Raw genomic sequence first — 56,973 nt, forward strand, 5'->3', positions numbered from 1 at the left:
CGCGGCCTTCAACGCCTTCTCGTACGCCGACTTCTGCGTCTCCTCCAGCCACGCGTACAGGTCGTCCGGGAACAGCGCCCGCTCCCGGTCGTATTCACCAGCGTCATGGTCGTTCGCCGAGTACAGCCAACCGTGAGCCTCGAGGTATTCACAGATCTCCGTCTCGAAGACCACCTCGTTGTGGTCGGCCATCACGCCGCCTCTCGTACGTCGATCTGCCCCGTAACCGCCGCAGTGATCAACGCTGCCCTCCGCTCCCGGGCGAGCTCGATGAACCGCTCGGTCTCCGCAATGAGCGATCCGATCGCGGCTGTCTGCTCGTCGAGGGCCGCGACGGCCCCTCTCTGGTCTTCGATAGGTGGCAGCGCAATAGGAAGGTTGCCGACCGTCCACTTGTTGGTAGCAGCAAGGTTCGTCGTCTGCTTTGCCGTAGTGCGGAAATAGGACCGGGCGACCGGACCATCGAGCCAATAGACCAGAAACTCCGAGTCGAGGCTTTCAATCGGCCTGACTGCGAAGATGTGGTTTTGATGCAGCATGTTGGGCAAGTCGCCGTGCCAGAGTGCCCCTCGCCCCAACTTATCGATGTCCCCGCCCTCGGTCATCAGGACGTCCCCACGCTGGAGCATAGAGCGAACAGCGCGCTCAGGAGGAACTCGGACCGTCTTGATCTCACCTAGATCCACGTATCCAGCCTGAACATTTGCGACGCGCAGGTACGGCCACTCGGCATCAGCTGAGTCGCCCGCACCACTCAATGTCACCCCTGTCTGAATCGTCGAAACATACTTCAGTCTGGTCATGGTGTCGCTCAGCTTGGCCAAGGTGCTCGCGATTACAGCTGCACGCCGTTCGCGGAGCATCTCGATCAGGCGCTGCTGCTCCTCGATGAGCATGTCGATGCGGGACGTCTCGCGGTCGAGGTAGTCGGCAATGGCACGCTGCTCGTCGATCCCTGGAAGGAGCACGTCGATCGTCCGAAGGACGGTAAATGGGACCTCCGTCGTGCGAATGCCGCCGTGCTCACCTCCGGCTGAGATCCCACGCTCACGTGCGATGAGCTCGCTGGTGAACCACGAAGACTTCATAAGATGAACGATGTAGCGCGAATCCATGCCCTTGCGAGGGCGCATCACTTCGTAGTGGTAGGTGACCAGTCCGTCCTCATGAGCGACGCCCATCGCGCCAGAACGGATCTTCATCTTGTTGAAGACAATGTCCCCTTTGCGGCACACCTTGTAGGCATCGAGCGACTCTGCACGTTGAGGTGCGTCTGTCAGCTCGCTGCGCCGTACCACACCCTTGGTCTGCGACACAGACATCAGCGGGAGCTCAACGCCAGGAATCCGCTCATCGATCTTCTGAACTGCTGCGCCCAACCGGGTCATCCCTCGACCTCCCGCAAGAGGCCCAGGATTTTTGCGACCTGCTTCTCCAGATCGGCGTCGATCTCGGCGAGTGGCCGGGGCGGAACGTATTTATAGAAGTGGCGAGTGAAGGGAATTTCGTAGCCTGTCTTGACCTTGGCCCAGTCGATCCAGGCGTCATCGGGGACGTGCGGCTTCACCTCGGTGTCGAAGTACGCCTGGATGACCTCGACCTTGCCCGCCGGGCCGGCGGTGGAGCCGCCGTAGGTGAAGGGCACGTTCTCCGTGTCACGTTTCTTGGTGTCCGGTTTCGGTTTGCCCTTGCGGTCGGTGATCGGTTTGCCGTCCTCATCCAGCAGGGGCTGCTCGACGGTGATGGTCCAGTAGCCGAACTCGTCGTTGCGCAGCACCTTGGAGATGCCGGGGTCGGCGTTCGTGAAGTCGGCGTACAGCTTGACGACCTTCGCGCGGTCGTCGTCGCTTATCTCACGTCCCTTGGAGCCGAGGTTCTTACGCATCTTGGTCCAGAACGACGTGCCGTCGATGAGTTGGACCTTGCCTTGGCGGTCGGGATGCTTGGTGTTGTCAAGGATCCAGATGTAGGTGGCAAGACCGGTGTTGAAGAACATGTTGGTCGGCAGCGCGACGATCGCCTCGACGAGGTCGTTCTCCAGCAGCCACTTGCGGATATTACTAGGGCCGGATTCAGCGGCGCCGGTGAACAGGGGGGAGCCGTTCATGACGATGCCGACGCGGCCTCCACCGTCCTCAGGTGCGCGCATCTTGTGGGCCAGGTGGAGCAGGAAGAGCATCTGGCCGTCGGAAGTCGCCGGGAGGCCGGGCGCGAAGCGGCCGTAAGGGCCAGCAGAGTCGCGCTCGGCCGTGATCGCCTTGGCGTACTGCTTCCAGTCCACTCCGTAGGGCGGGTTGGACATGCAGTAGTCGAACTGGCGACCCTTGAAGGCGTCATCGGTGAGTGTGTTGCCAAAGGCGATGTTGGTCGCGTCGTGGCCCTTGGCGAGCAGGTCGGACTTGCAGATGGCGTACGACTGCGGGTTGTACTCCTGGCCGTACAGGCTCAGCTTCGCCTCTGGGTTCTGCGCGAGCAGGTGCTCCTCTGCCAGGGAGAGCATGCCGCCGGTGCCGGCGGTGGGGTCGTACAGCGACCGGATGATGCCGCCCTCGGAGAGGTCGACGTCCTTCTCGGCGAAGAGCAGGTCGACCAGCAGCCGGATCGCGTCGCGCGGCGTGTAGTGGTCTCCGGAGGTCTCGTTCGCGGCCTCGTTGAACTTGCGGATGATGTACTCGAAGGCATCACCCATGTCGGAGTTCGACACCACATCCGGGTGGAGATCGACGGCGCCGAAGGACTTAACCACCTCGCGCAGGAGCCCGGCCTTCTCCAAGGCCAGGATCTCCTTCTTGAAGTCGAAGTACTCGAACACGTCCACGTCGGTGGAGAACCGGTCGATGTAGTCAGCGAGGTTGTCCGCCAGCCCGTCCGCATCAGCCAGCAGGTTCGCGAACTCATACTTGGAGGTGTTGTAGAACGTCCGCCCCGTGGCCTTCTTGACCTCCACCCTGAGCCGGTTCGGGTTCTCGTATCGCGCAGCCAGCTCCCGTACCGCCGCGCGATCCGGCTCAAGTACGCAGTCGAGCCGTCTCAAGATCGTGAACGGGAGAATCACTGTCCCGTACTGGTTGGGGCGATAGGGGCCCCGAAGCTGGTCAGCGATTGACCAGATAAAACTACCGAGCGTGCTCACAAGGTTCCTCACGAGAATCGTCTAACAGTGACGATACTTTGCCAGAGGCAGCAGCCAGCGTCCCATGGTTCAGCTATGGAACCCCATTCAAGGGCTGAAGCGCCGACCTGTACCACCTCTCGCGCGCCGTCGCGTCCTCGCAGCACGCAGCTCATATCGCCACGCAGCCGAGGTGGGCCGAAGCTGGGGCCGATGGGGCGGCGATTGTCAAGACGGTTGGGTGACTGCCCCGCTTCCACCGTTCAGGTGTTCGTTGATGCGTCGCAGGCGTTGCCAGGCGGCGGGGTCGGTACCGTCGCCGAGCGGATAGTGCAGGGCGGGGCGGCCGGCCGGGCCGAGTCTGGTCGGGGTGCAGTCCGGCAAGGCGCTGCGGGCATGGCTGATGCCGAGGTCGGCCACGGCATCTGGGCCGAGAGTAAGAGAGACCGGGATCGATGGCGGTTCGTAGTGGGCCGGAGTGGTCAGGTCCGCGCGGGCCGCACGGAGTTCACTGATCATTGTGGCGAGGTTGTGCCTGGCCGCGAGGGATTCGGCGAGCTGGGGCAGTAGCTCGATCGGTGCTCGCTCGTCGGCGGCGTAGCCGAGAGCCAGGGTGATGTGCTCCTCTACGCCCCCTTGCGTGTGAGCGATGCGCAAGGTGGCGATCGCAGGGCGGTCGGCGGTGCCTAGGGCGACAGCCCAGGTGGGCTGGGCCTGGCGGGAGCGGCTGCGGGCCAGGTCGGTCAGTTGCCTTGGCGACCAAGGGACGTTGACGGGCTCGGCGGTGGCCCATCCGGCCGGCGGCAGTCCAGTGAGGGTCTGCCAGGCGTCCTCCAGAGCGCCACCGAGTATCAGGTGCTCCTGGGCGGGGTGGATGGTGCGGATGGACAGCAGCAACTGCCGTTCACCGCCCTTGCCGGGCGGGGGTTGGAAGGCGTCCGCGATCCGGGGGCCGTTGTCGGCAGCCGGGGTGAAGCGTCCGTCGTGCCAGCGCAGTACGGCTCCGGAGAGGCCGTCGTAGTAGCCGTTGTCGGGGTGGCGTACGACCCAGCGTGCGGGCATGCGCTCCAACACGGTGCGGGTGGGCAGGCTCAGCCGCGTCTTGGGGGACGTGACGAGATACAGCTCCCGTCGGTCCTGCGCCACGGTTCGCACCGCTTCGGTCAGCCATGTTGTGGCGGCAACGACGGGGCGATCGTAGATGACGATGACGCTCTTGTCGGTCAGCACATCCGCATCGGTCAGTACGTCCACGTCAGCGGACGGGACCGTCACCTCACCCGTGGCTGGTACGGTCACGACGTCGGTATGGGCGGCTTCAGGCGGCCATGTGATGCCGCCGAGCAGCGTTGTCAGCCGTCCCGCGACCGAGCCGGCCAGCAGCCTGGCTTCCGCGATGGCGGTGGAAGCCCGCACCTCGGTCCACCACACCGGTCCCTCTGTCTGCACGCCAGGTCCCAGCAGCCGCTCCGTCTCGCCCGGCACCTGCAGGTAGCGGGGGGCCTCCACGGAGACCAGGAGCTTTCCGTCGTCCGTGCACAACTGGGCGACGGATCCGCCACCTGCCCGGTTCACGCGCAGGTCCGGGCCGCCGGCGTGCAGTGCGGCCAGCAGCGTCTTGGTATCCGGCATCTGTGGGGTGAGGGCGATGACGTCCTGGGGCATGTGCTGCTTTCTGTCAGAGAGGACGGCACTACGGCGCTCAGTACCGGCCCGAGAGTTCTTCGAGGGCGTCCAGCGACGGGGCTTCTTGAGGGGCGTCCTCGACGACCAAGCCGATCTCCGGACGCGGCGGACTCTGCGCTACCCACGACAGCCCGGTGAGTGCACTGAGCCCTTGGCCATGAGCGACCCGCTGGCCTAGCAGCCATTGAGCGCCCGCTTCGAAGCCACCTCGCCAGCGTCTGTTGCGTGTGCGGCCAGGACGTCCAGACGTCTGCGGCCGCTTCCGTTACGCGAGCGGATACCTTCAGCACCCGGCGTGACTTCCAAGTCCAGTCACCCACGGGTTAGAGATGATCACGCCATGCCCTTGGGGAGCCCCCCTTTCGAGCTGCCCCGCGCGGGCTTCCGCGTCGCCGAGAAATCGTTGTTGAAGCCGGGTGGGGATTTTCCGCGACCCTCACTACCCTGCTGATATTCCCGCCCTGCTCATTCCTCGTCGCCGGCCTGTGCAGCGAGGTTCAAGGTGAGCTCTGCGCTGGCCAGCATCCGGACGATTTCGATGGGACGGTTAGCGAATTCTTTGGCTACGACATCGATGGGGTCGACCCGACGAGTCTGTCCGTCGAGTCCAGTTGCCTCGATGACATAGCGGAATCCAACCGGCCCAGCGGGATCATCCGCGACGATCCAGCGCGCCCCGTACTTATGGATGAGGAAGTCGGCGACGTAGGACGCCAAATCCAAGTGCAGAGTGACCCAGTCGGACTCCTCGAATTCACTCAGAGGAGCGCGGGACACGTAGTCGTCCAAGGCGGGGATGAGGCCCGTTGGGTCGCTCGCGTAAATTCCGGGGGGCACTCCGAGCATATCCGCAATGTCGATGGCGTTCCGATGCCTCTCCTCGCTCCAGCCCTGGAGGTCGGGTTCATTTGCGTTTACCACGTTATGTTCCTTTCGCGGCTTTCGCGGTTACTTGGGGGCCGGCCCGAACTCGATGAAGATGATGCGAGCATGTATGAGGTAGTTTCTCAGCGCTTGCGACGGAGGTGCATGCAGGAAGACCCAGCGTGGATCGAACCTTGGGTCCAGCCGTCTTAGCGTGAGGTCCTTGTTGATTTGCTCAAGGATACCTTCGTTCAGCGGGACTTCGCCCCTCACCCGACGGGTGCCGCCACCCTTGAGTTTGATCGTCCTCCATTCAAGGTAATGCTTTACCTCCACAGCCAGAGTCCGGCCGTCAGGCATGTCCACTGGGACATCGACATTGCGGCCTCCTGGCGCCTTTACAGGGTGGTAAGGGTGGTCATGAGTGGGCACGCGATAGTGTCGCTCAGGTGCGCCGCCTGCAATCTTGCGGACGTAGTCCTCTGCCCCCTTGTACCTTTCCCGGCTGTGACGCATGCGCCGCATCTCGCGCAAGGTTCTGTCAGCGGTACCCGGCGGGAGCGCGCGGCGTGTGTGATCCGGCTCTGCGCCCGAGGCGTTGTGATGGTGTGGATCGGACGAGTGGCTGCCCGGGTCAGCGGGTGAATCATGGCCAGTGTGCTCATCGCCAGCGTCATGGTGGGCGGAGCCGTTGTCGGATGCCGAGCCGTGAGGGCCAGGTCCCGTTCCTCCGGAGCCATGTCCCCCTGCTCCGCTGCCCGCTCCGCGCCGGCTGACCGGTTCTGCACCGGCACCCCTGGTGGAAGAGCCTTCGGATGATGCAGCGTGGCCGCTGGCGTGTCCGCCTGCTTGCCCCGGTGTCCGCTCACTGGTGTGCGCGGAGCCGGCGGCGTGTTCTGCGCGGGCACCGGTTCCGACCAACTCGTGTGATCGGTTGGAGTGGGCGGACGTATCCGTTGCGCCGCGTGCCGAATCCGAGGTCGCGTGGCTCAGTGGCGCCTCACCGCCACGGTCGGCGGCGGCAGGCTCGTGCGGGGCCTCGGCAAGGTTGGGCGTGCCGTCGGCGTTGATCGGAATGAGCTGGCCGTTCTTGTCGACCCTGTAGCGGTTGCTGAGGTCGTCCAGGGCGCCGTCGGGGAACCTCGTCTTCGGCAGCCGCAGGTGTTCGCTGACGTTGGTCAGTACCTCGGAGACCTTCGGCAGATCGGACAGGGCTCTCGCCGCTCTCGCGGCGCCGGAGATCGGATCCAGGGCACCTCCGACCTTGGCCACCGTGCTGGCGGCTTCGACGAATCTGCCTGCCTTGCCCAGCCTGGCGAGTGCCCCGCCAGCGCCCCCCAACACGGTGAGGAGGTTGAAGCTGGTGACAGCGTGGGCCCGAGCCGGGTCCTTGTGCCACTCGTCGTAGGCGATGAACTGCTTGCCGAACTCCTTGGCGTACGCCTCGCTGCCGCGCTGCCAGTCCGAGAGGTGGTCGCCCTCGCCGACCGCATCCATGCCGTAGGCGTAGGCGCCGACGACGGTGCGTTTGAGGCCGTCCCAGGTCTGGTGCTGTGCGTCGGAGCCGTTGATGCCCAGGATGTTGTCCTCGAAGGTGCCCAGGCCGACGAAGCCGCCCCAGAGGCTGTCTTTGACGAGGCCGTCCCACGCCCAGCTCTTGATGCCGTGGCCCCACCAGTCCATGCTCCAGCGGTCGTAGGTGCGGGCAACGGGAGTACCCCACGGCAGGTCGGGCATGGACTCGAGCTTGTCGACGCTGATGCCGTACGTGCCGCCCTCGTCGCCGACGGGGCGGCACATGGCCGGGCTGATGGCGCCGATCTTGACCGCCGCGTTGTGCTCCGCGTTCTTGAATCCCACGACGGCTTCTGCCACGCCGTGCATGAGGGCGTTGTGCTCGTCGACCTTGTGCTGGTCATTGGTCCAGTGGTCGTCGCCTTCGACGCTGTCGACGAAGGCGATCGCCTTCTCCTTCAGATGCTTCAAGCGGTCAGCGAATGGCTTGGCTTCGGCGACGAAGGTGTCCAGGGCGTCGGCGAGGGACTCGATGTGGCCGGCGAACTCGTCCGCCGTGTCCATCACCGGCTGGGTGGAGGAGAGGAGCTGGTCCGCCTCCGGCGCCTTGTAGAACGCGCCCGTCGCCTGGAAGCGTGAGTGGACGTCTTGGCCGGCGTTACGGATGCCGATCGCGTGTTTGCGCAGCTCGGTGACCGCCTTGGACAGCTTCCCGAAGTCACCGGTGTACTGGAATATCCCACCCGGCTCGATCATCTCCACTACGCGCCACCCCCGTGGTGCTTCGTCCGCTCGCCCACGGCCTGAAGCTCGGCCGGGGTGGGCGCCTTGGCCGCGTCACGCTGGGCCCGGGCGGCCATCGCCAGGTCACCGTCGATGTAGGCACCGGTCGCCTTGACCGTCCCGTCCATCGTCTTCTTGATACGGGCCGCCATGAACTTGATCGAGTCCTCGGTGTCGGACACGAAGTTCGCGACCGCGGCACCCACCGGCCCCACCGGCGGGCCACCGCAGTACGGGCCGCTGATCGTGCCTGCGGACTCCGCCGCGTCCTGGACGCTCGTCCCGTAGCCCTTGATGTCCTTGCTCAGGTCGTCGGCCGCAAGACCCACCAAGGACAGAATGGACTCCACCCCGCTGGGACTGATGTCCCACCCCGTCACGTCAACCCCCGCTGCTTCTACGGCAGATACGTTCCCTCAGCGCTGCTCAGCATCGCACGCGCCACTGACAACAGGACATTCATCCCTATCAGATCGGTTGTTGCAGCAGCCATACGCTTCTGGCCAAAGGCACGGCGAACTCATCACTTGGTCATGCCGGGGCCTGCGTTGGCTCGGCCTCGGGTACGAGCGCGGTCTGGATCAGCTGGTGACGGCGGCCCCGGCGGACCAGCGTGCCGCGCCCTGGCGGCTGGGCGGAGGCGTACAGACCGGGGAAGAGCTGACCTTCGGTGCGGTCGCCCGTCATCACCAGTGCCGTGGCGCCGGTTTCGCGCAGTGCCGTCAGGAGCGGCTCGTACAGGGCCCGCGAGGCTCCGGCGACCCGACGGGCGACGACGAAGTGCAGGCCGATGTCCCGGGCGGAGGAGATGTACGGCAGGAACGGGGAGAGGGGCTGCTGCCCGGCCGCGGTGAGGATGTCGTAGTCGTCGACGAGGATCACGATCCGCGGGCCGGTGAACGACGGCTCATCAGTCAGGGCGTCGGGGTCGGGGGCCTCCGGAAGACGTTTCGCCAGCTCGGTGGCGATGCCGGTGGCGAGTGCCTGGGACAGCGCGGCGTTGTGCGCGTAGCCACCGCGGTACGGCTCCGGAATCACTCCCCGCAGGCCGCGCCGCGCATCGAACACACCGAAGACCAGCTCGTCCTTGTCGTAGCGGTCGATGAGGGAGCGAGAGACGAGCCTGAGCAGGTTCGTCTTGCCGCACTCGTTGTCGCCGAGGACCAGCAGGTGCTGATCGGCGCCGAACAGGTCCAGGACGGTCGCGGAGAGGGTCTCCTGGTCGACGCCGATCGGGATCGCGTGCGGTTCCGCCACGGTGGAGGGCAGGCGCTGCGCGGGCAGCCTGGTCGGCAGCACCCGCACGGGCGCGGCGGTCTCACCGTGCCAGGCGGCGCGCAGCGTGGCCGCCGCGTGCTCCAGGGCCTGACCTAGACCATCCGTCGTCGCATGGGCGTCGATGCGAGGGAGTGCCGCCTGGGCGAACAGCTTGCCGTCCGTCAGAGCCCGGCCCGGTGTGTCCGCCGACAGGGTCGCGGACAGCTTGCGGTCGACGGAGGAGTCGGCCGGGTCGTTGAGACGCAGTTCGATACGGCTGCCGAACAGTGACTGGGTGGCGATGCGAACGTCATTCCAGCGGAGCATGCCCGCCACGACATGAATGCCGTAGCCGCTGCCGCGCTTGAGGAGGTCGGCCACATCGTCGTCGAGGTGGGCGAACTCGTCGCGCAGAGCGCCGAATCCGTCGATGAGTAGCACCACGTCGGTGGAGCCGAGCTGGGGAAGTTCCCCTCGTCCGCGCAAGGCCCGCAGCTGGTCGACCGAGTCGATGCCCCGCTCGCGGAAGATCTCCTCCCGCTCGGCGAGCATGGCACGCACTTCGGCGACAGTACGGGCGGCGCGCTCGTGGCCGGCGCGGGTCGCGATGCCGCCGACGTGCGGCAGGTCCGTCAGGGCGCTCAGGCCACCGCCGGCCAGGTCCAGGCCGTAGACGGCGACATCACGCGGGGTGTGGGTGAGGGCGAGGGAGAGCGCCAGGGTGCGCAGCAAGGTCGTCTTGCCGGAGGCCGGGCCGCCGATGACGGCGGTGTGCCCGCCCGCGGTGTTCAGATCGTGCACCCACGGGCCCTGCCACTGCCGGGCCGGATCGTCGAGCACCCCAAGTGGCACCCGCAACGGGCTGTCCACACGGGCGAGCCGGAGGCCGTCGGCGGATGCCTCCACCGGGCCGGCAGCCGCGTCGAGGGTGAGGGCCTCGGGCAGAGGTGGCAGCCAGATCCGGCGCACCGGTTCAGCGACGTCGGCGAGCCGGCCGACCGCCACGCCCAGGACCGTCGGCCCGGTCTCGCGCTCACGCGGCACCGGCGCGTCCTCGCCCGGCTCGGCAGCAGGGGCGTTGAAGGCGGGATACGTCCAGGCGCGGGGTTCGGCGTCGGTGGTGCTCTCGTGTACGACGGGGCCGCGGTACGCGCCGGAGACGAAGCCGGCCTTGAAGCGGGTGTAGGTGGAGGTGTCGACCTTCAGGTAGCCGAAGCCGGGCAGGGGCGGCAGGTGGAAGGCGTCGGTGGTCTCCAGGACTGTACGTGACTCGTCCGCCGAGAAGGTGCGCAGACCGAGCCGGTACGACAGGTACGTCTCCAGCCCTTTGAGCTTGCCGCCCTCGATGCGCTGGCTGGACAGCAGCAGATGGACACCGATGGAGCGGCCGATGCGGCCGATCGACAGGAATAGGTCGATGAAGTCCGGTTTCGCGGTAAGGAGTTCGCCGAACTCGTCTATGACGACGAAGAGATGTGGCAGCGGCTCGAGGTCCGGCCGGGCCGTGGCGCGCAAGGTGCGGTAGTGCCCGATGTCGGCGACGTTGCCCGCGTCCTTGAGAACCTGCTGACGGCGCTTGATCTCACCGGCCAGCGAGGTGTGCACGCGCTCGACCAGTCCGGCCTGGTTCTCCAGGTTCGTGATCACGCCCGCCACGTGCGGCAGAGGAGCAAATGGGGCGAACGTGGCACCGCCCTTGTAGTCGACCAGGACCATCGCCAGATCATCCGGCGAGTGCGTCGTCACCAGGGCCAGCACCAGGGTGCGCAGCAGTTCGCTCTTTCCGGAGCCGGTCGCGCCGACACACAGACCGTGTGGGCCCATGCCGAGTTCGGCAGACTCCTTCAGGTCGAGCAGCACCGGCTGATGCCGGTCGTCCAAGCCGATCGGCACCCGCAGGAAGTCCCGCTCCCCGCGCGGCGCCCACGTCCGGACTGGGTCGAGGGCGGCCATGTCATCGATGCCGAGCAACTGCGGGAAGTCGACGGGCCCGGAGACGGGGGTGCCCTCGGCGGCGGACTCGGCGGACAGGCGCAGCGGCGCGAGGGCCCGGGCGAGACCCTCGGCCTCGGGGAGTCGGGTGCGGTCGGCGACCCCGTCCGTCCGTACGACCTGCTCTCCGCGCAGATCCTCCACCGTGACCTCGTCGCCGTCGACGGTGATGCGCACGGAGACGTGATCAGGCTCGTGAATCTGTTCGGCGAGCAGGTGCAGCACCGTGACGCCCATGTCGTCCAGGGCGACGGCGGCGTCCGGACGCGGTAGCTCGACGGCGTTCTCCCCGTACGCGTCGCTGAGGACCAGCAGCCGGTCGGTCAGGGCGAGCGCCTTGTTGTCGGACAGCCCGCGGCGCACCTCGGCCGCGTACGAGGCACGCCGCCCCAGATCCGAGCCGATCACCTGAGCCAGCTGAGCCATGCCGGGGGCGATGCGCCGCGCGGCGAGGGCGCCGTCATGGCTTTGCGGGTCGAGGACGTGCGGGAGCCACTTGGCCCACTCCCACTCCTCGATACGGTCCCCGGGCGCGGCGAGCGCGATGGCGACGTCGTCCGGTGCGTGGGTCACGGCGGCCTGCACGAGCAGGGACCGGGCGATGCGCAGCACCCCGGCGCGGTCGCCGACGATGCTCACATTGCCGGCGCGGTCCAGTGGCACGGTCAGCGGATGGTCGGACACGGTGGTGTAGCGGGCCTGCAGGGCGCGTGCCTCGTTCAGCATGAACGGGTCGGGCGGGGTGAGCACGCCTCCGGCTGTCTGCTGGCCGATGGTCAGCTCCTGCACGGGTACGTCACCGAGACCGACCCGCACATGGAGGAAGTCTGTGTCCGTGCGGCGCCGCTCCCACAGCCGCGCGGGATCGCGTAGCACGTCGTACAGGGCCGTGGGCGCGGGGTGCAGCAGCCGGGCGGCACGACGACGCTCTCGCTCGTCAGCGCCCAACTCGGCACGTAGCTCCTCCAGGTACTCCAGGTAGCGTTCGCGCTGGACGCGCCGCTGGCGCTGTGCCTTGCCGCGCTGCGAAAGGAACAGAGCGACCGCACCGAGCAGCGCGATGACGAGCACGACGGCGCCCAGGCCCGCGAACTGGCTGGAGCGGATCACCGTCATCATCACGACCGAGCTCATGACGCCGGCCATCGGCAGCAGAGCGGTCGCCGGGCTGCCGGTCTTGCCCTCCGGCAGGTTCGGCGGAGGCTCGATCGTGCGAGCCGCCGGCGGGAGCAGCGGACGCGTCGAGCGGGCGGGGCGATGGACCTGTTGCTGGGTCAACGCACCCGCACCGCCCTCTGCAGTGTCTCGGCGGCGAGCTGGGTGGCCGCGCGGCGCGTGGCCTCACCCAGCCGATCGGGCATGATCGGTCCGCCACCGGCCAGATGCCGGTCGTAGGGCAGATGCACGAGAGTGACTCCGGTTTCCCGCAAATGGGCCGTGGCGGCCTTCAGGTCGAGGTTCGCGTCGGGAGTGTTCGAGGTGAGGGCCACGACGGTGGAGGCGAGTGCGGCATGCGGCAGCCCGCCGAGCCAGTCCAGGACGATGCGGGTACCGCCCACGCCTTCTGCGGTGAGCGGGGCGACGACCACACGTGCGTGCGCGGTGTCCATCGCCGTACGGGCCACCTCGCCGGGCAACGTCTCGCAGTCCACGACCGTGACGGCGAAGTAACGCCGCAGCGCAAGCGTCACGGTGCGGTAGGTCGCAACGTCCAGCGGGGCGCCCACCCGCCCTTGACTCGCGGGCAGCAGCCAGCCACCGTCGGCAACCGGCACCAAGTACCCGGTGATGTCAGTCAGTTGCATCGAAGGAGTAAGGATCCGAGACACTTCGACGCACGACCAGCGTACGGACTGAGCGCCCATACGCACCGGCAGCGTGCCCAGGGCCGCGTCCGCCTCCAGAGCGAGCACGGGGTCGTGCCGGTAGTGGCTGAACGCCCGCGCCAGCAGCGCGGCGGTCGTGGTCTTGCCCACTCCACCACGGATCGACGTCACCGCGATCACCCGGCCCGTGGTCACCGGCTGCTGCACCATGCTGCCCAGCCGGCTCTCCTCGGCGACCTCCTGCGCGGCCGACGAGGTCAGCTTGCGCAGCGACCGGCCGGAACGCCGGACCAGCGAATCGCCGTGCTGGGGCGAGCCGAGCGCTATGGCGAGGCGCGGGTCGAGCGTCGGCACCGGCTCGGGCGTCGCCATGGGCAGCCGGGCCTGGCGGGGCGGCCGTACGGCGGGGGAGGCGTTCGGTGGCGTCGCCGGGGTCTGCGGGACTGCCTCGACACCGGGAGCGGGGGACCCGGTACCGGGGTGGGTCTGGGCCGACGGCGCCGGTGGAACCTCGGGCGCGGGGCGCGGGGATACCTGAGCCGGGGTCTGCGGGGCGGACCGCTCCTGGTCCCCGCGCGAGACCGGCCCTGTGGTGTGGTGTTCGCGGGACGGCCGACCCGGGTTGGGACGCTCCTCGTCCGTGTGGCGCACGGGCAAGGGCGGCCGGGCGTCACCCGGCGCCCGCTGCTCGCGCGCCTCGTCGGCACAGCCCACGGTCAGCTCACGCAGCACGTCGTCCTGCCAACGGCCGGGAGTCGTCATCACCGCCACCTCACGCGAAGGTGCCCAGCAGCCGCCCGTACACCCCGAACACCCCGAGGACCAACGGGAACAGAGCGACCACACCAGCCGACTCCAGCACGTCGCCAGCCTTGCGCAGCCGAACCCGGACATGCTCGGCGGGCTGCACGGCCAGCACACCCAGCGACACCACGACCAGCACGCCGAGAACGGCGAGCGGTGCCGACGCTCCCGAGTGCTCCCGCCACAACCAGGCCAGCCGCAGCGTCACCACCATGGACGCCGCGAGCAGTACGACCACCTCCGCCACCAGCGGGTAGGCACGCGCCCGCAACGCGAGGACGAACGCCACGGCGACAGCCAGCCACACCGTCCACACCGTCACCGTACGCACCGCCAGCACTCCGGCGACCGCACCGCAGACCGCGGTGACGACCGTCGCCAGAGCCAGCCCCCGATGCGTGGCGGCCAACGCGGTGGCCACTTGATAGCGACCGACGGACGAGCCCGCGGAGCGCCGATCGTCCAGCCCGGACAGACCCGACGCCGCCAGCGCCAGCCGCGGCAGCACACCTAGCGCGACGATGGACACCACGGCGAGCAGCGCCCCGGCACGTGCCGAACCGGCCGTGCCGGCTCCGCCGGACTGGAACGCGAGCGCCACCTCCCAGCACGCGCCCGCTCCGGCCAGTGCCCCTGCCCCGACCAGCGCACCCCGCCCGAACGGTGAGAACCACCCGAGGAGCAACAGCGCCACCACCAGGACCGAGAGCACCGTCGCCAACCGCACAGCTCCCGGCCAGCTCTGGGCTGCGGCAAGCGCCGACGCGCCCTGCACACCCACAGCGGCACTCACCACGACCAGAGCGGCGGCAAGCCCCTTGTGCCCGGCACGCCCCAGCAGCGCACCGGCCACCGAGGCCACCGCCGCGATCACCAGGAGCGACCATCCCGCAGTCCCGGCCTCGAACCCCTGACGCGCCATGAAGCCGATGGCCGACGCCCAGACCACACCCGCGCCGGCGGCCGTGATCCGCCGCGCCCGCGCGTCCCACCGCCAGGCCCGCACATCCAGATCGCCGGCCGCCTCGTCACTCACGTCATGGACCACCGGAGCGGACGGCGCGTCCTCGACCCGAACCAGCCGGAGCACAGCACCGTCGGGCACTCCCGCCGACTCCAGCGTGGCATCCGGCTCCAGAGCACTTCCGTCGGCCGTCACCAGGTGCCGGTCCTGCGGGTACTCGGCCAACCGGTCGTCGAGCAGCCGCATCACCTCGGGCAACAGCAACCCGACCGGCTCCCGGGCCGGCAGCACCAGATCCACCCGCCGACGCTCACCGACCAACGTGACTCGACTCAGTGCCGTACGGCTCACAGTCCCCCGGGATATCACGCGTTCGAACCTATCATCGGGCCGAATTCGCAGGCTGCGGTGGAACGGTGCGCTGACCGGAGGGCGAGGACACAGGCACAGAAGTCCCGTACGGAGCCTTCCCGATCACGCGGTGCGCGACGAAGGACCATCCCACACACCCCGCACACACCACGGCGGCGATCACCACCCCCGCGAACGCCTTTCCGAGCCGCTCGTCCACGGTCCGCCGCTGCCGCTGCGCCCCGAACAACACGGCATCACGCAACCGCCGACGCCGCACCGCCACGGACTCAAGAAGCTGACTGTCGTAATCCTGGGCTGACATCACTCAAATCCGGTTCGCTGGACACGCAGGTGCTCGTCGAACATCTTCTCGCCGTGCGGATCCTTGAGGCAACGAGGCAAGGGGTGGGCAGCGGTCAACAGCGCAGGCCGACAATGCCCCACCCCCGGCCCTCTGCTTCCGTGACCACCTCGCCCCAGTCGGTGAGAAGGTCGGCAAACGACTCGAACGTACCGATCCGTCCGCCGGGCTCCGCCGCGTGCTGAATGAATGGCTCGCGCAGGATTTCCAGGTGAGTTTTCGCCTGCCGCCACCATCCAGCGAGCAGAGGTACCTGATCGGGCGGACACCACAGCAAGAGGTCCGCGTCCCAGGTGCACGGCCGCTCAGGGAGCCCCGAACCGGCGCCGGTGGCGTCCTCCAGTCCGTGCCAGAACAACGTGTCGATGAACCGGTCCAGCACCTCACGCACCTTCGGCTCGACGAACTCGCGCATGTACTCCCACCGAAAGCCGGCCCACACGTGCGGTTTGTACGAGCCGTGCGTGTTCCGGAAGGCATACCGGCCGAACCAGTCGTCACCCGGCTGCGTGGACCACGACCAGCCATGCTCGAAGAGGTCGTCGCTGTACGCCTCGCCGAACGCGGCCTCGGTCAGCAGGTCTTCCCGATCACCGGGCACTGCCGCCTCCACACGCGGCCAGCCACGATCAGTACCTCTATCGACACCCCCACCACACCAGCGTACGGCGCGGACACGGATCTACGACGGCCAGACGACCGCGCCGTCACGCACTACCAACGGTGTGGGCCGGGGCTCTTCGTAGAAACGGATCCATCCCAGATGGACTTCGCCGTCGGAGCCCAGGTGCCGCTCGCTAGCCTTGGCCGCGAGCCAGCTGAGGAGTTCACCAGTGCGCTCGAAATCGTCCGGATGGATCTCCTGCCGGCTGGTCAACGCCCAGCCCTCCTGCCCCGTGTCCTGCCGACGCAGCAGCACGGAGACAAGAGCACCCCCAATCTTGTAGCTGTCACCGTGCTGGCCAAGAAGAGGCTCAGGATGATCCTCGATGACGAACTCTCCGTCTTCGTCCTCTTCCACGACCGGAAATTCGGTGACGATACTGAGTGTGTCCGGCTGCGAGCCCGCTCCCAGATGCCACCGCAGCTCCGTGAGTTCCCCCGCCGACAACTCGTCACGCAAGTCCAACGCAAGCATCAGCTCGAACATGTCAGCCATGGTCGCGCAGGCTACCCGCGCACGGCCTGTTCGGGCGAGCGGCCAACGGGAGCGGCGAGGGACACCGCCGACCGCAGGTCAGCCGATGTTGTCGACAGCTGCCTTGGCCTTGGCGAGGGTGGCCTGAGCGGTGCCGTCGTTCTGCTCCAGCGTGGTGCGGACCAGACGGATGATCTCGCGCACCTCGGCCGCGGCCTTGTGCCAGCGGACCTCCTTGCCGTGGTACTCGTCCGAGACACCGTCGGCCTGAAAGTCGGCCATCGCCGCCTTGACCGCCCGGTCGCGGTCGGTCAGCACGCGCTCCAGCTGGCCGATAATGCCGGACAGGCCGGTTTGTACGTCGGCGGAGGCGCCGGTGTCGTACGAGCGGCGGTCGTGATTCTGGGCCATGATCGAGTCCCCCTTGAAACGGTGACGGCAGTGGTTACTTGCTCTGCGAGGACGGCTATCAGAAACGGGCCGCGTCGAAGTTGGCCATCCCCATGTTCTGGTGCGCGTTGTCACCCAACTCCACGTCACCACTGCCGAACGCCGTGTCCATACCGGACTGACCGCCCAGGATCGCGCCCAGCGAGCCGTTCAGTTCCGCCGTGATCTCGTCGGCATGCGCCTTGAACGTGTCGAACGCGGCCTTGCCAGCACCGTTGAACTTGCCCTCCAGCGGTTCGGCCGCCTGGATCAGCAACCTGATCAGCGTTCCCAGGTCGTCGCTTGAGCCGACGGTGCTCTTCCCGAGCTGTGACAGGGTCGTCGACCCCATGTCGAACTTCATCCACCCACCCCGTAAGCGTGTTGTGTGCCGGGACTACTCAATCGCCGCTGCTTCACCTCGCGACGCCAGAGCCCACAATGCGTCGAACATCCTCCCGCATCCCAAGTTGCAGGCGCAACGCGAAAGGGGCCGAAGTGGCGTGATCTGGTGCATGCGATAGGGCGAGACTGAGGGCAATCTGGCCATCCGGGACGGGCTCGTGTCGCCGAATCGGTCGATGCAACCTGGATGAGCGTTGAATCGCCGACCTCCTACGGGGAAACGGCAGTGCCCCGCAACAGCGTTGCGGGGCACCGTGGGGCTACCGGAGGGCGACCGCGCGTGCACGCAGGAGGTTGTTGAGCACGCGCACCGGTGAAGTCGGGCACAGGGCCAGGCGGGCGTCGAGCGCTGCCTCCCACTGCTCGGTCAGCCCCAGCATGAGGCGCTTACGCATGCCTGGGGTGACGTGGGCGTAGCGTGCGGAGACCGAACCGTCGAGGTGGCCCATGCGCTCGTCCATGAGCACCTTCTCCGTGCCCAGATCCTCCATCATCGTCCGGTGGGTGTGACGGAGGCCGTGGGGTGTGAGGCCCTTGGCGATCGGGAGCCAGCAGGCATCGGCGCGATCGGTGGCGCCCCGCCCTCGTGCCGGGACGCCGGGCCACGGCTCGCCGAGGATGGGCACGGGGCGGGCTTCCTGCGGTGCCTTCTTCGGGTACCAGCCGGAGACCGCCGGCGTGAACAACCAGGTCGCAAAACCGTTCCTGCGCCAGTGGGCTGCATGCCCCGACACAGCGCCACCTCGCACGAATCCAAGGTCGGCCACGGCCTTCTCGACCCGCACCCGCGTGGCGTCGGCGACGCGGTGGGGGTGGTTGAGGACATTGGACACCGTCCCCGTGGAGACCCCGGCCAGCCGAGCTACGTCGACGAGCTTGGCGCCGTGGTGGCCGCCGGTCCGCGCTGCCCCCTGGCCTCGGAAGACGTACGTCCGCCCGTGACATGGGCAGGGTGTCGGCTTCGTGCGGGCGATGTGGTCGAAGACCAGGGCCGACAGCCAGTCCATCGCATCGATGGTCCGGTAGCTGTCGTCCTTGGGCGGACAGCGCACCAGCTCGCCGGTGTCCAGCTCGTACAGCTGCCACTCGACGCGGAATGCACCAGGCCGGACGAACTCAGTCTCCAGGCCGATAATCTCGCCCCAGCGCTTGCCCGTGTAGCCCTTGAGGACGACGGCGACGAACTCGTCGTCACGGCCGGAGAGCAGGGCAGCTCGCTCTGCGGTCATCAGGATGCCGAGCGCGTCGGTGACGACCTTCTCCGGGCCGCGGTTGCGGGAGCGGCCGGCGCGTTTACCGCGCCCGCGCCGCCTGGCGGCCGGGTTGGACGTGATCAGTCCCTCGTCGATCGCGTCCTCGAAGATCAGGTGGAGGGTCGAGCGCCAGGTTTTGACGCTGGAGGCCGCGTACACGGCCTTCTCCTTCTTCTCCCAGGCGTCGACGTCCGTGCGCAGGATGCCGGCGAGCGCCTTGTCCTCGAACTCGGGGAGCAGGTGCTCCTCGATGTGGCGCTTGTAGTTCTGCATGGTCGAGGCGGCCAGGTCCTGGGCCTCGTACCAGCGGCTGGCGTACTCGCCGAAGGTCTCCTGCCCAAGCCCCGGGTCGCGCCACTGACCGCGCCGAACGGTCACCTCTTCCGCGTCCGCGGCCTGCTTGGCCTCGCGCTTGGTGGCGAACTTGATCACGGCACCCGTGGAATCGGCGACCGTGCCGTACTTGCCGTCCTCGATCTTGTACCGGCCGCGCCAGTAGCCGCCGCGCTTCTCTGCGTACCCCAATGGGTTCCCTCCCTTCTCTCGCGTGGGGTGCGTTAAGCGGCGGCTCCGAACTGGGACTGGGTCATGCGGCGAGGCGGCCGGGCCTTGAGACGAACCGTGGGCGCGGCTGCCTCGGTACGCTCTCGCACCGCAGGCTGCCGGGCCGGCGCAGCAATGCCACCGGGACGCTGCGGGTTTCGGGCCGGGCGCTCTTCGTGCATGCGCACGATCTCGGCGAGGTGATCAGACGAGAAGCGGTAGGCCCGGCCGACGCGGGTGAACGGGATGAGTCGCCGACGGGCGCGGTCCTTGACCCACCAGGCGGAGCAGCCGAGGACGGCGGCGACTTCCTCGGGGAGGTAGAGGCGCGGCAGGGCGGCGTCGGGGTGCGGAGTCGGCGTGGAGGCAGGGGGTATTGCCGGTCGGTACAAGGGGTGAGTCCTCTTCTGGCGGGCGTGGGTGCGGCAACACCGACCCGCCGGTCGATCGCTAGGGATGGCGTGAGGGATGTCCCGTGCCGGGGGTTTGCCGGCCCAGCACGGGAGCGGGCGCCGAGCTACGTCTCGTTGGTACGGCCGGCGTCGCGGCTCTCGCCAGGTAGCGGGCCGTACGTCTCCAGCAGGTGCTTGGCGGACGCCTCAGCGATGGCGTTGGAGACCATCACGTCGGCCTCCTCGCGGAGGTCGGGGTGCTCGGCGAGGTAGGCATCGAGGTCGTCGCGCGCCTTGGTGTAGCCGGCGTTGGCGCGCTGGGTCTCGCGGAACGCGTCCACGACCGCGTCGATGAGCTCCATGGCACGGGCCTGGGCGGCAAGCTGCGGGGGCCCGACGAGGTTGCGCAGGTCGAGGCCGAAGACCTCGGCGAATCCGATGGCCTCGTCCAGATTGATGCGGCGCTTGCCGTTCTCGATGCGCCAGACCGCGGACGGGTTCATCTCGAAGCCGGCCTCGTTCAGGCGGTCGGACAGAGCATTGGTGCTCCATCCACGCGCCTCGCGCTCCAGCTTGATGCGCACCGCGACGTTCGCCTCGCCGCTGAGCAGCACACCCTGCGGGGAGTCGTCGTCTACCACGGCCATCTCCTTCCCTTCGTAGCAGTCCACTGCCATTTGCAGCAACCCCTCAACAGTAGCATGCGTTCTGCGAGATGCAGAACACTTCTGCGATCGGCAATTCGTGTGACATACTGATAGCCCCACCCTGACCAGCCCGAGGAATCGCCGCGACCCACCCCACGTAGCACCGCACGCAAAAAGCCCCCGGCTGTCACCGGGGGCCAAGCGCAAACCTCTCAACCGCCATCCCTAGCGATCGACCCGCGAGGCCGGGATTGCCGTCCCGTATGGCCCGCGAGCAGAGGAGCTGATGCCCAGTATGACCGACGCCCAACCGAATACGCCATCCCGCTTCGAGTACGGCTACGCGTCATCTCCGGACGAGCCTGGGCAGGCTCCCTTCAATCTGGACGCCGAGAGCGCGGTGCTCGGCGCCTGCATGCACCACAGCCATGTCATCGACACCGTGCGTCCTGTTCTGGGCGACAACGCCTTCTACCGGCCCGCCCACGAGACCATCTGGCGCGCGATGCTCGCCCAGCACCGCGAGGGCAAACCGACCGACCCGATCGTTTTGACCGAACTGCTCGAGCAGCAGGGGGATCTCAAGCGTGTCGGCGGCGCCCCGTATCTGCACCAGCTCGCCAGCGCGCTCTATGACATCGGTAGCGCGGAGCACCACGCGGAGATCATCCGCACGAAGGCCAACTTGCGTCGTCTGCTGGCCTCCGCCGTCCGCACCGTCCAGCGGGCTCAGGAGCCGGGCGCCGACCCTGAGGCGATACGCAGCGAGGTCGAGGCGGAGATGCGGGCCGAGCGCGAGCGGGCACTCGCCTCGGGCCAGGGACGTCTGAACCGCTTCGCCAAAGACGGGTGGTCCTTCGTCAAGGAGACCGGCGCGGACGCCGAGCCGTTGTGGGGCACGCGTGAGAAGACCGTCTGGGCGCCGGGCGAGAGCCTGATGATCGTCGGCGCACCCGGGGTCGGCAAGACCACCCTGGCCCACCAGGTGGTCTTCGCCCGCCTGGGGCTGCAGGAGACGGTCCTGGAGATGCCGGTCGCCCCGAGCAGGCGGGTGCTCTACCTGGCCATGGACCGGCCCCGGCAGATCGCCAGGGCCATGGACCGGCGCGTCTTCCCCACCGACGAGAAGATCCTGCGTGAGCGGCTCGTGGTCTGGGAGGGCCCGCTGCCCGCCACCCTCGACAAGGAGCCCGATCTCCTCGCCGATCTCGCCGCCGCCCACCGGGCCGACACCATCGTGATCGACAGCCTCAAGGACGCGGTGAGCACCATGGTCGACGACGGCCTCGCTGTCGCCTTCCACAACGCCCGCATGCGCGCACTGCGAGGCGGCGTGGAGATCATGGAGCTGCACCACCAGCGCAAGGCCACCGCCGACGCACCGCGCGGCCAGCGCCCCAGCCTGGACCAGGTCTACGGCTCCGCCTGGATCACCGCCGGCGCGGGCAGCGTCCTGTTCATCAGCGGCCGGGCAGGCGACCCCGCCGTCACCCTCCACCACCTCAAGACCCCCACCGGGGAGATCGGCCCGCTCGACGTCACCCACGACCACGTGCGCGGCACCACCACGGTCGACCCCAGCAAGGACCCCGCGGTCCTGCTGCGCAACGCCCCGGGCGGGCTGACCGCACGCGACCTGGCCGCGGTCCTGGTCGGCGGCGAGCCCGAACGCGCCGACGTGGAGAAGGCCCGCCGCCACCTGGCCCGCCTCGTCGACAGCGGCCTGGCCACCAAGGCCGACGGCATCGCTGGAGGAGCCGGAGGCGGGCAGCAGACCCGCTACTACGCCTCCGCACGCCACCTCACCGCCGTCGGCTGACCCCTCGCCTGTACCGCGTGAAGCGTTCACGCGACCGTACACGCGGCCCTCACGCGAACACCCCGCCGTGAACCGCTCACAGCGTCCACGCTGACCGCAAAACCGCAGGTCAAGCGATCACGCGAGCGTCCACGCCGTACACGCACCCAAGCGATCACGCGCCGGGCCCCCTTTAGAAGGGGGCCCGCGTGAACGCCCCCTGCGTGAACGCCCCTCACCCCTCGCACCACAAGCCCCACCGCACCACCCCATGGAGAGACCTGACGTGCCCTCCCCTGCCCCGATAGCCCCGGCCACCGAAGGCGGCACTGCCTCGCTCCTGCCGCACTGGGCTCCCGCCCCCGTGATGGCCGTGGCGCTTCTTGCCCTGCTCGGCCTGGTCGCCCTGTCCACCGCGTGGATGAAGCGCCGGCAGCACCGCCGGCCGTCCGGCACCAACCGCTGGTGCGGGGCCGTCGCGGTGCCGGTTGCGGCCGTGGCCGCGCTCGGCTGCACCGCATACAGCGCGGACACCAGCTGGCGGTTCGCCGCCGACTACCTCGACATGGGCGGCACCGCCGAGCGCATCGCGATGTTCGCCGCCGCTGAGCTCGCCCTGTTCGCCACCGCCCTGATGGCCCGGCAGAACCTCAACGGCCCAAAACAGGCCCCCGGCCTGCCCGGCACCCTCACCTGGGTCATCACCGCCGTCCAAGTTTTGCCCGCCTACGCCGAGTCCGGGCTGGTCGGCGGCACCGTGCGAGCCTTCGTCGGCCCGGTCATGGCCGCGATGCTCTGGCACCTGGCCATGGGCATCGAGCTGCGCCACCGCACCCCCGACGCCAACTCGCACAGCCTGGCTGCCGTCCTCGTCCGCCAGGCCCGCGAACGCCTCCTGGCCCGTCTCGGCATCGCCGACCAGGACGCCGATGCCGCCCGCCTCATCCGCGACCGCGCGCTAAGCGAAGCCGTCGCCCTGATCCTGCGCGCCGAGTCGATGACCGACCGCCAGCGCAGCAAGCGGCGGCAACGACGCCTGACGGAACGCCTGCACGAGGCCCTGGAACGGGCCGGCGTCGACGGCGACCCGCTCCAGGACGAGCTGCTGCTGCGCAAGCTCGCCACCCGCAAGCAGGCCCTCGGCCTCGCCTCCATCACACTGCCGCCTCGCTGGGAGGTCCCGGCCGTCTCCAGCCCCGCCCGGGAATCCGGGCACAGCCGCCCGCGCTCCGGCCGCCCGAAATCACTGCCGCGGGCAGAGGACGCTGCCCGCCCACACCCATCGGATCCGGGTGGCGACGAGGTGCCTCCGTCTGCCCGCCCGGAACATGCCCGCACGGTGCCCGGGCTGCCCGCACGGGCAGAAGCCAAAGGCAGCCCGGCGCTCACGGGTAACAGCTCGGGCAGTGTGTCGGGCAAGCGCGATCGGAAGGCGGCTGCCCGGAAGAAGCGCGACACGGGCAAAGCCCGCGCCTCCGACGAGGTCATCCTCAAGCACACCCGCCGCATCTACGAGGAGACCGGCAGCGTCGGACGCGACCGGGTCGAAGCCGTCCTGCGCGCCGCCGGCTACACCGTCTCCAGCGACGACGTCGGACGCATCGTCCGCGAATTCAAGGCCCAGCTCAAAGCCGCAGCCGGCGATCCACTCCTCTGATCCTCGCAGCACCGGCACTCCCCATCAGACCCCGACCCGAAGGGCCCCATGCACGCCCCGCACCACGAAGATCCCACGCTCCACGAGGAATCCCGGCCGATCACCCCTGCCCCAGGCACAGCAAGTTGTCCCGGGAGCATTGCTCCCGGAGTTCCCGCCCCAGGGGTGGCGGGAGCGCCCCGGCGCCAGGGGGCGCCGGGCCGACAGGCTGCGGCCGAGGGCGGACCGCAGGTGGGAGGAGACCGGCAGGTCGAGTCCCTTTCCCGGCGGCGTCAGCGCGTCCGTCAGCCGAAGTCCCGTAAGCGCCTGCACCAGCCCAGCTGTCGTATGAACGACGCCGAGTACCAGCGCTTCACCGACGCAGCCGCTCACTGCGAGATGTCCAACGCCGCGTTCCTCGCCTACGCCGTGGACAAGGCCGCCCGCGACCTGACCCGCACGGCCGCCGAGATCGCCACCGAGCGAGAGGTCATCGAGGAGCTGTTCGCCGCCCGTCGGCACTTGGGCCGCATCCACGGCCTGTTCAACCAGGTCGCCAAGGCCCTCAACTCCGGCGCCGACGCACCCCACCTCGACGCGGCGACCGAGGCCGTCCGCGGCGCTGCCCGCCGTATGGAGGACGCCGCCGACGCGCTGCTTGCCCACCGGGACGGCGGTGCCACTGCGTGATCCCCAGTATCCACAAGCGCGGCAGCAAGACGATCGGCCTGCTCCGTTACCTGTATGGGCCGGGCACCCACGAGGAGCACATCGACCCGCACCTGGTGGCCGCCTTCGACCCGCTCACTCCCGACCCTGGCCGCGACCCGGACGTCACCTTCGGGCAGTTTCAGCGGCTGCTCAACCAGCCCGTCAACGCCCTGCTCGCCGGCCGCCGCCCGAAGAAGCACGTGTGGCACATGTCCGTGCGGGCCAGCCCGGAGGATCCGATCCTGTCGGATGAGGACTGGGCGGCCATCGCCCGCCGCATGGTCGCCGCCACCGGCATCGCCCCCGAAGGCGACGACGCCGCGTGCCGGTGGGCCGCCGTCCGGCACGCGGACGACCACATCCACATCATCGCCACCCTGGTCCGCGACGACGGCCGCCGGCCCCGTCTGCACAACGAGGCCCGCCGCGCCCAGGCCGAATGCCGCCGCATCGAAGCCGACTACGGTCTGCGCCGCGTCGCCTCCGGAGACGGCACCGCCGCCAAGCGCCCCACCAGCGCCGAACGCCGCAAAGCCGAACGCCAGGGCCGGGAACGAACGGCACGCGAGGAACTGCGCGAGACCGTACGGCGCGCGGTGGCCGGCGCGACGAGCGAGGAGGAGTTCTTCGATCGGCTGGCCGCCGCGGGCCTTCTGATCCGCAAGCGGGTCGCGCCCTCCGGTGACCTGCTCGGCTACAAGGTCGCGCTGCCCGGCGACCGCAACGGTGAGAAGGAGCCGGTGTTCTACGCGGGCTCCACGCTCGCCCCCGATCTGTCCCTGCCCCGCGTCCGCGAACGCTGGGCCCTGCACGCGGAGACTGTCGCTTCGGCGGACGGCTCTGGGCGGGAGCAGCCCGTCCTGCCGGAGGTGACAGGTCCCGCGTTCGCGCGGCGTCGGGCTACCGCCGCTACCTGGCAGGCGTTGTTGGTCATCGACCAGGGCGACGACGGCGCGGCAGCGGCCCAGATCGCCGCGGCGGGAGAGGTGCTGGACGCGCTGGCCAAGACCTCCGCCGCCCACACCCGCAAGGAGCTGCGCGAGGCAGCCTTCATGTTCGAGCGGGCCAGTCGCTCCTACATCAGGGCCGTGCGTGGGCACGACCGCGCCCTGCGCCAGGCCGCCCGCGACCTCGTCCACAGCGGGCCAGCTCTCGGTCGCGGCGAAGACGGCGCCACCACCGCGATGCTCATCGACATGGCCTTCTTCCTCGCCATGGCCGCGGCGAACTGGCACGCCAAGAAGCGCCACAGCCAGCAGGCCCAGGCCGCCCGGCAAGCCGCCGAACACCTGCGCGCCGCCTACCAGGCCGCCGCAGGCGAGCCCATGGCCGCACTCGGCCAACGAGGCCGTCGTCTGGCCCCGCGTGTTCGGCAGCGGCAAGCCACCCTTCTCCAGCAAGTGCTGCCAGACCTGGCCGAACGCATCCTCGCCGAAGCCGGCTGGGCCGCCTTGGCCACCACCCTCGACGACGTCCGGAAGGCCGGCCATGACCCGGCCGTTCTGCTGACCGACGCCGCCCGACGGCGCGAGCTCGACACCGCCACCTCCATCAGCGACGTCCTGGTGTGGCGCCTGCGCCGCAGCGCCCACCTGCTCGCCCTACCCGCAAGCCCCGACGGAACGGCCGCCCGGGGCAGTCGGCGCACCGCGCCCCCGGCGCCCGTCACGCAACCGGCCACCAGCGCCGTGAACGACCCCAGCCGACGGCGCTGACCAGCGAGAAACGGGCGGAACATAGCCGACGATCGGCGGTTGGGCAAACCGCCGATTCTCCGGACCATTGGTGCCGACAAGCCCCACAACATGCCCTTGGCACCTCGTCCCCACCGCAGTCAAGCGCCCGTCACCCTCGCCGCCGGCCCACGCTCAGCAACCGCCCTTCCGCGAGCACCCTGTTTCTCGCGGCTCACACCTCCTTGACCAAGGCACCCGCACGTCATGTCCCGAGCACCACCCGCCAGCTCACCCCCGAACCGCTCACCAGCACAAACCGATCTCACGACACCACACAAGGAACCACCCGTGCCCTCCTCTATTCGCCCCGAAGTCGTCCTCCTCATCACCAAGTTGGACTTCAGCCACCCCGACATCCGGACGCGCCCGTACCACCGCGACGGGCGCCCGTTCACCCGCGCCGAGCGCGACCTGCTGGTCACCTTCACCCCGGAGGAAAAGGCCGCCGCGAAGGCGCAGATACAGCTCGAAGCCGAATGGCAGCGTGAACTCGACGAAATGAAGGACGCCTTCGTCGACCTGCTCATGAAGTACTTTGCCAAGCTTCCCAAGGGATCCGTGGTCAGCGACGCCGTCGCCATCATGACCGACGAGGACTACGCGGAGTTCGGACGCCTGGCCGAGATCGTCACTGCGGAAGACACCCTCGAATTCCGCGCCCTGCACGAAGGAAGCTGACCGGCCGCACAGCAACGGCGGCCCACCCGGTGGGCTCGCGAAGCCGGGCCTTCCCGAGGGGAGGCCCGGCTTCAATGCGTTGGACGGCCCTCAGCTGGCTGGAGCGCGCAGGAGCCGATCGCGTGTACTTTCGGGCAGCACCCGGCGCAGGACCGGTGCGCTGGAGCTGAGGGAGTCGGCGAACGCGGCGACGAGGTCGTGCGGCACGCTGGCGCTGAACGACGCGGCCCATAGGTAGCCCGCGCCGCGCACTGGCTCGGCCCACGCCTGCCACCCGGCCAGGGCTGCCTCGTCCGCCTCAGCGACCAGCGCCAGTGGGTCGCCATCCTGGATGAGGGGTGGCACCTCGCCGAGGTGGATGTGGGCGGCGAACGTCGGGTCCACCGCGCCTGTGCCGACGTCGCGCAGCCAACCGTGCGCCGTTACCGCGTCGAGGACCAGCTCGGGGTCACCGCACTGCAGGGCGGGCTGGTTGCGGGCGTCGAGGGCGGTAAGGAAGCCGGCGAGGATCTCCCCCGGGACATCGGGGGTGAAGTAGGCCGACCACTGGGCGAGCGGACTGCTCGGGTCCGTACGAGCGGAGACCTGCCAGGCGATCGGCAGGTTCCCCAGGTGGAACGGCTCGTCCGGCAGGACCCACTGCGCCCACCGCAGGGAGTCGGGGCTGATGTGCAGGACGGTGCTGCGCAGGACCTGACGGTCCTCCGGCGCCTCGTCCGGCTCCTGGCGCCCCCGGACGAGCGTCAGGCTCGTCCAACCCAGGCCGGCAAGCGTGTCAGCGACGGCGTCGTACAGGCGTCCGTCGTCACCGGCCAGGTGCCGCGGACCGACCCAGTACACGGACGGGACGCAGGCCGGAGCAGGTGGATCGATCGGGAAATCGGGACGCAGGTACGCCTCCAAGAAGTCGGGGGGCTTGAAGCCACCAGCGGTGCGTAAAGCTGGATGGAGGTGCCGGGCCGGCTTGCGGCGGCCTCGGGTTGCAGATGGCCGGGCTACCCCGTCTCGCCCTCACCAGCCAGACGACGGGCTCCCCCAGCGGCGCCGACTCGTGCCGCTGCGTGTCACACCCGCTGGGAGGTCTCCAGCACGCGCGCGACCGCGGCGGCGACGACATCCGCCGGCGTCTCGGTGTCGAAGGACATCTGGTAGCCGCGCACCTTGGCCGTACCGGTGACGGCGATCTTCCACCCCTCGCCGTCGGTACCAGGACGGCCGGACGGAAACCATCCGAGATAGAAGGATCCATCCTTCGAGTTGACGTGTACGTCCGCGCGGTCGTCGACGACCAGGACGAAGTCGTCGGCGGAGAACTGATCCATCACGAGCGTGGCCTGGCCCGGGCCGAGCAACCACTCACGCAGCTGCAGGGCCTCGACGGTGGTGGAGAATCCGGGACCCTGGGGCGCCGCAGTCACAGGCAATCACCTCTCTGACCTGGTGTTTTACGAGAAGGTCGTCAAGGCTCACATGCCCTTGAGGCGCTTACCAGCTATTCGTGGATCTTTGCTGTCTGCCCCCGGCGAACTGCGGCACTCTCGGACGACGCGGCAGGGCATTCCGGGGAGCAGGCACCCGACACCCGCCCCCTTCTAGGGTGACGTGCGGCACGGCGGCGTCTTCGGCATGCCCCGTGCCCGAGACGACGTTGGCCTGGGCTCCGCTCGGACCGGAGTCCTGGTAGCCGGCTCCTTCCGGACCGCTCCGCAGGCCGTCACGTCGTCACGGATCGAGCTGAGAGCGATGGGTCTCCAGTCACCGTCATCCTGCAGACAGAGATCCCTTTCCGTTCCAGGTTGCGCGCTGGTGATTCAGATGCTTACGGACTGCTCGGGCGCGACCGGCGCCGACGCACACAGCACCCGTGGCCGACGGGGCGACCTGAGCCACGCTCTCGTCACTGGCGTTACGGGCGATGAGAGCAGGAGCGCCGGTCGCCGCCAGGACATGACGCACTGACCAGCCCCGCCGCCTCGAAGTAGGTCTGCACACGCGCCATCGCCTGAGCCATTTCTTGGGCGCTCGGCCGTTCTAAATGGCCGATACCCGACAGTGGGTGGCGCAGAGGTGACCTTGACCGGGTCCGTTGCGGCTGGTCCGCTTACTACCGATGTGGCGTCGAGATCAGCGGGATCCGGGGGTGTGTACGTGATCTGGGTGCACCTGTATGTGCCGTACCAGCCAGCTCGCCGCTCACTCCGCACCGCGCCACGAAGGGCAGGAGCCCCGCGGAGTCGGGATACGCCACCACCGAGACACTCTTCGCACGTCGGCACGGCGGAGCCTGAGGCATGAGGATGCGGCGCGGTGCGGCACTCGCCGTCGTGGCTGGTGGCGGCGCGGTCACCACGATGCTCGTGGGTCTGGTGACGAACGCGGTGTCGGCGCAGTCTCATTGGCCGTCCTGGTTGGGATGGTTACAGAAGCATCCCTGGCTGTCGTTCGTCATGCTGGGAGTGGTCGCGGCTGCGCTGACGGCGGTCCTGGCCGTGCTGGACGATCGTCGGCCCTCGGAGCAGGACCCGGAGCCCGTGCTCCGACCGGACGACGGCGCCGGTCCGCCTGGCGCTGCTCTGGTGCTGCGGTCGCTGCCTCGCGACACCTCGGCGTTCACCAACCGGTCCGCCGAGCTCGAGTCGCTGGTCCAGTCGGTCCGTGCCGCGCAGGAGACCGGCGAAGGTCTCCCGGTCCATGTGATCGACGGGATGCCGGGCGTCGGGAAGACCGCCTTCGCCGTGCACGCGGGGCACGTCCTCTCAGAGCGGTTCCCGGACGGACAGCTCTTCGTGAACCTCAACGGGCACACCCCCGGACGCAGCCCCGTGCAGGCCACCGAGGCCCTGGCCTCCCTCCTCACCGCCGCTGGCGTGCCGACGCAGCAGATCCCCGTCGGTGACGACATCGGAGCAGTCACGGAGGCCCGGGCGGCCATGTGGCGCAGTCGGCTCGCTGGGAAGAAGGCGCTGCTCATTCTCGACAACGCGGGCAGTTACCGGCAGCTGGAGCCGCTGCTCCCAGGCGGTAGCGAATGCCTGGTACTGGTCACATCTCGCAAGCGGCTGGCCGCACAGGAGGAAGTGGTGCTGCCGGTGGAGGCGCTGCCACCGGATCACGCGGTGGATCTGTTCGTACGACTCAGCGGCCGGCCGGCCGATGCACTCGACCGGGACGTGCTCGGGGAACTGGTGCGGCTGTGCGGGTACCTGCCGCTCGGGGTGTCGCTGCTCGCCGCGCGGCTGCGGCATCACCCCTCGTGGAGCGCCACGGATCTACACGCGAGGCTCGTTGCAGCGCGGGACCGGCTGGGCGAACTGCGGGCCGGGGAGCGTGCGGTCGCCGCCACCTTCGACCTGTCCTATCAGGACCTCGCAGCGGAGCTGCAGCACTTCTTCCGGGCCCTCGGTCACTACCCCGGTACAGATCTCGACGCGTACGCCGGGGCGGCACTCGCCGCGGTCACGGTGACGGACGCCCGCGACGAGCTCGACGCGCTCTACGACGCCCACCTGATCGACGAGCATCCTGGAAGCCGTTACCGGCTTCACGACCTCCTGCGCGATTACGCCCGCGGTCTCGCTGACGAAGGAGACAGCATGGACCACGTACAGGCCGTCCGGCGTGTGGGCACCTACTATCTGGCCGCTCTCGCCGTCGCCAACGAACACATCGCCCGAAGCGGTGCGGTCGCTCCGCCGCCGCCCGACGATGCGGGAGCGGTGGAGACCCCGCCCTTGGAGTCGCGTCCGGCTGCACTGAGCTGGTTGGAGGACGAGCGGCCCAACATCCTGGCCTGCATTCGGCGGGCGAACTCCCTAGCTCTGCACGACCTGGTGATCCGCCTGGCCGCAGCCATGGCGCCCTTCCTCCGGCAGGCCGGCCCCTGGGACCAGGCCGTGGGGCTGCACCGGACCGCAGCCGAGGCCGCCCGGCACACCGGCGACCAGCGGGCACTGGCCGGCGCGCTGACCGAGCTCGGCGTCATACGGCGCTTCATGGCCGCCTACCCCGAGGCGACCGAGGCCCTCAACGAGGCCGTCACGCAGTACGACGGGGTCGGCGACCCGCGCGGCAAGGCGGACGCCCTGAACCAGCTCGGCATCGTCTGGTACCTCACCGCGGACAACGATGCCTCCGCCCGCGCCCAGACCGAGGCCCTGACCCTCTACCGCGAGATCGACCACCAGCTCGGACAGGCCAACGCCCTCGCCGACCTCGGCATGGTACGACGCCAGACCAGCGACTTCGACGCAGCCGTCGAAGCCCAGTCCGAAGCCCTGTCGCTCTACCGTGGGCTCGGCGACCGCTACGGGGAAGCCAACTCCCTGCGGGATCTCGGCGTCGTGTACAGCCTCACGGGCGAATACGAGCGGGCCGCGCAACAGCACCGTGAAGCACTTGGCATCTACGAAGAACTCGACGACCGGGTCCACCAGGCGTACGCCCTCACTGAGCTGGGCGTCGTACGACGGCTCACCGGGGACCTCGACGGCGCCCGCGAAGCCCACACCCAGGCCCTGGACTACTTCAGCGAACTCGGCGAGCGGTTCGGGCGTGCGAACTGCATCCGCCAGCTCGGGGCGCTGGACCGTCTGACCGGGGATGCGACGACGGCGATCCGCGAGCTTGAGGAAGCCCTGGAGGCTTATCGCGCCCTCGGCATCCGCGGGGGCGAAGCCGCCTCGCTCGGCGAGCTGGGGGCAGCTCGTGCGGCTGTCGGTGACCGGGACGGGGCTGTCGGGGCGTTCGAGCAGAGCCTTGACATCCTCCGCGAACTCGGCGATCGCTGTGGTGAGGCGGAGGTGCTGAACCACTGGGGAACACTTCTGCGTACGACCGGCGCCCCGAACTCGGCACGCCGCCTCTTCGAGCAGGCGCTGGCGACGGCCCAGGCCATCCGGTGTCCGTTGGAGGAGGCACGGGCACTGGAAGGACTGGGCCGCTGCGATTGGGGGCTTAACGGCCCCGAAGGCGCCGTGCGGCCGCTGCGCGAGGCTCTCTCCATCTACCGGCGGCTGGGCGTGAGTGTGCTGGCCGACGACATCGAGCGGCTCCTGGTGTCGCAGACGGGATGAGTCAAGTGCGTGGCCGGTTTCCCTGTGTTGCGGTAAGTGGCCGGCCTGCTACGTTGCGGGCTGATCTAGCGCCTTCAACCATCGCTGTCTCACTGCGCCCGTCCCGTCTCGGCCACGTCCTTCACGAGGAGCGTTGAATGCCGTCACGTACATCCCATTCCACGTCGCACGCCATGGCTCCCGCCGGTCGGCAGCCCGCCCAGCGCAACGTAGTCCTGGACCGCGTCGCCGCCCGAGTACAACAGCGCCGGGTGGCCGAACAGGCAGCGACGAACCGCGTCGGCGACGGCGCCCACGCCGCCTCGCTCGTCTGGCCTTGGCCGTTCTGAACACCTGCCATCGATGACGAGGCTCGAAGTCGCCGTTCCCTTCCGGACATTCATCCTCAAGATCGCCAACCGCTGCAACATCGACTGTGACTACTGCTTCGTCTTCAACTCCAAGGACCAGGCGGCGCGGCACCTGCCTGCCCGGATGGGCCTGGACGTAGCCCAAGCCGCAGCCCGGAGGATCGGCGAGCACGTCATGGCGCATGGCCTCCCGTCCGTCCACGTCGTGCTGCACGGCGGAGAACCGCTGCTCGCCGGTGTCCGGCACATGGCCGACCTCCTCGCTGCTGTTCGGGATGGGATTCCGGCGAGCACCGAGGTGCACTTCGAGCTCCAGACCAACGCGACACTCCTCTCCGAGACGTGGCTGGACCTCTTCGAGCAGTACGGCGTGGTGGTGGGCGTCAGTCTCGACGGGCCGCCGGCCGCGAACGACCGACACCGGCTCACCCACCACGGGCGATCCAGCTCGGCCTCCACCGTGCGCGGCATCGAACTCCTGCGATCCCGGCCGCACCTGTTCGCCGGATTACTCGCCGTCGTGGACCTGGCCAACGACCCGGTCGAGGTCCACGACTACCTGGCATCCTTCGAGCCTCCCGTGATCGACTTCGGCTTCCCGCACGGGACCCACGACGATCCACCCCACCGCAACGACCCAAGCGTGCCCGAGTACGGGCTCTGGATGAGCCAGGTCTATGACGCCTGGCTCAACCGCCCGGACCACCAGCACAGCGTCCGGATGCTGGAGGACATCGTCGCGCTGAGCTCCGGCGTACGCAGCTCGGTGGAGACGCTCGGGCTGGCTCCACCCACCAGCGTCGTGATCGAGTCCGACGGCAGCATCGAGGGCGTGGACACCCTCCGCTCCGTCGAGGAGGGCGCCACCAGCCTCGGGCTCGACGTCTTCAACGACTCCTTCGACACTGCCGTCCGCCACCCCAAGCTCCGGCACCGCCAGCAGGAGGGCACGGTCGCGCTCGCCGAGGAATGCCAGGGCTGTCCCCTGGTGGCGGTGTGCGGCGGCGGATACCTGCCCCACCGCTTCAGCACAGACCGTGGGTACCGCAACCCATCCGTCTACTGCGCGGACCTGGCGTATCTCATTCGGCACGTCCAGGGTTCTCTACAGGGGTACGGCTGGGTGCTGGATGCTGCCGCGCCGGCCGCCCCCTGACCGCACCGCCGCCCGCCCGAGGCTCACCCCTCACGAGAGGAGCTGTACGCCGATGACCGTGACGATCCGGCCGGCCGAGAAGAACGACGTCCGACAGCTGGCCAGGCTGATCGAGGAGATCGAGCGCTTCTACGGCACCGCGGATGCCGACATCCAGCCGTTCGACGAGCGTCAGGCACAGGTCGAGGAGGCGCTCTTCGGGTCGCCGCCTCTGGCTTCCGCCCTGGTGGTCGAGGACGAGGCGGGCGACATCGTGGGCCTCGCCGCGTACTCGTTCCTCTGGCCGAGCGCCGGTTCCACCCACTCCCTCTTCCTCAAGGAGCTGTACGTCCGTGACACCCTGCGTCGGCAGGGCATCGGGGCCCAGCTGATGAGCGAACTCCGTGACCTGGCTACGGCACGCCCCGGCTGCACCCGCCTGGAATGGATGACGGACCGGGTGAACTCGGATGCGCGCACCTTCTACCGATCGCTCGGGTTCGACGAGGACAACGAGAAGATCGTCTACCGGATCGGCACCAGCACGATGTGAGGCTCTGGAAGGGCACCGATGAAGTCTCAGCACACGCCACGGCGTTCCTGGCACAAGAGTTCGTACAGCGGGAACGAGGACTCGTACTGCGTCGAAGTAGCCGACTTCCCCAACGGAATCGGCATCCGGGACTCCAAGAACCCCGACGGACCCGTGCTGCTCTTCGACATGCCCGACTGGGCAAGCTTCGTCATAGCCGTCGGGGCGGGACAGCTCGGCTCCTAGCTGTTCCGGTGTTGTCCGGGCAAGAGAGGGTGCCCCCTCGACGGATACCTTTCCTGGGCCGACCCGGCACCGACCATTTTCGTAGTACCTGACCCCGCGGGCGCGGCTGCCAGCAACACGGGACGGCAGGCAACACAGCGGTGCGAGGAGTACGAAGGAAGGCTGCCGATCAAGTAGCGCGCTTCAACCAGTGGCCACGTCCAGCAAGACCTCCGCCAAGCGGTCGGCAGCATCCGGACGTCCCAGAGAGCGGGCCTGCTCCGCCATGTGCCGGCGCTCGCCAGGTGAAGAGATGAGCGGGGCGACGGCGTCACGAAGCCCCTCGGGCGTGACCGCGCCCCCCAGGAGAGCGACAGCGGCGTCGGCCTCCTGAAGATGCAGAGCGTTGTGCTCCTGCTCGTTGCCCGCCGACGTCGCGAGCGGGATCAGGATGGACGGCTTACCCAGGGCAGTGAGCTCGGCGATCGTGCCGGCTCCACTGCGGGAGATCACGATGTCGGCGAGGGCGAGGACGTCGGGGAGCTCCGGGCCGACGAAGTCGGTGACGAGGTAGCGGTGCCGAAGGTGGTTCGGGAGTTCGGTCGCGTACCGGTGGGACTCCTCGATGGACGTGGCGCCGCACTGATGGATGACGTTGGCCTGGGTGAGCAACCACGGCAGGACCGCGCGGACGACGGTGTTGATCTGGACGGAGCCCTGGGCGCCGCCGGTGACGTAGATCGTGGGCAGGGCGGGATCGAAGCCCGTCAGGCCGAGTGCGCTGATCGCCTTGTCCGGCTGACCGGTCAGGACCTCGGGGCGGACCGGGTTGCCGGTCACCACGGCCGAAGCGCGGACCGAGTCCGGCAGGAGCGGGAGCGTCGACTCCGAGGAGACGGCGACGCGGGTGGCGGCGCGGGCCAAGGCCCGGTTGGCCAGCCCCAGGCGCACGGTCTGCTCGTGGATGACCAGCGGACGGCGGCAGAACTTGGCGGCGAGTCCGACCGGGACCGCGACATAGCCGCCGGTCGACAGCACCATGTCGGGCTTGAAGTCCGAGACGATCGCGCGGGCCTGGGCCGCGCCGAGCGGCACGCGGCCCATGTCCTTGATGTTCGCGGGAGAAGCCAGCTTCAGCGGGTTGCTGGAGCGGCGGATCTTGCCCGTGGCCACCGTTCTGAAGGGGATGCCCTCACGTTCGGCGACTCGCGCCTCCAGGCCGGTCGCGGTACCTACCCACAGCACGTCCAGGCCGCTCCCCAGGCGGGCCAGTCGTGCGCTCGTCGTACGGATCGCGGTGAGCGCGGGGTAGGTGTGGCCGCCCGTCCCGCCGCCCGTGACGATCAGCCGGAAGGAACGTCCCAGGGCGGCGAGGCGGCGGTCGAGGTCTGCGCTGGTCACGTCGTCGGTGTTCCCGTTCCGGCGGGCGCCGGGGCCGTGCCCGGGCCAGGGGTCATTCGGACTTGCCGGACGATATCAGGCAGCCGGACCTTCGTGAGGAGCCGTCCGGCGCCCCAAGGAGTGGTTCCGAACTGCTCCAGATACGTGCTCAGGGTGCGCTGCTGGGCGAGGGTAAGGACGAACTCGCGCACGCCCGGTTCCGGGTGCTGGAAGTTGCGCGGGTCTAGTCGCACGACCTCCCGGCGGCCGGCCGCGGCCAGCAGTTCGTCGAGGTCGAAGCGCGCGGTCTGGCGCAGTACCTCGGGAGGGTCGGTGCGGAAGATGTCGGACAGTACGAGGCGGTGGTACTCGGCGCTCTCCCGTACCAGGGCCTCCATGAGGCTCCCACCGCCCACTCCGACGCCGATCTCCCGGAGCGCGGTCAGGCAGGCGCGGGCGGCGAGGTCCGCGGTGTCCTCCAGGGCTTCGGAAATGATCCGGGTCCGGTAGGTGTAGAGCAGGTTGTTGCCAAGGCGGCCGGCGACGTACTCGTCGATGTGCTCGGTCGCGTACGTCAGGAGCTCGGTGCGGTCGTCCCACAGCTGATCGTCGGTCTCGGCCGTGAACTCCTCCAGGACTTTGGTCAGAGCGGAACCGCGGCCAAGGGTCCGCGCGAACTCCAGCCAGCGCATGGGCGAAATCCGATGGGCGCGCAGGATGACCAAAAGGACGGCGAAGGTGCCGCCGTTGTAGAGGGAGGCCAGCAGCAGGTTCATCACCCGGCATTCCCGGTAGTCCTCGTAGGGCATGTCGGGGACGGTGACGCAGACCTCGTCCAGTTCGGCGGTACGCAGCTCCTCCCCGAGCGCGTTGTAAGTGCCGTAGCAGCGCGGCATGACGCGCCACTTGGTGACCAGCCCGTGTTCGCAGCGGTAGGCGTCCGTGCACATCTCGCTGCCCGGCAGCAGGGTGAGCTGGAACATGTTGAGCCGGTCGAATCCGGCGTCCACGAGCTGGCGCAGGGTGCCAAGGTGCTTGGCCTTGGAGTCGCCGGGGAGGGCGAGGATCACCTCGCTGTACGTGCCCGCGCCGGCTTCCGAGGCGGCCAGGGCGATCTCCATGAGCTTGCCGGTGTCGATGTTCTTGCGGGCGATGCTGCGCAGCACATCGGGGTCGAGGGACTGCACGGCGCCGGACAGGCTGATCGCGCCGGGGACCTGGGCGACGGCGGACAGGACGCGGTCGCGCTGGTTCTTGCCGGTGGTGACGTTGACAACGCGCGGCCAGCCGTAGAGCTGCTGGCACTCGGCGATCACCCGGCAGGTCTCCTGGTCCTCGGGGTACATGCCGAAGTTGCTGTCGGTGATGAGGAGCTCGTTGCGGGCGGCGCCGAACTCGACCAGCGGTTTCATGCGGCGGCCGATGTAGTGCAGCTCGTCCCGGATCTGCCGTTCGTGCTTCTTGGCGACCGTCTGGAAGTACCGGGTGCCCTCCTGGCAGAAGGTGCACTTGAAGGGGCAGCCGCGGTTCGTCTGCACCGTGGGGACGAGCTTGCCGTCGAAGAACTCGTCCATGAGGCCGGCCAGGTAGGGAGACGGCACGCTGGACAGGTAGCGGATCCGCGGGCGGGGCGGCGGCGCGTACAGGGCTCCGTCGTCGTGGAGGTTGTGTGCTCCCGGGATGGTGCCGCGCACTTCTTTCCGGTCGAAGTCGTTGAGGGTGAGCAGCAGGTCCGAGAACGCCGCCTCACCCTCTCCTTCGACGTAGAAGTCCACCTTCCCGACCAAGCGCTGGTGCCAGAAGTCGGTCTGTTCCGGCAGACGGAGTGGATAGTGAGGGCCGCCGAAGACGATGGTGGTGTCCGGAAAACGCCGTTTGACCAACTCGGCGAACGCGAGCGAGAGCTGGCTGTTCCAGATGTAGTGCGAGAACCCGATCACGTCGGGCGGGCCGTCCTGCTCCAGCGCGACCGCCAGCGCCTCGGGGTACTTGAACAGCCGCACTGGGTGAGCCAGGTCCATCTTCGTGGACGCATAGGTGGCCAGGCCGCCGACCGCCTGCGGCATCGTCTCCGCTGAGATCGCCTGCTGGGTGTACGTGAGGTCGGCCAGCCACACCGTCAGTGTGATCCGCGGACGGGCCGATACGCCAACGACCGGGGTGGGGAGCAACACGGCCTCGGTCATGCCACGGCCTCCGCGCGGCGCAGGAAGATCTGCAGGAGCAGTCGGCGCTCGTCCTCGGGCACGTCCCCCTGCCCTTCGCCGAGCGCCTCGCGCCCATGACAGCACAGATGCTGGTTCACGATGAGCAGGTCGCCCCTGCCGAGCAGGAACTTCCGCTGGCCGAGGACGAGCTCGCGCTCCAGGGCCCAGACCGCTTTGATGTACGGGTCGTCGGGATCGGCGTCGGCGAGCATCTTCGCGGTGAACCGTACGAAGCCCTTCAGGGGCGGGAGCCCGTCGATAACGGGGAACGGGTTCCACTCCTCGCCGACACCGGTCAGGTCGTAGAAGTCTCCGTCCTCGAAACGCGTGTGCGTCAACCGCTCGGCGTCTGTGTAGCTGAGCCGGTCCACGGCGCGGCGAACCTGCGAGACGAGGCTGTGGCCCTGGCCCCTGGGGTCAGGGCGTACGCACAGAAGGGCGCTGTAGTCGGGCGGCAAGCTGGAGTTCACGATGTCGATGTGCATCGGGTTGTAGCCGGTGCCCGTCGCGCGCATCGGGTCGATCGTCAGGTTGGTGCCCAGCGGCTTCCACAGCGGCCACCGGTCGAAGGCACGCAGCGGAGTGGCGATCAGGGAGACCAGTGCCGTGACGGCGCGCACACCGGCCTCCTCGGTGTCGGCCGCGTCGAGAAGCCCGGCCAGCTCCAGGACGGCGAAGCCCTCGCCCTCCGGGTCGTTCAGCAGGCCGTCGCATGTGGCGACGAACTCGGGAGTGCGCGGAAGGTCCGCCAGGGTCTGTCGGTAGGCGGTGGCAGACTTCTCGGACAGTCGGCCCTCGGCGAGCTGCCACTCGGGCAGCGACGTCGCGCACCGAGCCACGTCGACGACGAAGTCTTTCTGTAGCGGTACGCGGTGAGAGGCAGCGGCCCGATGTTGAGGCATGCGGAACTCCTTGATCAGGTGTGATGTTGAGAGGCGGGCTGAGATGCCGGCGCACTGTCGGTGGCGCCTGGCGACGGCCGCGTCTCCCTACGGCTGGAGCAGAGAGCCGAAGTCGACGGGATCGAAGACGAGCCAGAGGGTGAGCAGAACGGGCATGATCAGAACGGCGAACTGGAACCAGCCGAAGCCGTAGCGCCGCAGGAGTCGGAGCGGATGGCGAAGGCCCCAGCACAGGGGCCTCAGTCCCGTCCGCCGGGCGCGGGCGTGCTGACGGACCGTGTCTCTGGGCACCGGTTTCATTGGCGCCTGCGCTTCGATCCGAGGCTGTGGTCCTGACTCCGCGAACGGCCTTCGTGACCGACGTCCGAGAACTGGGGCACCACGGGAAAGACGCACCAGGCCGTCGTTCCGTCGGCGGTGAACCCCCAGGTTCCGCCGAGCTCGTCGACGAGCACGTCCACGAGCCAGAGGCCCCTCCCACTCTCCGAGTCCGGGCCCACACGTCCCGGCTCGGGCACCGCGGATGGTGAGTGGTCGTTGACCTCAAGCCGCACCCGCCCTCCGGTAACCCGCATACGGAAGCCGACCGCTTCTCCCCGGCCGTGGAGCACCGCGTTGGTGACCAGCTCCGAGATCAGCACCTCGGCGGCTTCGACGCGGACGCTGGGCACTCGGCACACGTTCTTCAACCAGGCGGTACCGATACGCCGGACCTGCTCCACACGCGATCTCTCGCGTAGGAACGCGAGATCAACGGGCGACGGGATCCCTACGACCGCACCGTCCTCAGCGGCGTCGCACAGGCTCGTGAGACTCAAGGGAACGGGTGAGGCCGTGGTCGGAATCGAGGGCACCATCGCCTAGTCCTTCCGCAGACAGGTCAGGAACTCGGCCGGGGGTGAGGAAGCATCCCGGCGGGTGGCCCAACCACCGTGCCCGGTGGGAAAGTTGCTTCGCAACGAAACGGCTCAAGAAATTTCACCGCGAAGGAAAATGGCACATGACACCGCAAGCGCATGGTCTGTTGCGGCGCGCATATCGCGTGTCAGACTGCGCGCGTCGCGGTTTCGACAAAGGCATGCGACGGAAAGGCGAGCACATGGCGGCCAAACCCAGGCCAACGGTTAGGCGCATCGAACTCGGTTACGAGCTACGGCAGTTGCGTGAACGGGCCGGGATGACGCTGGACGACGTGGCCGGCAGCGGCGTCATCAAGGGGCTGTACGTCACCAAGCTGCACCGCGTCGAGAAGGGCCTCCAGGACCTCCGCAGTGCCGGCGATCTGCGGGCCCTGCTGGAGTTGTACGGCGTGACCGACGACCGCGACGTGGACCAGCTGCTGGGAATTCAGCGCGACGGCGCGAGTCAGGACTGGTGGACTCCCTTCCGGTCCACGATGCCGTCAGGCATGCCCCGCTTCGTCGGGATCGAGACCGCGGCGCGGGAGACGTGGGCCTTCCACCCGGCACTCGTTCTCGGGCTGCTTCAGACGGAGGCGTACGCACGCGCTCTGTACGAACTCGCCAAACCGATCGAGGAGACCACGAGCGAGTTCATCGACAAGAACATCCGGGTTCGGATGCGGCGGAGGGAGGCCCTCACCAGGGAGGAGGAGCCGCTGCGACTGAGGGCTGTCCTGTACGAGCCCGCCCTTCGGTACATCGTGGGAGGCCCGGACGTGATGCGGGAGCAGTACGACGAGATCATCAGGCTCGCCTCCCTGCCCAACGTGAGCGTTCAGGTACTCCCCCAGTCCCTGCGGGGCTACCTGTCCGTGCACGACTTCACCATCCTGCACCTGGACGACAGCATGCCGACATCAGTGCAGGTGGACAACGCGTGGAGCGCCACGTCGGTCTCCGACAAGCCACGCGAGGTCGGAAGGTTCACCCGGAAGTTCAACGCCCTCACGGCATCAGCGCTGCCGCCGGAGGACACACCCGCGTTCCTGCATCAACTCACCCGAGAGATCAGCAAATGACCCTGACCCGTACCCACATGGCGCCCGAACTCACCGACGCCGGCGCGCGCTGGTTCAAGTCGTCCTACTCTGACGGCGCCGGCAACAACTGCGTCGAGATAGCCGACCTCGCGGATACGACGTACGCCGGAGTCGCCATCCGCGACAGCAAGGACCCTCAGGGGCCTGCGCTGCTTGTCGACGGGGCTTCATTCGCAGCGTTCGTTCACGGGATCGCCCACACCAGGGGCGTCTCGAACTGACCTGGACCGACAAAGACAAGACGCTCCTGTCGACCGGGGACGGCAGGTACGACTGCACGTTCGTCGACCCGCCGGACTGAGTAGTCAGCGCTCTGCCGAACACCTCACACGAATCCGGGTCCTGGCCTGCCCCGGACCTGTCCAGGGCAGGCGCCTCAGGCGCCCTACCTGGCCGGACTCTGATCATTCAGTGCCGCTTGAGTCTTCGTGACCTCGGACTCGGCGCACTCGCGCGCATCGTGTGCACGTTCCGCCGCTCTTCTGCTCACGGCCAGGAAGCCGACGAGCGCCGCCACGACGCCGGCGACCACCGCGCTGTTGTGAGCCCAGCGGGCAACAATGCGGGCCTGTCGCAGGTTCAGCCGGGCGGCGGCACATCGACCTTCCACTCCTCGCCTGCGAGCCGAACCGGCCGCATTGACCGCGCCAACGGCGCAGACCTCGGCGAGCGCCGCGAACGCGAACGCTAGGACCACCAACCCGCCGAGGGCCAGACCGGCGGCCAGAGGTACCGAGGCCACACGCTCCACCGTCGGTGTCCTCGACGTGAACGCATCCTTCAGCCCGACGCCGGCCATCCCGAAAAGCAGGACGGTGAACCAGCCGTAGCCGATCAGTGACCATAGCGGGCCATCTTCTTCGTCCTCATCTTCTGCCGGTTCGCCGGTCTCAGGAGTCTCTCCACCGTTGCGAGCCTCCGCTTCTGTCGGGGACTCACCGGCATGCCCGCTAGGTGTGGAAGCAACATGATGATGGACGTCCCCGATGACATCGCCCGCGATGAAGATCCCGGGACCGTGGTTGTGCTGGTCTCCCTCTCTCGGGGGCTCAGCTGTCTCTGCCATGCGCCGTGCCGTGATTGATCGTGAGACCACCCTCGACGTTGCCACTGATAAAGGTGCCCGAGCCGTGGTTGTGCTGGTTGGTCACGGAGGTCTGCCTGTCTGTTCCGATCAGGGTACGCAGCTCCGCATAGGTCGCCGGGTCCGTCCGTACGAGTTGTTCCAGGGCGGGAGCCCACTCGGCTGCGGCCCTGCGCGCCGCCTCACCGCGGTCCGGCGCGGAACGCTGCACCACCATCGCTCGGTGCTGGTCGAGGCGCTCCAAGAGGACCGTGGTATCCGATCGGCTATCCCTGCTCAACAGACGCCGGATGATGTCCCGAGCCCTCGCGTAGGCATCCTGTGACGCCTCGCTGAGCAGGGCCGCGACCACTGTCGTCACGGCGAAGGTCATTTCGTCCACGTGTGCCGTCTCCCCCACTGGTTGCTGCACTGTATCCGCGCACGCCTCAGTCGGCAGCCGGAACCCTTCATCCCGTGTTCGCCCTGGCACTTGCACAGAGTGCACGCATCAACTCAGCCATCCAGCAATGGCGTTGGCGAGTGCTTCGCCGCCCTGCTGGACCACGGTTCCTGTCACCACGGCGGGAAGTGCCTGGGCGATGCCCCGAAGTACGCCGGCCTGTACGTCGGGCGCGGCCAGTGAGGTGTCCACGGTGTCCGCCATGGCACGCAGCACTGCCGCATTGGCTAGGCCCGCCTCATTGCGCTCCACATCGGCACGGAACGCGGTGAGGAGGTCTCGTACGGCCTCGATGTCGACAGTGCCCTGGACTGGCGCGGACTGGTAGACGTGGGAGATGTTCTGGCCCACGACGTTCTGGTTCGGAGCGTTGTTGTTGCCGCCGATGCTGATACCCGAGCCGTGTCCCTGCTCAGGCTCGGGGCGACGCCGTCCCATCCTCATCACTTGCCTCCCTGGTTGCCGTTACTCTGGCCCACCCCGCGGATGTCACTGCCCGCGACGTTCTGGATCGGCGCGTTGTTGTCGCCGTACACCTGGATGTTGGTGATGACCGCAGCCACTTGGCGCTCATACGGGGCGGTGTCCACACCCAGCTCGTCGAGGTACTCGGCGACGGTCCGAAAGATGCAGGTCTGCATCAACACGACATGTCTCTTGGCGTCATCGCTCTGGTGCATGTCCGTAACTTCTTCGGTGGAGTATCGATCGCGCAGGCTGACCGGATCCTTCTCTTCAGCGCGGCCGTCCTCGACCTGTTCGCCGAGCCCAAGTCGCGCCACGAACCGCCACAGCGCGAGCGGGCCCGTAGCCGCGTCCAGCAGCGACTGCGTTACGACCCAGCCGAGCAATCGTGTCCCCCGCTTAGCGACTGGTGCGTCGGTCACCCGCAGTTCGTTGTACAGAGGCGTCATCACGTGCGGACGTACTGTCAGCCGTAGTTCGCCCGCCTCCAGTGCGGCGTGTACGAATACGCTGACCACGACCTGGCCGTCCCAGCTGACGCACTGCGCCCGCAGATACAACCGGTCCGGCATGCTGGACGGCGACCGGCGCCCCCGGCCGCGCAAGTCCGGCACCTCCAGCTTCGCCGCGCGGGTGCGCCGCAGCCACAGCGCCGAGGGCAGACCCAGCACCTCCGCGACAGAGAAGCCGGGCAGCGGATCAGTGATCTCCCGGGCTCCGCGCCCCAGCTCCCGCAGCGCCGCACCCATCCGCCGCAACAGTTCTGCCTCCCCGAAGGGCTTGACCGACTCCTCCGGATCCTTCGGCTTCAACGGGATGGCGATGTCAGCGGATCCCCACACGTCGCGCCCGGCACCCACGAAGTGCTCGGGCTCGTCGTACGGCAGCTCCCGCCGCCCCTGTTCGTTGCCTATGTGCGTCATCCGGCGCCCGCCCTTCGCGGCAACCCACGGCAGCCGATCGGACGACACGCCCTCTCGGACAAGCCGGGCCAGCGCCGCCCGCGCAGCGAGCCGGTCGCCAACACACACCAGCGCGGCCCCAACCAACAGTGCGAAGGGCAAGAGAAGAAGCCCAACCCGCAGGGGGACGACCTCGTCGCCCACCGGCTTGTACGGAACGACCGCGAGCACCCACGGGATACACAGCACGAGATACGCCACCCGGGGTGAACTGGCCAGCCGCGACTTCCTCCCCTTTCGCAACGCCCGATACGCTGCCCAGCGCATCAAGAGAGCCACCAGGACGACCCCTATCCAAACGACGGCCGCCCGCGGTGCCGCGTACATCACGAGAACAGCCAGGAACAGCACCGCCATGCGTCGAGCCCATCGACGTCGCCGTGCACGCAGGCTGTGCGCCATCACGGGTACGAGGTCGAATCCGTACGACGGAACAGGCAGCGGCGGCCCGTGCAGTACGTGGTCCACAACCCACTGCGCCACGGGCTCGCCCAGCGGCGGGCAGTCGTCGCTGCCCTCCAGGTAGATGCGTCTACGGGTACTGCGCCGTGGCTTGTTCGGCTTCTTGCCCTTGCCCCGGAGCTTGCGCCACCACGCTTTGACTGCCCCAACTCGGTCAGGACGCGCGTAAACGGCCTGGCACAGCAGCCTGGTCACTTCCGAAGAGGATGGTTCCACTTCGCCGTGGCGGCCCGCGCCAGAGATCTCGGGGTCAACCTGAATCGGTACCTCCGGCCCCTCGGCCTCACCACCACCCACCCGGCCCTGAGCCCGCAGCCCCCACCCCAAAGCCATGCGTCCCCGTTCGTCGATCCGGCGGGCATCGTCACGGTGAACCTGGAAAATCACCAGACCGCAAACGCGACAATGCACACAACTTGCTGGTGGAGAACAGAGATTGACCGAATTCTGCTTCTTGCGCGGAGCTCAGTCCCAGCCCCGACCGCTGTTCGCCTGATGGGATTCGGTGCGGGCATGACGTGACAGCCCGGGGCCGGAATCGGGCCATCGCGCCTGCTGTACCTGCGGACTCTGCCTGAATGCGTGCTTGTCAGGCTGCCCCCAAAGGGACGTAGATTTACCCCGGTTGATCGTCAGGGGGAGCCATGGCAGGGCGGGATCTTCGAACGCTGTTCAGCTCGAACGACCGGAGCATCGCCGCCAGTGAGGCGTTCACGAACCGGCAGGCACAGTGGCAGGCGGTGACCGCTGGCCTCGCAGATCACATACGGCGCCTGACCAGTTCTGGCTTCGACGTGGAGGACTTGGAGAGTCCCCGCACTAACATCATCGTCTTCCACGGTGTGGGCGGGATCGGCAAGTCAACGCTCTCCCGCAAGATCGAAGCGTCGCTCGCCCACAGTGAGCACCGCCCAGTGCAGTGGGAAGCGTCATCCCACGAGGAACGGATCCTGCCGGTCCGCATCGACCTCTCGCGCGCCGCGGGCATGGACTTCGAACGAGTCGTCCTCACCATCCGCCTTGCCGTCGCCACGCTCGGCCGGCCGATGCCCGCCTTTGACCTCGCCCTGCGCCGCTACTGGGAGCACAACCACCCGGGTGAGCCGATCGAGGACTACCTGCGCAGGGGCGGGCTGCTGAGCCGCTTCAGCGCCGCTGCCGCTCTACCGCAGCAGATGCAGTCCGCCCTCGGCGACGTCGCCCAGGCCCTGCTCCTACCCGGCACCGTCGGCAGCGCACTCGGACACGGGGGCGGGGCGCTCATCAAGGCGTTACGCGAGCGGCGCCAGTCCGTACGTGCCCTCGCCGGCTGCTCCCGCCTGGCCGACCTGCTGGAAGCCGAGCCCGACCTGGAAGCCCTCAGCTTCTACCCACACCTGCTCGCCTGGGACCTGGCCCAACTCCCAGCCGACAAGAGCGCGCTGCCTGTGATCCTGATGGACACCTTCGAGGACACCGGCGACCGCACCCACCGTGACTTCGAGCGCCTGCTCCAGCGCATCGTGTGGCTGATGCCCAACGCGTTCTTCGTCGTCACCGGACGCAACCGCCTCCAGTGGGCAGAGAGCAGCTTGGAAGGGCAACTCGACTGGACCGGTCCGAATGCGTGGCCCGGGCTCGTCTCCGACACGACCCATACCCGGTCAGGCGTATCCGGCGGCCACATCCTGATCGGCGACTTCTCCCCGGAAGACTGCGAGGACTACCTGTCCCGCAGGCTCAGCCGCAACGGGCAGCCGCTGATCGACGAACCGGTCCGCCGGATCATCGCCGAGCGCTCCCACGGGCTGCCCCTGTATCTGGACCTGTCGGTCATGCGCTACCTGGAGCTTCGGCGCAGCGGCAGACAGCCGCAGGTCACAGATTTCGACCACGACTTTCCCGCACTGATCGCCCGTACTCTCAGAGACCTGACCGCCGAGGAACGCCACGTACTCCGCTCGGTCAGCCTGCTCAGCGCGTTCTCCGTGCCCCTGGCCACCCAGGCCGCCGGCATGCAGCACGATGCACCTGCCCTGCGGTTGACCGAGCGTCCTTTCATCCGGGAGTCCCCCTCCGGGGTGTGGCCCTTCCATGTCCACGACCTGATCCGCACCGCTATTCGCAACGCGGACGACGCCAGTGACGACCGCTGGTCGGAGCAGGACTGGCAGCGCGCGGCCCAACGCGCTTTCCACGCTCTGGAATCGCAATGGCGCCAGGACCCGCGACGCGACCGTACTGTCCTGGTCGGGTGCCTCCAGCAAGGGCTGCTCCTCGCACGGGACTTCCATCTCGATCTCGGCTGGCTCGGCGATGCGGCATTCCAGTACGTAGGGGACTCGATCTGGGAACCGCTGGTGCTCCCCGGCGCCGATGCCGCGTCGTCGGGGGGCGTGCGGACTGCTGCAGATGCCCTGGTGGAAACGCTCAGTGCCATCGCCCGGCGCCAGCACGAACACCGTGAACGCACCGTCAGTCGGCTCTCCGCCGTCCTTGCATCGGGGTTGCTCCCCGATGGCCTGGTCGAACTGGCCACGTATTACCGGGCGAAGGCCCAGCGGGACCTCGGGTTGACCGTCGACTCCCGCCGCGGCATGCAGCATGTCGCGTCCACCGGCGGTCGGCTCGCTTCCGCCGCTCGACGGGGCCTGGCGCACCTGAGCCGAGTGTCCGGAGATTTCCCTGCGGCGGTGGAGGCCGCCGGAAGGCTGGGCTGGGAGGGGCGGCACCATCGGGTGCTGGGGGACGTGTGGTGGGTTCAGGGAGACATGGAGCGGGCGGCAGCCGCGTACCTGGCAGCCCGGAGTGAGGCCGAAGAACACGGTGTGGTCGGCGAGACCGCCGTGGCCCAGGCACATCTCGCCTTCGCCGTATCCTTCGTCGACCCGCTTCGGGCCGACGACGAGCTCGACCTCGCGGACCGGTTGCTGTCGCCCCTGAGTCTGCGCTCCAACGAGATGACCGCTCACATCGCCACACTCGTGCGCGACGCAGGATTCGCCGTAGACCTGCCTGACCGGGCGACCGTCCAGCTCGCAGAAATCGGCGTCTCCGGCATCTCCTACGCCGCGGCTAAGCTACAACTGGCCCTGTGCTTCCACCACGCGGTCCTTGACGCCCAGGACGACCTCGCGGCTGACATCGCCCGCTTGCGCGAATTCACACAAAACGGCTACTACGCCTACTACGTCGAAATCGCGCACTTCATGGGCGACCTCCCGCTTCCCCCGATCACCGTACGAGCACGGTGGATCGACGGGGAACAGCAGACCCGGGAACGATGGCGCAACATAGTGCTGGGACGCCGCGATCACGTCGGTACGGTTCGTTGAGCCGCAGTACACGGTCTGCCGCCAGGAGATCGCCCGGCTCTCCACAAGGCAACGGCGGCACTGCCCGACCGAACCAGCGCAAATTCGCTGACGCAATGCGTCATGCAGACACGGCAGGCGTGCCGCCACACCACCCCCTTGGGAGAAATCTGGGAGATGATCTTCTCCCAGAGACCACGCGAGACCGCGCCACACCAACCCAGACCAAGGCTCTGGCCTGCACGTTTATCTACCCACGCAGGTGTCGATCTTGACCGAACCTCATTCGGGACGAAGAGGTCGTGGGTTCAAATCCCGCCACCCCGACAGCCGTAACACAGGACAGGCCCGGTGCTGAGAGATCAGCGCCGGGCCTGTCCTGTTGTGCGGTGCCGTTTGGGGAGTCGGCTTCGGGATACGGTCCCGCGTCCCCCTGTCGGACCGCTTCACCTGTCCCCGCTTGTGGCTGCCCGTATGGTGGAGCCGTGATTGTCACGCAGACCGGTGTTCGCGCGGTCGGGGCCCGTAGCCGCCCCGCGGTGCGGGTCTGTGTGCTGGTCGCGGTCCTGCTGGGGCTGTTTCTGATGCACGGTGGTCCGGCCGCGGCCGTAGGCGGCTGCCATGGGGGGATGTCCGACGCTGCCGTCATGCACACGGCCGCCCCCGCCTCGATGGCGGCGCATTCCGACGGTCACCCCGCGGCCGCCGACGGCAAGGCCGTCGTGCGTACGGACGGGACGGTCATGCGGGGGGCGCTGTGTGTGGCCACCGCGCCCCGTTCCGCGATCCCGCTGCCTCCGCTCGCGGCGGCCGCCGTCCTGCTGCCCGCCGCCGTCCTGCTGCCGTGGGCGTGGTCGGCCGGCGGCGGCACCCGCCGCCGGGGTCCACCCATAGGCGGCCGTCGTCTTCTGCTCCAGGTGTGCATCGCGCGGACGTGACGGGACCTCGCGGCTCCGGCTTCACGCCGGGATCCCGCACAGGTCTCCCGTTCACCCGCGCCATGGCATGGCGCCCACCTGGAAAGACACACCCATGTCCCAGCGTTTTCGCACCGTCCGCCCCGCCCTCGCGGCGGCCGCCGCCACCGCGGCACTCACCCTGACCCTGGCCGCCTGCGGCTCCGGCACCAGCACGCACACCGCCGGCCACGGCGGGATGCCGTCCAGCTCGGCACCGGGCCATGGCATGGCGTCGATGCCCGGCATGGGCAGCCCGTCCGCCTCGGCATCGGCCGACGGCATGGCGTCGATGCCCGGTATGGGCACCGCGTCCGCCGGCGACGGCCTGGCCGCCGCGCGCGGCGACTACCGGATGGCCTCCACCGACTCCGGCCTGCCCGCCGGCAAGGCGACCGCGTACCGCTTCACCATCATGGGCGAGGGCGGCAAGCCGGTCACCGACTTCGCCGTCGACCAGACCAAGCGGATGCATTTCTACGCCGTCCGCTCCGACCTCACCGGCTTCCAGCACCTGCACCCGACCATGGCCGGGAACGGCACCTGGACCGCGCCGCTGGCCGCGCTGCAGCCGGGCACCTGGCGGCTGTACGCCTCCTTCACCCCGGGCAGCGGCTCCGGCAAGGGCCAGGACTTCGTCCTCAGCCGCACCGTGAAGGTGTCAGGCATGGACATGGCCTCGCCGCTGCCGGCAGCGTCCGGCACCACCACCGTCGACGGCTACACGGTGACCGTGCAGGGTGACCCGATGGCGGGTATGGCGCACCAGCTCACCGCCACCGTCAGCAAGGACGGCAAGCCGGTCACCGACCTCCAGCCCTACCTCGACACCTACGCCCATCTGACCGCCTTCCACCAGGGCGACCTGGCCTTCGCCCACCTCCACCCGGAGACCGAGGTGAAGGGCGACCACGGCGGGCCGACGCTGACCTTCCACGCCCAGTTCGCCCGGTCCGGGAACTGGAGGTTGTTCCTCCAGTTCCAGACCGGCGGCACCCTCCACACCGCGGCCCTCACCCTGCGCGTGGGCTGACGGCGGCACCTCGACCACGATCAGCGGCCAAGGCGGATGTCAGCGGCCGCTGATCGTGAGTTCGTAGTCACCGATCAGGTCGCCCAGCAGGGTCCCGGCGGTGAGGTCGCTGGTGACGTGGCCGGCCATGTAGAGGCGGGAGTAGAGGACCTCGTCCTGCATCCAGCGGTACTCCTCGGACCGGTGCGGGGAGAGGGCGGCGAGGAAGGTGACGGCCGCGGCGGAGCGGGCCGCGTGCCGGGAGGGGTAGGAGTACGGGCCCTTGGCGCCGGGCTTGATGTGCTTGTCCGGACGCAGGGTCGGGTCCAGGACGAAGGGGGCCGGCTGCTTGTCCTTGGCCGCCAGCTGGTCGCAGATCGTCTTGGCCATCTTCAGGGCCGCCTTCAGCTCGGCCTTCTCCGCCAGGCCCTGGGCGGCGGGGATCAGCTCGCGCTGGTCGTGGAGGTAGACCTTCCAGATGTCTTTCTTGCCGTTCAGCTCCAGCCAGGTGGCCGCCTTCTTCCCGGCGGCCGTACGGGTCTTGGCGAGGGCCTGGTCCTGGTGGAGTTCGGCGGTGCGCTGCGCGCCCGACGGCGGGGCGGGGATCTGCCCGGCGGCCCAGGCGGCGAAGGCCTTGTCGTCGCGGGTGGTGCCGTGCGCCTTCTTCCACTGGGCGAAGAGGGCGTCGGCCTTCGCGCGCTGGGCGTCGGCCTGCTTGCCGATCGGCGCGATCTCGGCGTCGGTGAAGAGCGGCGGGGGCGGGTTCTGCTTGATGCGGTCGGTCGCCGAGAGCTTCTTCGAGGACGCCGTGGGGATCAGCTGCGGTCGCAGCAGGCCGAAGGCGGAGGCCGAGACGGCGAGCACGGCGATGATCGCGTACTGCCATTTGACGCGGCGCAGGACGTTCATACGGCGGGGGTCCTTTCCAGGAGCGGTGCGGGGCTCGCCCCGGCGGTGAAGTGGGCGCGGGCCAGCCGGCGTACGTCGTTGTCGGGCAGGCCGGGGGTGAGCAGGGACTGACCGACGACGTACTTGCTGAGGGAGACGGGCCGGGCGCCCAGGCGCAGCAGGAGGCGGTCGGCGGGGGCGAGCCGGGCGCCGCCCTTGCTCTCGACGAGGACGTACGCCGGGTCGAGGCCGGCGGTGCGGTCCCCGCGGTGGCAGGTGAGGCCGTGGTCGAGGGTGACGCGCGTGCCGTGGTCCAGGTCGGCGAGGGTCGCGCGGACATAGCGGATCTCGGCGGAGGGGGACAGCGTCGCGGCGGTGACGGGGGCGTCCGCCCCGCGCAGCACCCCGTCGACGAACTCGGCGGCCACGTCGTCCAGTCGGCCGTAGGCGTGACCGGGGATCCGGAGGGCGTGTTTGACGGTGGCGCCGCGGCCGTCCTTCGTCTTCACCTCCACCCGGCACAGCCCGTCCTCCGCGTACAGGCGGGTGCGGACCTTCCAGCGTCGGCGGCGGCCCTGTACATGGGCCCGCCAGGCGCCGAGTTCCTCGGTGTCGAAGTAGGTGCTGAGATAGCTCGTCGTACGGCGGCCGGCCAGGTCGAGGACGTGGTGGCTGCCGGCGAGCCGGTCCACGAGGAGGCGGGCGCGGTCGAGGGGGATCAGGTACTTGCGGTCGGTGCGGTGCTGCAGCGCGGCCGCCGCGTCGACCTCGGTGAGCGTGGCACCGCGCAGCGCGGACAGGCCCAGGCCGGTGCCGAGAGCGGAGGTCATGCGACGGGCACCTGCTCGCGCGGCTCGGCGTCCTGTGCGGCGGGCTCACCCGGTACGGCGGGGTAGCGGGCGGCGACCCGGGTGGTCTCGCGGACGTAGTCGACCTCGTCGACCTCGACCGACAGCGGCGCCCGGCCGAAGCGGAAGGCGACGTCCTGGGCGATCAGGGAGGGGTCGTCGTAGATCCGGTCCAGGGTCAGTCGCACCGTGCGGGTCGGCGGCTCGTAGGCGCGCGGATCGTCCACCAGCAGGACCGCCAGCAGCACCACCGCGTCCACCGCGACGACCAGCCAGCTGTCGCGGTGCGGCAGTCCGGTGCACAGGGCTATGACCAGGGTCACGAAGGTGTAGGCGACGTCGCGCAGGGTGAAGGCTGCGCTGCGCAGCCGGACCAGCGAGAGGATGCCGAACAGCCCGAAGCCGACCCCGGCGGGGAACTTGCCCGCGCTGATCGTGCTCATCGCCGCGAACAGACCGATGTTCAGCGCGGTCAGGACCAGCGGCATCGCCGGGGCGCTGGGGCGGCGCCGGTAGAGCCAGCCGACCAGGATCAGCAGGGCGACGACGTCGAGGCCGCCGCGGGTGAAGAGGTCGGTGGGTGCGATGTGCTGGGTGATGCCCTTGGCGGCGAGCACCAGTGCGTGCATGACTGTCCCTTCCGTCCCGGCACGTCGGACGGCGGACCGGTCGCGGCCCGCGGTGCGCCGCGACCTGAAGGACGGTAGGGATCTCACATGAACAGACCATGAAGCCTTTCGCGGACCCGAGGGCGGTACGGCGGGCGGTTAGCCTGGCCGCCATGCACTACCTGGTCGTCGACGACGAGACCCGCCTCACCGACCTCGTCGTCCGCTACCTCACCGAGTCCGGGCACACCGCGGAAGGCCGTTACGACGGCCCGTCCGGGCTGGCCGCCGCCCGTGACCCCCGCCTGGACGGGATCGTCCTGGACGTGATGATGCCGGGCATGGACGGCGTCGAGGTGTGCCGGACGCTGCGCGGCGAGGGCATCGACGTGCCCGTGGTCCTGCTGACCGCGCGCGGCGCGATCGACGAGCGGGTCGCGGGGCTGGACGCCGGCGCCGACGACTACCTGGTCAAGCCGTTCGCCATGGAGGAGCTGCTGGCCCGGCTGCGGGCGATATCCCGGCGCCGCCCCGACTGCTCCGGCCGGCTCCAGGTCGGCGACCTCGTCCTCGACCCCGAGCGGCAGCGCGCCTGGCGGGCGGACACCGAACTCGACCTGTCTCGGCGGGAGTTCGCCGTCCTGCGGGTACTGATGGAGCACGCCGGCCGGGTGGTGACCCGGCTGCAGCTGCTCGACGAGGTCTGGGACGGCGAGACCGACCTGCGCAGCAACGCCATCGACGTGCACGTCTCCAAGGTGCGCGCCAAGGTCGACCGCGCCTTCGGCCGTACGACGATCACGACCCTGCGCGGACGCGGCTACCGCCTGGAGACCGCCTCGTGACCCTGCCCGGCCGGCCCAGGACCTGGTTCGGCCGGCTGCCCGGCCGGCTGCGGGCCTGGTTCGGCCGGCTGCCCGTCGTCACCCGTCTCGTGCTGGCCGTCGCCGTCACCATGTCCCTCGTCCTGACCGGGACGGCCGGACTGGTCTACTGGCGCGTCCAGACCGCCCTGGACCAGCAGCTCCACGACGACCTGGCCGCCTACCGGCACAGCCTCGACCGGGCCCTGCGCACCGGCACCGCACTGCCGCCGGGCCCCAGCGGCAGCCTCTACCAGATCCTCGACGCCCACGGCCGGATCCTGCGCTCCAGCACCGCCGTCGGCCGGCAGACCCTGCTCACCCCCGCCGAGCTGGACTCGGCCCTGCACGGCGACCTGGTGCGCCGCGACGTCGGCTCCCTGCTGCCGATCACTCCGGACACCCTGCGTCTGCAGGCCGAACGCGCCGGGACCGGCGGCGGGACCCGCGTGATCGTCGCCGCGGTCCGCCGCGGGCACCGCGACGAGGCGCTGCGCGAACTCCTCGCCCAGCTCGCCCTCGCCTCCGGACTGACCCTGATCGCCGCCTCGTACGTCGGCTACCGCACGGCCCGCGCCGCGCTGCGCCCCGTCGAGCGCTACCGCACCGCGGCCGCCACCCTCGCCGACGGCGCGCAGAACCTGCGCCTGGACGTGCCCGCCGACCGCGAGGACGAGATCACCCGGCTCGGACACACCCTCAACCGCATGCTCGACCGCCTGGAGGCATCCGCCGTCCGCGAGCGCCGGTTCGTCGCGGACGCCAGCCACGAACTGCGCACCCCGCTGTCCCTGCTGCGGGCCGAGGTCGACGTCGCGCTGCACCGCCCCCGCTCGGCCGAGGAGCTGAACCGGACCCTGCGCTCCGTGGACGCCGAGGTCCAGCGCCTGATCGTTCTCTCCAACGCCCTGCTGGACCTGGAGGAACTCGGCAGCGCCGACCACATCACCCGGGCGCCCGTACGGCTGCCCGACCTGGTCGAGACCGCCGTGGCCCCGCATCGGCGCACCGCCGAACGGGCCGGGCGGGGCCTGAGGGCCGACGCGGCGGACACGACCGTCGACGCCGACGCCGGATGGCTGGTGCCCGCCATCGGCAACCTCGTCGGCAACGCGCTGCGGCACGGAGACGGGGCCGTCCACGTCACGGCCGGCGTCCACGAGGGCCGGCTACGGCTGCGCGTCACCGACGAGGGACCGGGCTTCCCGCCCGAGTTCCTGCCCCGCGCGTTCGACCGCTTCGCCCGCGCGGAGGCGAGCCGCACCAGCGAGGGCTCCGGTCTGGGGCTGGCCTTCGTACAGGCGGTGGCCACGGCTCATGGGGGTACGGCGCGGGCGGAGAACCACGGGGGCGGGGCCCTCGTCACGCTCGATGTGCCGTGCTGAGGGTCCTTCGGCTCAGGCGACCGCGGCTGGACCACGGCCGCACAGCCGCGCAGGCCTACAGGCTCTACAGGCCCACGTCGCGGCTGCGGATGTCCGCCAGGGTCTCGCGGCGGACCAGCAGGCGGGCGAGGCCGTCGCGTACGGCGACCACGGGCGGGCGGCCGACCAGGTTGTAGCCGGAGGCCATGGACAGGTGGTAGGCGCCGGCCACCGGTACGGCGAGCAGGTCGCCGGGCCGCGTGTCGGCGGGCAGGTCCACGTCGACGGCCAGGACGTCGCCGGCCTCGCAGTGCCGGCCCACCACGGTGACCCGGGCACGCTCCGCCGTGCTGGTCCGGCCGATCAGGCGCGGCGCGTAGCGGACGCCGTACAGGGCCGGGCGCGGGTTGTCGCTCATGCCTCCGTCGACGGCCACGAAGACATGGTCGCCGGTGTGCTTCACGGAAAGGACGCGGTAGACGGCGATGCCCGCGGGGCCCGCGATCGCCCGGCCCGGCTCGATGATCAGGCGGGGCACCGGCAGCCCCACCGTGGTGCAGGCGTCGGCGAGTTCGGTGCGGACCTTGCGGGCCAGCGCCGTCAGGTCCAGGGCCTCCTCGCCGGGACGGTAGGCGATGCCGTGGCCGCCGCCGAGGTCGAGTTCGGGCAGGACCAGCCCGTGCTGCTCGTGCAGCCGGCTCATCAGGCCCACCATGCGGCGCACGGCGACGAGATACGGCTTCACGCTCGTGATCTGCGAGCCCAAGTGGCAGTGCAGACCGGTGAGTTCGAGCTGCGGCTGGTCCAGCATCCGGGTGATGGCGTGCTGGGCGTACCCGTCGGAGATGCTGAGGCCGAACTTCTGGTCGTCGGTGCCGGTGCGGATCTTCTCGTGGCCGCCCGCGCTGATCCCGGGCACCACCCGGACCATCACCTTCTGGTGCCCGTCCGGTCCGACGGAGGCGGCCAGCCGGGCGATCTCGGCGGGGCTGTCGATGACGATCCGGCCCACGCCCAGGCGCAGCGCGGTGTCCAGGTCGCGCGGGGACTTGGCGTTGCCGTGCAGCACGATCCGCTCGGCCGGGAAGCCCGTGGTGACGGCGAGTTCCAGCTCACCGGCGGAGCACACGTCCAGGCCGAGGCCCTCCTCGTCCATCCAGTGGGCCATGGCCCGGCACAGGAACGCCTTGGCGGCGTACAGGACTTCGGCGTCGGGGAAGGCGTGCAGATAGGTGCGGCAGCGGTCGCGGACCTCGGCCTCGTCCAGGACGTAGACGGGGGTGCCGAAGCGGTCGGCGATCTCGGCGAGCGGTACGCCGCCCACGGTGAGGTCTCCGTGCGGCGGTTCGGTGGTCGAGGCGGGCCACACCAACAGGTCGGCGGTGGTGGCGGGTTCGTGCACCGTGGTCATCTGTGCTGCCCCTCTCAGGCGATCCGCAGCGCGGGAAACTCGGACGGAACCGGCGTGACCGGCCTCACGGCCGGGGCGGTGAACTGCGGGTCCACCATGAGGGCGGTGACGCCGAGCGGGGCGGTCAGCGCGCGCAGGGCGGGCTCGGCGAGGCGGATCCACGCCTGGCCGGCACCGAGTGTGGTGGTCAGCCGGCGCTCGGAGGTGAAGCCGACGGCCGTGCGGTCGCCGAGCGGAGTACGGAAAAGCCGGGCCGCGCACCCGAAGGGCCCCGGCCGGACCGGGACGTACAGGGGTCCGGCCGGGAACGGATCGGAGGGCTCGGGGTCTTCGCCGTAGCGGAGTTCTGCCATGGGGTGCCTCCCGAAAGGCAGGGAGCGAGGGATCTGGGTGCCCCGGACGCGGGGAGGCGGACCGGGGCTCGCCGTCGACGTTATGCCCGCCGTCCCCGTGGCCCCGGTGTGCCCTGACGGGACGCTGACGCCGATCCGGACGACCTTGACGGCACGCTGACACCGCTGGCGGGAGCGGCTGGAAAGGGGCGTCAGAAGGGCGTCAGGAACGGGCGTACGGGCTGTTCGGAAGCGGTCGGGCGCGGTGTCATGGAGGGGATTTCCGAGGAGGAACCGATGTCCGAGTACCGCCCTCCCACGGCCGTCCGGGTCGTGGTGGGAGTGAGCGGCTCGATGGGCGGCGCGACCGCCCTGAGCCGGGCCGCGGTCGAGGCCAGGCGCCGGGGAGCGGAGCTGTGGCCGGTGCTGGCGTGGGAGCCGCCGGAGGGCGATCTCGCCGCCCGCAGGTTCCCCGGCGCGACCGCCATGGTGCCGCAGTGGGAGCGGCTGGCGCGCGAGCGGCTCGTGGCGGCGCTGCAGGAGGTGTTCGGCGGCGCGGACACCGGGCTGCCGGGGCAGGCGCTCGTCGTCCGGGGGGCGCCCGGGCCGGCGCTGGTGCGGACCGCGGACCGAGAGAACGACATCCTCGTCGTCGGCGCGGGGCAGCGGGGCCGGCTGCACCGGGCGCTGTGGCCGTCCGTCAGCCGCTACTGCCTCGCGCACGCCACCTGCCCCGTCCTCGCGGTGCCGCCGTCGCCGTTGCAGGCGGAACTGACGGCCGTGCACCGCCGGAACGCCTGGCGGCTGCGGCTGAACACGGGGCACCTGGAACGGGAGTTGCACATGGCGCCGCCGGAAGCCTGAAGTCGCGGGGAGGGGACGCTCACCGGCGCCGGCGGGGTGCCGACGCGCCCACCTCTGCCGCCCTGCGGCACGACTGCCCGCAGCGGCGGCGCGACCAGCCCTCGACTACCCGCGGCCGCCCGGCACGAGGAGTCCCCCGGGCCGTTCGCGATCCGGCGTCGTCGGTACGGCGAGGACCATCGTGAGCCCCCCGCCCGGCGTGTCCTCGGCGAGCAACGTGCCGCCCACCGCCTCGGCGAAGCCGCGGGCGACCGCGAGGCCGAGCCCGACGCCGACCCCGCGCGGAGCGTCCCCGTACCGCTGGAAGGGTTCGAAGATGCGGTCCTTGGCCTCGTCCGGGACGCCCGGCCCGCGGTCGACGACCCGCACCTCGACCCGGTCGGCGAGGGCGCTCGCCGACACCAGCACCCGCTCCCCCCGCGGGCTGTAC

The 56,973-nt window shown here is 69.3% G+C and carries 53 protein-coding genes (2 of these 53 only partly in view); 18 read left to right on the forward strand and 35 right to left on the reverse strand.

Annotation, left to right across the window (positions count from 1 at the left end):
* The 18 genes from AB0L75_RS04410 to AB0L75_RS04495 form a co-directional block, all read right to left on the reverse strand.
* Positions 1-192, reverse strand: partial view of a DEAD/DEAH box helicase family protein gene (locus AB0L75_RS04410; protein ID WP_365175196.1) — the start only. Its footprint begins 2,952 nt before the window's first position; the window shows 192 of its 3,144 coding nt (coding positions 1-192); the start codon lies at positions 190-192; the stop codon falls past the left edge of the window.
* Positions 192-1,388: a hypothetical protein gene (locus AB0L75_RS04415; protein WP_365175198.1), complete on the reverse strand. Its 1,197-nt coding sequence runs from the start codon at positions 1,386-1,388 to the stop codon at positions 192-194. Before AB0L75_RS04415 ends, AB0L75_RS04410 begins: the two co-directional genes overlap by 1 nt.
* Positions 1,385-3,133, reverse strand: coding sequence for a class I SAM-dependent DNA methyltransferase (locus tag AB0L75_RS04420; protein WP_365176446.1), 1,749 nt, complete (start codon positions 3,131-3,133; stop codon positions 1,385-1,387). Before AB0L75_RS04420 ends, AB0L75_RS04415 begins: the two co-directional genes overlap by 4 nt.
* A gap of 207 nt (positions 3,134-3,340) precedes the next feature.
* Complete coding sequence (locus AB0L75_RS04425; protein ID WP_365175200.1) at positions 3,341-4,777, reverse strand: DUF6177 family protein; 1,437 nt, start codon at positions 4,775-4,777, stop codon at positions 3,341-3,343.
* A 486-nt stretch (positions 4,778-5,263) separates the two neighbouring features.
* On the reverse strand, positions 5,264-5,719 hold the full coding sequence (locus AB0L75_RS04430; RefSeq protein ID WP_365175202.1) for a hypothetical protein: 456 nt from the start codon (positions 5,717-5,719) through the stop codon (positions 5,264-5,266).
* Positions 5,720-5,746: 27 nt separating this feature from the next.
* Positions 5,747-7,939, reverse strand: a complete 2,193-nt coding sequence (locus AB0L75_RS04435; protein ID WP_365175204.1) for a hypothetical protein — start codon at positions 7,937-7,939, stop codon at positions 5,747-5,749.
* Positions 7,939-8,340: a DUF6507 family protein gene (locus tag AB0L75_RS04440; protein ID WP_365175206.1), complete on the reverse strand. Its 402-nt coding sequence runs from the start codon at positions 8,338-8,340 to the stop codon at positions 7,939-7,941. Before AB0L75_RS04440 ends, AB0L75_RS04435 begins: the two co-directional genes overlap by 1 nt.
* Positions 8,341-8,491: 151 nt before the next feature.
* Complete coding sequence (eccCa, locus tag AB0L75_RS04445; protein WP_365175208.1) at positions 8,492-12,487, reverse strand: type VII secretion protein EccCa; 3,996 nt, start codon at positions 12,485-12,487, stop codon at positions 8,492-8,494.
* Complete coding sequence (locus tag AB0L75_RS04450; protein ID WP_365175210.1) at positions 12,484-13,797, reverse strand: type VII secretion protein; 1,314 nt, start codon at positions 13,795-13,797, stop codon at positions 12,484-12,486. Before AB0L75_RS04450 ends, eccCa begins: the two co-directional genes overlap by 4 nt.
* A gap of 10 nt (positions 13,798-13,807) precedes the next feature.
* Positions 13,808-15,172, reverse strand: a complete 1,365-nt coding sequence (gene eccD / locus AB0L75_RS04455) for a type VII secretion integral membrane protein EccD (RefSeq protein ID WP_365175212.1) — start codon at positions 15,170-15,172, stop codon at positions 13,808-13,810.
* Between the two features lie 13 nt (positions 15,173-15,185).
* Positions 15,186-15,479: a hypothetical protein gene (locus AB0L75_RS04460; RefSeq protein WP_365175214.1), complete on the reverse strand. Its 294-nt coding sequence runs from the start codon at positions 15,477-15,479 to the stop codon at positions 15,186-15,188.
* Positions 15,480-15,573: 94 nt separating this feature from the next.
* On the reverse strand, positions 15,574-16,119 hold the full coding sequence (locus AB0L75_RS04465) for a hypothetical protein (RefSeq protein WP_365175216.1): 546 nt from the start codon (positions 16,117-16,119) through the stop codon (positions 15,574-15,576).
* An 81-nt stretch (positions 16,120-16,200) separates the two neighbouring features.
* Positions 16,201-16,677: a hypothetical protein gene (locus tag AB0L75_RS04470; RefSeq protein ID WP_365175218.1), complete on the reverse strand. Its 477-nt coding sequence runs from the start codon at positions 16,675-16,677 to the stop codon at positions 16,201-16,203.
* A 78-nt stretch (positions 16,678-16,755) separates the two neighbouring features.
* A complete protein-coding gene (locus tag AB0L75_RS04475; RefSeq protein ID WP_365175220.1) occupies positions 16,756-17,067 on the reverse strand; it encodes a pore-forming ESAT-6 family protein in 312 nt (103 codons plus the stop codon).
* Between the two features lie 58 nt (positions 17,068-17,125).
* Positions 17,126-17,449 carry a hypothetical protein gene (locus AB0L75_RS04480; protein WP_365175222.1) on the reverse strand — a complete coding sequence of 108 codons (324 nt, stop codon included), beginning with the start codon at positions 17,447-17,449 and terminating at the stop codon, positions 17,126-17,128.
* 301 nt (positions 17,450-17,750) lie between these two features.
* The gene (locus AB0L75_RS04485) at positions 17,751-19,268 is read right to left on the reverse strand and encodes a LacI family DNA-binding transcriptional regulator (protein ID WP_365175224.1); all 1,518 of its coding nucleotides are present in this window, start codon (positions 19,266-19,268) and stop codon (positions 17,751-17,753) included.
* Positions 19,269-19,300: 32 nt separating this feature from the next.
* Entirely contained in the window at positions 19,301-19,678 is a 378-nt protein-coding gene (locus AB0L75_RS04490) for a helix-turn-helix domain-containing protein (protein WP_365175226.1), read from the reverse strand.
* A 125-nt stretch (positions 19,679-19,803) separates the two neighbouring features.
* Positions 19,804-20,325, reverse strand: a complete 522-nt coding sequence (locus AB0L75_RS04495; RefSeq protein WP_365175228.1) for a helix-turn-helix transcriptional regulator — start codon at positions 20,323-20,325, stop codon at positions 19,804-19,806.
* A 295-nt stretch (positions 20,326-20,620) separates the two neighbouring features.
* Between AB0L75_RS04495 and AB0L75_RS04500 the strand changes: the two genes are divergently transcribed.
* The 5 genes from AB0L75_RS04500 to AB0L75_RS04520 all read left to right on the forward strand — a co-directional run bounded on the left by AB0L75_RS04500 (position 20,621) and on the right by AB0L75_RS04520 (position 26,884).
* Positions 20,621-22,144: a DnaB-like helicase N-terminal domain-containing protein gene (locus tag AB0L75_RS04500; RefSeq protein WP_365175230.1), complete on the forward strand. Its 1,524-nt coding sequence runs from the start codon at positions 20,621-20,623 to the stop codon at positions 22,142-22,144.
* Between the two features lie 346 nt (positions 22,145-22,490).
* On the forward strand, positions 22,491-23,780 hold the full coding sequence (locus AB0L75_RS04505; protein WP_365176448.1) for a hypothetical protein: 1,290 nt from the start codon (positions 22,491-22,493) through the stop codon (positions 23,778-23,780).
* Positions 23,781-24,107: 327 nt separating this feature from the next.
* Positions 24,108-24,449: a plasmid mobilization relaxosome protein MobC gene (locus tag AB0L75_RS04510; RefSeq protein WP_365175232.1), complete on the forward strand. Its 342-nt coding sequence runs from the start codon at positions 24,108-24,110 to the stop codon at positions 24,447-24,449.
* Entirely contained in the window at positions 24,446-26,185 is a 1,740-nt protein-coding gene (locus AB0L75_RS04515; RefSeq protein ID WP_365175234.1) for a relaxase/mobilization nuclease domain-containing protein, read from the forward strand. Before AB0L75_RS04510 ends, AB0L75_RS04515 begins: the two co-directional genes overlap by 4 nt.
* Before the next feature lie 354 nt (positions 26,186-26,539).
* Positions 26,540-26,884, forward strand: a complete 345-nt coding sequence (locus AB0L75_RS04520) for a hypothetical protein (RefSeq protein ID WP_365175236.1) — start codon at positions 26,540-26,542, stop codon at positions 26,882-26,884.
* A gap of 90 nt (positions 26,885-26,974) precedes the next feature.
* Here AB0L75_RS04520 and AB0L75_RS04525 read toward each other — a convergent pair whose 3' ends face one another.
* Positions 26,975-27,787, reverse strand: coding sequence for a DUF317 domain-containing protein (locus AB0L75_RS04525; RefSeq protein WP_365175238.1), 813 nt, complete (start codon positions 27,785-27,787; stop codon positions 26,975-26,977).
* Positions 27,788-27,948: 161 nt separating this feature from the next.
* Positions 27,949-28,302: a DUF317 domain-containing protein gene (locus AB0L75_RS04530; RefSeq protein ID WP_365175239.1), complete on the reverse strand. Its 354-nt coding sequence runs from the start codon at positions 28,300-28,302 to the stop codon at positions 27,949-27,951.
* Positions 28,303-29,175: 873 nt separating this feature from the next.
* On the opposite strand from AB0L75_RS04530, the gene haaT reads away from it, so the two are divergent.
* The 5 genes from haaT to AB0L75_RS04555 all read left to right on the forward strand — a co-directional run bounded on the left by haaT (position 29,176) and on the right by AB0L75_RS04555 (position 34,219).
* Positions 29,176-31,956 (forward strand): cyclophane-containing RiPP biosynthesis TPR protein HaaT, encoded by a 2,781-nt coding sequence (gene haaT, locus AB0L75_RS04535; RefSeq protein ID WP_365175241.1) that lies wholly within the window; start codon positions 29,176-29,178, stop codon positions 31,954-31,956.
* 137 nt (positions 31,957-32,093) lie between these two features.
* A complete protein-coding gene (gene haaA / locus AB0L75_RS04540) occupies positions 32,094-32,285 on the forward strand; it encodes a HaaA family cyclophane-containing RiPP peptide (protein ID WP_365175243.1) in 192 nt (63 codons plus the stop codon).
* A gap of 13 nt (positions 32,286-32,298) precedes the next feature.
* Positions 32,299-33,462: an FxsB family cyclophane-forming radical SAM/SPASM peptide maturase gene (locus tag AB0L75_RS04545; protein WP_365175245.1), complete on the forward strand. Its 1,164-nt coding sequence runs from the start codon at positions 32,299-32,301 to the stop codon at positions 33,460-33,462.
* A gap of 52 nt (positions 33,463-33,514) precedes the next feature.
* Complete coding sequence (gene haaN / locus AB0L75_RS04550; RefSeq protein WP_365175247.1) at positions 33,515-33,994, forward strand: cyclophane-containing RiPP N-acetyltransferase HaaN; 480 nt, start codon at positions 33,515-33,517, stop codon at positions 33,992-33,994.
* 18 nt (positions 33,995-34,012) lie between these two features.
* Entirely contained in the window at positions 34,013-34,219 is a 207-nt protein-coding gene (locus AB0L75_RS04555; protein WP_365175249.1) for a DUF397 domain-containing protein, read from the forward strand.
* Between the two features lie 183 nt (positions 34,220-34,402).
* Here the strand turns inward: AB0L75_RS04555 and AB0L75_RS04560 are convergent, their stop codons facing one another.
* The 5 genes from AB0L75_RS04560 to AB0L75_RS04580 form a co-directional block, all read right to left on the reverse strand.
* Positions 34,403-35,599 (reverse strand): UDP-N-acetylglucosamine--N-acetylmuramyl-(pentapeptide) pyrophosphoryl-undecaprenol N-acetylglucosamine transferase, encoded by a 1,197-nt coding sequence (locus AB0L75_RS04560; protein WP_365175251.1) that lies wholly within the window; start codon positions 35,597-35,599, stop codon positions 34,403-34,405.
* The gene (locus tag AB0L75_RS04565; RefSeq protein WP_365175253.1) at positions 35,596-37,764 is read right to left on the reverse strand and encodes a radical SAM protein; all 2,169 of its coding nucleotides are present in this window, start codon (positions 37,762-37,764) and stop codon (positions 35,596-35,598) included. Before AB0L75_RS04565 ends, AB0L75_RS04560 begins: the two co-directional genes overlap by 4 nt.
* The gene (locus tag AB0L75_RS04570; protein WP_365175255.1) at positions 37,761-38,687 is read right to left on the reverse strand and encodes a TauD/TfdA family dioxygenase; all 927 of its coding nucleotides are present in this window, start codon (positions 38,685-38,687) and stop codon (positions 37,761-37,763) included. The genes AB0L75_RS04565 and AB0L75_RS04570 overlap by 4 nt, the downstream gene beginning before the upstream one ends.
* An 87-nt stretch (positions 38,688-38,774) precedes the next feature.
* Entirely contained in the window at positions 38,775-38,978 is a 204-nt protein-coding gene (locus AB0L75_RS04575) for a hypothetical protein (RefSeq protein WP_365175257.1), read from the reverse strand.
* Between the two features lie 5 nt (positions 38,979-38,983).
* Positions 38,984-39,544: an ATP-binding protein gene (locus AB0L75_RS04580; protein ID WP_365175259.1), complete on the reverse strand. Its 561-nt coding sequence runs from the start codon at positions 39,542-39,544 to the stop codon at positions 38,984-38,986.
* Positions 39,545-39,786: 242 nt separating this feature from the next.
* Here AB0L75_RS04580 and AB0L75_RS04585 point away from each other — a divergent pair, with 242 nt between their 5' ends.
* On the forward strand, positions 39,787-40,668 hold the full coding sequence (locus AB0L75_RS04585) for a helix-turn-helix transcriptional regulator (RefSeq protein WP_365175261.1): 882 nt from the start codon (positions 39,787-39,789) through the stop codon (positions 40,666-40,668).
* Entirely contained in the window at positions 40,665-40,910 is a 246-nt protein-coding gene (locus AB0L75_RS04590; RefSeq protein ID WP_365175263.1) for a DUF397 domain-containing protein, read from the forward strand. Before AB0L75_RS04585 ends, AB0L75_RS04590 begins: the two co-directional genes overlap by 4 nt.
* Positions 40,911-41,074: 164 nt before the next feature.
* Here the strand turns inward: AB0L75_RS04590 and AB0L75_RS04595 are convergent, their stop codons facing one another.
* The 4 genes from AB0L75_RS04595 to AB0L75_RS04610 all read right to left on the reverse strand — a co-directional run bounded on the left by AB0L75_RS04595 (position 41,075) and on the right by AB0L75_RS04610 (position 44,491).
* The gene (locus tag AB0L75_RS04595) at positions 41,075-41,755 is read right to left on the reverse strand and encodes a hypothetical protein (RefSeq protein WP_365175265.1); all 681 of its coding nucleotides are present in this window, start codon (positions 41,753-41,755) and stop codon (positions 41,075-41,077) included.
* On the reverse strand, positions 41,739-42,155 hold the full coding sequence (locus tag AB0L75_RS04600; protein ID WP_365175267.1) for a hypothetical protein: 417 nt from the start codon (positions 42,153-42,155) through the stop codon (positions 41,739-41,741). The genes AB0L75_RS04595 and AB0L75_RS04600 overlap by 17 nt, the downstream gene beginning before the upstream one ends.
* Before the next feature lie 108 nt (positions 42,156-42,263).
* A complete protein-coding gene (locus tag AB0L75_RS04605) occupies positions 42,264-42,659 on the reverse strand; it encodes a hypothetical protein (RefSeq protein WP_365175269.1) in 396 nt (131 codons plus the stop codon).
* Positions 42,659-44,491 (reverse strand): hypothetical protein, encoded by a 1,833-nt coding sequence (locus AB0L75_RS04610; protein WP_365175271.1) that lies wholly within the window; start codon positions 44,489-44,491, stop codon positions 42,659-42,661. The genes AB0L75_RS04605 and AB0L75_RS04610 overlap by 1 nt, the downstream gene beginning before the upstream one ends.
* Positions 44,492-44,748: 257 nt before the next feature.
* Here AB0L75_RS04610 and AB0L75_RS04615 point away from each other — a divergent pair, with 257 nt between their 5' ends.
* From AB0L75_RS04615 to AB0L75_RS04625, 3 genes are all read left to right on the forward strand, one after another.
* Positions 44,749-47,418, forward strand: coding sequence for an ATP/GTP-binding protein (locus AB0L75_RS04615; protein ID WP_365175273.1), 2,670 nt, complete (start codon positions 44,749-44,751; stop codon positions 47,416-47,418).
* 464 nt (positions 47,419-47,882) lie between these two features.
* Entirely contained in the window at positions 47,883-48,335 is a 453-nt protein-coding gene (locus AB0L75_RS04620) for a hypothetical protein (RefSeq protein ID WP_365175275.1), read from the forward strand.
* Positions 48,336-48,429: 94 nt separating this feature from the next.
* Entirely contained in the window at positions 48,430-49,386 is a 957-nt protein-coding gene (locus AB0L75_RS04625) for a hypothetical protein (RefSeq protein ID WP_365175277.1), read from the forward strand.
* A 39-nt stretch (positions 49,387-49,425) separates the two neighbouring features.
* Here AB0L75_RS04625 and AB0L75_RS04630 read toward each other — a convergent pair whose 3' ends face one another.
* From AB0L75_RS04630 to AB0L75_RS04640, 3 genes are read right to left on the reverse strand one after another with little or no spacing between them, the layout of a single operon-like run.
* Complete coding sequence (locus tag AB0L75_RS04630; RefSeq protein ID WP_365175279.1) at positions 49,426-50,274, reverse strand: phosphatase PAP2 family protein; 849 nt, start codon at positions 50,272-50,274, stop codon at positions 49,426-49,428.
* Entirely contained in the window at positions 50,271-51,083 is an 813-nt protein-coding gene (locus AB0L75_RS04635; protein WP_365175281.1) for a polyphosphate polymerase domain-containing protein, read from the reverse strand. The genes AB0L75_RS04630 and AB0L75_RS04635 overlap by 4 nt, the downstream gene beginning before the upstream one ends.
* Positions 51,080-51,730, reverse strand: a complete 651-nt coding sequence (locus tag AB0L75_RS04640; protein ID WP_365175283.1) for a DUF4956 domain-containing protein — start codon at positions 51,728-51,730, stop codon at positions 51,080-51,082. The genes AB0L75_RS04635 and AB0L75_RS04640 overlap by 4 nt, the downstream gene beginning before the upstream one ends.
* A 98-nt stretch (positions 51,731-51,828) precedes the next feature.
* On the opposite strand from AB0L75_RS04640, the gene AB0L75_RS04645 reads away from it, so the two are divergent.
* Positions 51,829-52,554: a response regulator transcription factor gene (locus tag AB0L75_RS04645; RefSeq protein WP_365175285.1), complete on the forward strand. Its 726-nt coding sequence runs from the start codon at positions 51,829-51,831 to the stop codon at positions 52,552-52,554.
* Complete coding sequence (locus AB0L75_RS04650) at positions 52,551-53,957, forward strand: ATP-binding protein (RefSeq protein WP_365175287.1); 1,407 nt, start codon at positions 52,551-52,553, stop codon at positions 53,955-53,957. Before AB0L75_RS04645 ends, AB0L75_RS04650 begins: the two co-directional genes overlap by 4 nt.
* A 64-nt stretch (positions 53,958-54,021) precedes the next feature.
* On the opposite strand, the gene lysA is transcribed toward AB0L75_RS04650, so the two are convergent.
* Together lysA and AB0L75_RS04660 are read right to left on the reverse strand one after the other, a co-directional pair.
* Complete coding sequence (gene lysA, locus AB0L75_RS04655) at positions 54,022-55,347, reverse strand: diaminopimelate decarboxylase (protein WP_365175289.1); 1,326 nt, start codon at positions 55,345-55,347, stop codon at positions 54,022-54,024.
* 14 nt (positions 55,348-55,361) lie between these two features.
* On the reverse strand, positions 55,362-55,700 hold the full coding sequence (locus AB0L75_RS04660; protein ID WP_365175291.1) for an SAV_915 family protein: 339 nt from the start codon (positions 55,698-55,700) through the stop codon (positions 55,362-55,364).
* Between the two features lie 276 nt (positions 55,701-55,976).
* Between AB0L75_RS04660 and AB0L75_RS04665 the strand changes: the two genes are divergently transcribed.
* The gene (locus tag AB0L75_RS04665; protein ID WP_365175293.1) at positions 55,977-56,543 is read left to right on the forward strand and encodes a universal stress protein; all 567 of its coding nucleotides are present in this window, start codon (positions 55,977-55,979) and stop codon (positions 56,541-56,543) included.
* A gap of 105 nt (positions 56,544-56,648) precedes the next feature.
* Here AB0L75_RS04665 and AB0L75_RS04670 read toward each other — a convergent pair whose 3' ends face one another.
* On the reverse strand, positions 56,649-56,973 hold the final stretch of the coding sequence (locus tag AB0L75_RS04670) for a DUF4118 domain-containing protein (RefSeq protein WP_365175295.1). The gene runs 2,219 nt beyond the window's last position; the window shows 325 of its 2,544 coding nt (coding positions 2,220-2,544); its start codon lies off the right edge, out of view — the gene reads right to left on this strand; its stop codon occupies positions 56,649-56,651.

It is taken from the genome of Streptomyces sp. NPDC052101 (assembly GCF_040680235.1).
Taxonomy (GTDB): domain Bacteria; phylum Actinomycetota; class Actinomycetes; order Streptomycetales; family Streptomycetaceae; genus Streptomyces.

What these genes read in the sequence shown, in the direction of transcription:
- AB0L75_RS04415 (WP_365175198.1), bottom strand. Translation starts at nt 1,388, where the DNA reads ATGACCCGGTTGGGCGCAGCAGTTCAGAAGATCGATGAGCGGATTCCT.
- AB0L75_RS04425 (WP_365175200.1), bottom strand. Translation starts at nt 4,777, where the DNA reads ATGCCCCAGGACGTCATCGCCCTCACCCCACAGATGCCGGATACCAAG.
- AB0L75_RS04450 (WP_365175210.1), bottom strand. Translation starts at nt 13,797, where the DNA reads ATGACGACTCCCGGCCGTTGGCAGGACGACGTGCTGCGTGAGCTGACC.
- AB0L75_RS04460 (WP_365175214.1), bottom strand. Translation starts at nt 15,479, where the DNA reads ATGTCAGCCCAGGATTACGACAGTCAGCTTCTTGAGTCCGTGGCGGTG.
- AB0L75_RS04470 (WP_365175218.1), bottom strand. Translation starts at nt 16,677, where the DNA reads ATGGCTGACATGTTCGAGCTGATGCTTGCGTTGGACTTGCGTGACGAG.
- AB0L75_RS04475 (WP_365175220.1), bottom strand. Translation starts at nt 17,067, where the DNA reads ATGGCCCAGAATCACGACCGCCGCTCGTACGACACCGGCGCCTCCGCC.
- AB0L75_RS04480 (WP_365175222.1), bottom strand. Translation starts at nt 17,449, where the DNA reads ATGAAGTTCGACATGGGGTCGACGACCCTGTCACAGCTCGGGAAGAGC.
- AB0L75_RS04495 (WP_365175228.1), bottom strand. Translation starts at nt 20,325, where the DNA reads ATGGCCGTGGTAGACGACGACTCCCCGCAGGGTGTGCTGCTCAGCGGC.
- AB0L75_RS04500 (WP_365175230.1), top strand. Translation starts at nt 20,621, where the DNA reads ATGACCGACGCCCAACCGAATACGCCATCCCGCTTCGAGTACGGCTAC.
- AB0L75_RS04505 (WP_365176448.1), top strand. Translation starts at nt 22,491, where the DNA reads ATGGCCGTGGCGCTTCTTGCCCTGCTCGGCCTGGTCGCCCTGTCCACC.
- AB0L75_RS04510 (WP_365175232.1), top strand. Translation starts at nt 24,108, where the DNA reads ATGAACGACGCCGAGTACCAGCGCTTCACCGACGCAGCCGCTCACTGC.
- haaT (WP_365175241.1), top strand. Translation starts at nt 29,176, where the DNA reads ATGAGGATGCGGCGCGGTGCGGCACTCGCCGTCGTGGCTGGTGGCGGC.
- haaA (WP_365175243.1), top strand. Translation starts at nt 32,094, where the DNA reads ATGCCGTCACGTACATCCCATTCCACGTCGCACGCCATGGCTCCCGCC.
- AB0L75_RS04545 (WP_365175245.1), top strand. Translation starts at nt 32,299, where the DNA reads ATGACGAGGCTCGAAGTCGCCGTTCCCTTCCGGACATTCATCCTCAAG.
- haaN (WP_365175247.1), top strand. Translation starts at nt 33,515, where the DNA reads ATGACCGTGACGATCCGGCCGGCCGAGAAGAACGACGTCCGACAGCTG.
- AB0L75_RS04555 (WP_365175249.1), top strand. Translation starts at nt 34,013, where the DNA reads ATGAAGTCTCAGCACACGCCACGGCGTTCCTGGCACAAGAGTTCGTAC.
- AB0L75_RS04565 (WP_365175253.1), bottom strand. Translation starts at nt 37,764, where the DNA reads ATGACCGAGGCCGTGTTGCTCCCCACCCCGGTCGTTGGCGTATCGGCC.
- AB0L75_RS04570 (WP_365175255.1), bottom strand. Translation starts at nt 38,687, where the DNA reads ATGCCTCAACATCGGGCCGCTGCCTCTCACCGCGTACCGCTACAGAAA.
- AB0L75_RS04580 (WP_365175259.1), bottom strand. Translation starts at nt 39,544, where the DNA reads ATGGTGCCCTCGATTCCGACCACGGCCTCACCCGTTCCCTTGAGTCTC.
- AB0L75_RS04585 (WP_365175261.1), top strand. Translation starts at nt 39,787, where the DNA reads ATGGCGGCCAAACCCAGGCCAACGGTTAGGCGCATCGAACTCGGTTAC.
- AB0L75_RS04590 (WP_365175263.1), top strand. Translation starts at nt 40,665, where the DNA reads ATGACCCTGACCCGTACCCACATGGCGCCCGAACTCACCGACGCCGGC.
- AB0L75_RS04595 (WP_365175265.1), bottom strand. Translation starts at nt 41,755, where the DNA reads ATGGCAGAGACAGCTGAGCCCCCGAGAGAGGGAGACCAGCACAACCAC.
- AB0L75_RS04605 (WP_365175269.1), bottom strand. Translation starts at nt 42,659, where the DNA reads ATGAGGATGGGACGGCGTCGCCCCGAGCCTGAGCAGGGACACGGCTCG.
- AB0L75_RS04615 (WP_365175273.1), top strand. Translation starts at nt 44,749, where the DNA reads ATGGCAGGGCGGGATCTTCGAACGCTGTTCAGCTCGAACGACCGGAGC.
- AB0L75_RS04625 (WP_365175277.1), top strand. Translation starts at nt 48,430, where the DNA reads ATGTCCCAGCGTTTTCGCACCGTCCGCCCCGCCCTCGCGGCGGCCGCC.
- AB0L75_RS04630 (WP_365175279.1), bottom strand. Translation starts at nt 50,274, where the DNA reads ATGAACGTCCTGCGCCGCGTCAAATGGCAGTACGCGATCATCGCCGTG.
- AB0L75_RS04635 (WP_365175281.1), bottom strand. Translation starts at nt 51,083, where the DNA reads ATGACCTCCGCTCTCGGCACCGGCCTGGGCCTGTCCGCGCTGCGCGGT.
- AB0L75_RS04640 (WP_365175283.1), bottom strand. Translation starts at nt 51,730, where the DNA reads ATGCACGCACTGGTGCTCGCCGCCAAGGGCATCACCCAGCACATCGCA.
- AB0L75_RS04645 (WP_365175285.1), top strand. Translation starts at nt 51,829, where the DNA reads ATGAAGCCTTTCGCGGACCCGAGGGCGGTACGGCGGGCGGTTAGCCTG.
- lysA (WP_365175289.1), bottom strand. Translation starts at nt 55,347, where the DNA reads ATGACCACGGTGCACGAACCCGCCACCACCGCCGACCTGTTGGTGTGG.
- AB0L75_RS04660 (WP_365175291.1), bottom strand. Translation starts at nt 55,700, where the DNA reads ATGGCAGAACTCCGCTACGGCGAAGACCCCGAGCCCTCCGATCCGTTC.
- AB0L75_RS04665 (WP_365175293.1), top strand. Translation starts at nt 55,977, where the DNA reads ATGTCCGAGTACCGCCCTCCCACGGCCGTCCGGGTCGTGGTGGGAGTG.